We start from the raw sequence: 57,671 nt of genomic DNA on the forward strand, positions 1-57,671 counted from the left end.
AACCTGCCCACCCTCGCCGACAAGGCCTACCACACCGCCGGCATCGGCATCCGCACCCCCATCAAGAAACCCCAAGGCACCACCCACGAACTACACCACGACAACCGCACCTACAACACCCTGCACACCCGCCTACGCTGCCTCGGCGAACGCGCAGCAGCCACCCTCAAAACCCGCTGGAAAACCCTCCACCACATCACCCTCTGCCCCCAACGCATCGGCCACATCACCCAAGCAGCCCTCGTCCTCACCCAATTCGAACACCAAGACCGCTACTGAGAAAACCTCATTGGGGCGCTCGTCCGCCGGGCAGCACGGCCGGGTCGTCCGCGGCATATTGGGACGACGCGTTCGTCACGCACGGCTATCCTTGGTCCAAGTATGTCCACACCATCCCCTCTCGAAGCGCAGCGTGCGCGGCTGCCCGAGCTGATGCTGCGTGACGAGCACCGGCTCCGGCGGCGGCTCGACGGTGCCCGTCGTGCCCGCGACAAGCAGGACGCCCTGGCGAAGATCGTCGCCGACATCGACGCCGCCGAGCTGCGCGTGCAGGCTCGGCGCGAGCACGTCCCGAAGATCGAGTACCCGGCCGAGCTGCCCGTCAGCAGGCTGAAGGACGAGATCGCGGCCGCGATCCGCGAGCACCAGGTGGTGATCGTCGCGGGGGAGACGGGGTCGGGCAAGACCACGCAGCTGCCCAAGATCTGCCTCGAACTCGGGCGGGGCGTCCGGGGCCAGATCGGGCACACGCAGCCGCGGCGGCTGGCCGCGCGCACGGTCGCGGACCGGATCGCGAGCGAGCTGAAGACCGAGCTCGGCGAGGCCGTTGGCTACAAGGTCCGGTTCACCGACCACTCCGGACAGGACACGCTCGTCAAGCTGATGACCGACGGCATCCTGCTGGCGGAGATCCAGACCGACCCGATGCTGCGCCAGTACGACACGCTGATCATCGACGAGGCCCACGAGCGCAGCCTCAACATCGACTTCCTCCTCGGCTACCTCAAGCGGTTGCTGCCGCGCCGCCCGGACCTCAAGGTGATCATCACCTCGGCGACGATCGACCCGGAGCGGTTCTCGAAGCACTTCGACGACGGCCCGATCGTCGAGGTCTCCGGACGCACCTATCCGGTCGAGGTCCGGTACCGCCCGATCATCGACCCGGACGATCCCACCGCCGATCCGGACCGGGACCAGACACAGGCGATCTGCGACGCCGTCGACGAGCTGGTCGCCGAGGGGCCCGGCGACATCCTCGTGTTCCTCTCCGGCGAGCGCGAGATCCGGGACACCGCGGACGCACTGAACAAGCAGGATCTCCGCAACACCGAGGTCCTTCCGCTCTACGCGCGACTGTCCGCTTCGGACCAGCACCGGGTCTTCCAGCGGCACACCGGCCGCCGGGTCGTGCTCGCCACCAACGTCGCCGAGACGTCGCTGACGGTGCCGGGCATCAAGTACGTCGTCGACCCCGGTACCGCGCGGATTTCGCGCTACAGCCACCGCACCAAGGTCCAGCGGTTGCCGATCGAGCCGGTGTCGCAGGCGTCGGCGAACCAGCGCAAGGGCCGCTGCGGCCGTACCTCGGACGGGATCTGCATCCGGCTGTACTCCGAGGACGATTTCGACGCGCGGCCGGAGTTCACCGACCCGGAGATCCTGCGCACCAACCTCGCGTCGGTCATTCTGCAGATGACGTCGCTGGGGCTCGGCGACATCGCGGCGTTCCCGTTCGTGGAACCGCCGGACCGCCGTCAGGTCGCCGACGGTGTCCAGCTGCTCCAGGAGCTCGGTGCGTTCGACGGTGAGGCGAAGGACGAGGACAGGCGGCTCACCGAGGTCGGGCGCAAGCTCGCGCAGCTGCCGGTCGACCCGCGCATGGCGCGGATGGTGCTGGAGGCCGCCCGCAACGGCTGCGTGCGCGAGGTGATGGTCATCGCCGCCGCACTGTCCATTCAGGACCCACGGGAGCGGCCGGCGGAGAAACAACAGGCCGCCGACGCCCAGCACGCGCGGTTCGCGGATCCGACCTCGGACTTCCTGGCCTACCTGAAGCTCTGGGAATATGTCACCGAGCAGCAGAAAGCCTTGTCCAGCAACCAGTTCCGCAAACTGTGCCGCAACGAGTACCTGAACTACCTTCGGGTGCGGGAATGGCAGGACATCTTCAGCCAGCTGCGTCAGCTCGCGAAGCCGCTCGGTATCACGCTGAACACCGAGCCCGCGGATCCGCAGCGCGTGCACACCTCGCTGATCGCGGGCCTGCTCTCGCACATCGGGCTCAAGGACCCGGCGAAGGGTGACTACCTCGGCGCGCGGGGCGCGCGGTTCGCGGTGTTCCCCGGTTCGGCGCTGTTCAAGAAGCAGCCGCGCTGGGTGATGTCGGCGGAGCTGGTGGAGACCTCCCGGCTGTGGGGCCGGGTCAACGGCCGGATCGAGCCGGAATGGGTCGAGCCGCTGGCCGGGCACGTGGTGAAGCGGAACTACTCCGAGCCGCACTGGGAGCGCAGGCAGGGCGCGGTCATGGCGGTGGAGAAGGTGACGCTGTACGGCGTCCCGCTGGTGACCGACCGCCGTGTCAACTACGGCAGGATCGATCCGGAGCTGTGCCGCGAGCTGTTCATCCGGCACGCGCTGGTCGAGGGCGACTGGCAGACCAACCACAGGTTCTTCGCCGAGAACCGGGCGCTGCTGGACGAGGTCGAGGATCTGGAGAACCGCGCGCGGCGCCGGGACATCCTCGTCGACGACGAGACGTTGTTCGAGTTCTACGACGAGCGGCTGCCCGCGGACATCGTCTCGGTGCGGCATTTCGACAGCTGGTGGAAGAAGGCGCGCCGCGAGCAGCCGGATCTGCTGAGCTTCGAAAAGGCGATGCTGATCAACGAGTCCGCGGGCGGGGTGCGGGAGGCCGACTACCCCGATTCGTGGACACAGGGCACGCACGCGTTCGCGCTGACCTACCAGTTCGAGCCGGGCGCGGACGCCGACGGCGTCACCGTGCACGTTCCGCTCGCGGTGCTGAACCAGGTCACCGGGGACGGGTTCGACTGGCAGGTGCCGGGCCTGCGCGAGGAGCTGGTCACCCAGCTGATCAAGGCGCTGCCCAAGCAGCTGCGGCGCAATTTCGTACCCGCGCCGGATCACGCGAAGCTGGTGTTGTCGAGTGTCGGCCCCGCCGACGGGCCGCTGCTCGACGTCGTGTCCGAGGAGCTGGAGCGGCTACGCGGGGTTGCCGTGCGGCCCGGCGACTTCCAGCTCGACGCGGTGCCGGATCACCTGCGGATGACCTTCCGGGTGCTGGACGACCGGCGCCGGAAGGTGGCCGAGGGCAAGGACGTCGAGGAGCTGAAGCGACGGCTGTCGGGCAAGGTGCGGGCGACGATCTCGAAGGCCGCCCCCAGCATCGAGCGTTCGGGCCTGACCTCGCCCGCGTTCGGGGAACTGCCGAAGGTGTTCGCGAGCAAGCAGCGTGGCCACGACGTGCGGGCCTATCCGGCGCTGGTGGACGAGGGCTCTTCGGTCGCGGTGCGGCTGCTCGACACGCCGGGCCAGCAGGAGCACGCGATGTGGGCGGGCACGCGGCGGATGCTGCGGCTGAGCCTGAACTCGCCGATGAAGTTCATCACCCGGAACCTGGGCAACTCCGCGAAGCTCGTGCTCAACCGGAACCCGCACGGCAGCGTCGCCGGGCTGCTGGAGGACTGCGTCGACTGCGCGGTGGACCGGCTGATGGCCGAGAACGGCGGCCCGGTGTGGGACGAGGCCGGGTTCGCGACGCTGCTGGAGAAGGTCCGTGCCGGGCTGAATCCGGGCGTACTGGCCGTGCTCACCGAGGTCGAACGCATCCTGCGCGCGGCGAACGACGTCGAGACGGTGCTCGCCGACGCGCGCGGCCCGGCGGAGTCGCTGGCCGACATCCGGGCGCAGCTGGCCGGGCTGGTGTACCGCGGTTTCGTGACGGCCACCGGGCAGGACCGGCTGCCTCATCTGGTGCGTTATCTGCGGGGAATCGAGCGGCGGCTGGACAAGCTGGCGGTCGATCCGACGCGCGATCTGCAGCGCACCGCCGACGTCGCGTGGATCACGCGCGAGTACGAGGACGCGCTGGCGACGCTGCCACCCGGTGAGTCGTCCCCGGCGCTGCGCGAGGTGCGCTGGATGATCGAGGAACTCCGCGTGAGCTTTTTCGCCCAGACCCTCGGCACCGCGCACCCGGTCTCGCTGAAACGCATCACCCGAGCCATCGACGACGCCCTGGCCTGATCACGCGAGATCTCCGCCTAATCACGCGAGTTCCGCGCCTGATCACGCGAGTGCCGCGCTGAGTCACGCGAGAACTCCGTCTGCGCACGCGAGCCGTCCGCGGAGCCGTTCGTGATCGAGCGGCGATCTCGCGTGATCGAGCGGCGATCTCGTGTGATTGGAGGCGGAACTCGCGTGATCGGGGACGTCACTTGGCGTCGGCGTAGGTGTCGACGGGGGCGATGTGCATCGGGAAGCGGACCGGGCAGGCGGGGCCGAAGAGCATCCTCGCCGCCTCGGTGACGCTGTCCACAATGGACGTGGAGACCTCGTCGGCGAGGTCGGCGGGGGTGTGCACGATGACCTCGTCGTGCTGGAAGAAGACGAGGTGTGCCGGGGCGGGGAGGCGCCGGCGGAGGGTGGCCAGCATGATGGCGGTCATGTCGGCGGCGCTGGCCTGCACGACGAAGTTGCGGGTGAAGCGGCCCCAGCCGCGCGAGGCCCGGCGGGCCTTCGTCTCCGCCGCCTCGTCCTCCGCGAGCCCGCCGGTCAGCTGCCGCCACGCGGCCGACGGCGCCGGGGACGTGCGGCCCAGCCGGGAGCGGACGCGTTCGCCGCGTTCGCCCGCCTGCGCCGCGTGCTCCACATAGGACACCGCGGCCGGGAAACGCTGGCGCAGCAGGCCGAGCAGCGGGCCCGCCTCGCCGGAGGTGCCGCCGTACATCGCGGAGAGCATCGCGATCTTCGCCCGGTCACGGTCGCTTCGCTCGTCGTTCGCGGGCGCGACGTACCGGGCGCCGGAGAACAGTGCCTCGCCCAGCCGCGCGTACAGATCCGTCGCCGCCGAGACCTCGGCGAGCCGCCGGTCGCCGGAAAGCGCTGTCAGTACCCGGGGTTCGAGCTGGGCGGCGTCGGCCACCACGAGCTTCCAGCCCGGGTCCGCGCGGACGCAGGTACGCAGGATCTTCGGGATCTGCAACGCCCCGCCGCCGCGGCTGGCCCAGCGCCCGGACACGACCCCGCCCACGACGTAGTGCGGCCGGAACCGGCCGTCGGTGACCCATTCGTCGAGCCAGGCCCAGCCGTTGGCCGTGTGCAGCCGGGACAGCTCCTTGTATTCGAGCAGCGGCGCGACGGCGGGGTGGTCGATCCCGCGCAGCAGGTACTTCCGCGCCGACGGAATCTCGATCCCGGCCCTGGCCAGCGCGCGGACGACGGTGGCAGGCGAGTCCGGGTTGACCGGGCGCCCATCGAAGGCCGCGCTGATCATCGCCGCGAGCTCGACCAGCCGCTTCGGCCGCTGCCCCGCCGGGACGCGCGGGCCCAGCCGCTCGGCGAGCAGTTCCCGGTGCAGGTCCGCGCGCCAGGGCAGCCCGTCCGCCGCCATCTCGACGGCCGCCAGCGCGCTGGCCGACTCCGCGGCGAGCAGCAGCCGCATCCGGTCCGGATGCCCGGTGGCGGCGATCCGGCGCTCCTGCTCGGCGAGTACCCGCCGGGCCGCCTCGGCCACCGTGACCCCGGCGGGCAGCCCCGGCCCGCGTGTCTCGAACAGCGTCGGCTGCGCCAGCTCGGCGAACGCCGGATCGTCCTGGCCCGCGGGCAGCTCCTCACCGTTCGCCCTGGCCAGCGCCGCGCGCAGGCCGCGTGACTCGCCCTCCCTGCCCTCATGGGCCAGCAGCAGGCCCTCGGCCAGTGCCAGATCGTGGCAGCGCCGGACCCGCAGCCCGCCCCGGACCAGCACCGGGTAGAACTGCTCGGCCGAGGTGAACACCCACCGCGGCTCGTGCCCGGCCTCCAGCTGCCCGGCGTGCGCGACCAGCGCCGCGTCGTCGAGCCCTGTCCTGCTCCACGACGGCGCCTCCGGGACGGTGACCGTATGGCTCCCGTCCTCCTCCTGACCTGCGAACACCAGCACGGCTCCCATTGTGCGGGCGACCACCGACATTTCCGGCCGCGGCCGTCGTCCGGCGCCGCTCTGGTGCCGCGCGCGCCGTTGGTTTACTGTCGAGTAGCTCCCATACCGCCGGTACGGTCCCGCCGGTGTGGGTCCTCGACGCGGCAACGAAGCAGCAACGGAGGTACCCGGATGAAGTACCCGGCCAACGTCGCCGAGTTCGCCACCGCGGTGACGGGCAAGGTCGCCGAGACGGTGCGCAGCGTGGACGTGATGCGCCGCGCGGGCCTGGTCCCCTTCCCCCGGCTCGACGAGGGCCTGCGGTCGCTCATCGCGATCGGCAGGTACGGCCCGTTCGCCGGTGCCAACCACATCGCCGCGCGGCGGAACCCGGCCGCGGTCGGCATCGTCGACGAACTCGGGCCGCTCACCTACAAGCAGCTCGACGACCGGTCCAACGCGCTGACCAGGGCGTGGACGCAGCGCGGCCTCGGCCCCGGCTCGGTGATCGCCGCGCTGTGCCGTGACCACCGCGGCCTGGTCGTCACGATGGCCGCCGTCGGCAAGCTCGGCGGGAAGCTGCTGCTGATGAACACCGGGTTCGCCAAGCCGCAGCTGACCGACGTCGCCGCGCGCGAGGGGGTCACGGCGCTGGTCTACGACCACGAGTTCACCGGGCTGCTCGACGCGATCCCGGACTCGGTGGACCGCTATCTCGCGTGGGTCGACCCCGGTCAGGAGCTCGCCGACCGGTCCGTCCCGGTGTTGGACGAGCTGATCGCCAGCACCGACGACCGTCCGGTGCCCACACCCGCCAGGCCCGGCGGTTTCGTGCTGCTGACCAGCGGGACCACCGGGACGCCGAAGGGCGCGCCCCGGCCGCACACCTCGGCGCTGGCCTCGGCGCAGTTCCTCGACCGGATTCCGTTGCGCACCAACGAAGCCACCTACATGGGGGCGCCGCTGTTCCACGGTACCGGGCTCTCCCAGTTCATCCTGTCTCTGGCGCTGGGCTCGAAGGTGGTGATGCGCCGGAAGTTCGATCCCGAGGAAGCGCTTCGCGGTGTCGCCAAGCATCGGTGTACCGCGCTGGTGCTGGTGCCGACCATGCTGCAGCGCATCGTGGACCTGCCGGCCGAGGTGCTCGAGCGGTACGACACCTCGTCGCTGCGCATCATCTTCGTCGCCGGTTCGGCGTTGTCGCCGGATCTCGGGAACCGGGCGAACGCGGCGTTCGGCCCGGTCGTGCACAATCTCTACGGCTCGACCGAGGTCGCGGTCGCCACGGTCGCCACGCCGGAGGACTGGCGGCGGGCGCCGGGCACCGTCGGCAAGCCGCCGGTGGGCTGCAAGGTCGCGCTGTACGACGAAAAGGGCGTCAAGATCACCGCGCCGAACGTGACCGGCCGGGTGTTCGTCGGGAGTGGACTGAGCTTCGGCGGGTACACCGACGGGCGGCACAAGGAGATCATCGACGGCCTGCTTTCCAGCGGCGACGTCGGGCATTTCGACGAGGACGGGTTGCTGTTCATCGACGGCCGCGACGACGAGATGATCGTTTCGGGCGGCGAAAACGTGTACCCGATCGAGGTGGAGAACCTGCTCGTCGAGCGCCCGGACGTGCTGGAGGCCGCGGTGATCGGCGTCGAGGACGCCGAGTTCGGGCAGCGGCTCAAGGCGTTCGTGGTGCGGGCCGAGGGCGCCGAACTCGACGTCGACGGCGTCCGGGAGTACGTGCGGGCGAATCTGGCGCGGTACAAGGTCCCGCGCGAGGTCGAGTTCCTGGACGAACTGCCGCGCAACGCGACCGGCAAGGTGCTCCGCACCAAACTCCGCTGACACCGGCGCTACCCGAGATCTCGACCGCGTACGTCCTTTGTGGACTTCGAGACGTGCGGGGCGTGCAGGGCGGGAGAAAGCGTTCAGTCCCAGTCGATGCCGAAGATGCCGGGCCCGAAGTCGAGGGCGACGGCGTGCACCCCGTCGCCGCCGTCGAGCTTGAGCCTGCGCCGCGCGATCGTGCCCGCCTCGCCGGTGCGCGAGTACTGCCAGCACTGCTCGGGCCCGGTGCCGGGCGCGAACCGCACTTCGAGGAGATACTCCCGCACCGAGCGGCGGAACTCGCGGTAGTAGGTGTTCTGGCATTCCGGGTACGGGGGCCCGGCGTTGGTCAGCGAATACTCGATGAGGTGGGTTTCGCCGCGGTCGATGGGCCGGTCGAAGATCAGCTCGGCGACGGTCAGGCCGTGGGTCTCGTCGGCTTCGGCGCGGCCCACCCGGCAGTTGCGGACCGCGTGCAGTTCGGGCAGCCCGGCGGCGGGGTCGCCCTGCGCCTGGACGAGCAGCCACCGGTCCTGGCCGTCGGCGCCGGCCTGGAACACCGCGCGGGCGGTGACGGCGCGCTGCCCGCCGTCCTCGGCGATCTCGCACAGGTCGTGCAGGCCGACGAGCTTCAGCTGGTGCTGGCTGTCCAGCGCGTGGGGCGCGCCGACGCGGTCGAGCAGCGGCTGAAGCGTTTCCCGGGGAAACGTGAGCGGCTCGGCGCCGCTCGACCGGCGCTTGGCCGCGCCGCCGCGCGGGCGTGGTGGCGGCAGCAGGCCGAGCAGCGAGCCCGCCGGTACGCCGAGGATGTCCTCCAGCACCCGCACGGCGGAGAGTGAGCTCTGTCGCTCGGGCTGGCGCTTGCCGGACTGCCAGTAGCTCAGTGCCGTGACGCTGACGGAGGCGCCGCGGGCGCGCAGCCGGGCCTGGATCCGATCGAGACTGAGCCCGCTCGCGGCGATCGCCCCGCGCAGTGCGATCGCGAACGCGGTCCGCTCGCCTTCGTGGTCACCCTGGCCCGCCGTGCTTCCCGCCATTGTCGTGACCCGCCCCATGCCTGCCGTCCCCAAGTACTACGACTGCGTGCACGTTAGCAGTACGCGGCGGGGTGGCCACACCTCGTGAGCAGCCCACATCCCGTGGTGGGCGATCGGCGTTGGGACGAATGGACTAGTACTGGCAACTGGGAATCGTTGCCCCGGTGTCGGTGCGCGCGTTTGTATGGCTCAGCGGCCCGGTGCCCGCGCGCCTTCCCAGGTTACCGGGTCGTACAGGCCAGGACCGTGCGAACGGATCCGGCTCCGGCCGCCGACGCGCCCGATCACCGGATGCGGCAGGCCGTTCGAGGACCGGTGGCCCGGCGACGCCCCCAGCGCCGGGCCACCGGTCACTCCTTTTGGTCCGGTGCGAGGGGAAGACGCGGTTGTTACCAACCGGTAGGCTCCCGGCATGCGGAAGAACATCCTGATCACCGGCGCCAGCTCGGGGCTCGGCGAGGGCATGGCCCGCCAGTTCGCGGCGCGGGGACGCAGTCTCGCGCTGTGCGCGCGGCGCACCGACCGCCTCGAGGCGCTGGCCGAAGAGCTCAAGGGCGCCTACCCCGGCATCTCCGTCGTCACCCGCGCGCTGGACGTCAACGACCACGACCGGGTGTTCCGCGTGTTCGGCGAGTTTCGCGAGGAACTGGGTTCCCTGGACCGGGTGATCGTCAACGCGGGCATCGGGAAGGGGCAGCCGGTCGGCAAGGGCCGGTTCGACGCCAACCGCACCACGTTGCAGACGAACCTCGTCGCGGCGGCGGCGCAGGTCGAGGCCGCGGTGGAGATCTTCCGCGAGCAGCGGGCCGGGCACCTCGCGGTGATCTCCTCCTTCGCCGCGATCCGCGGGTTCCCTGGCACCATGACGGCGTACGCGGCGTCGAAGGCGGGCATCGCCACCTTCGTCGCGGGGACCCGGATCGAGCTGCGCCGGACGCCGATCAAGGTGACCGACATCCAGCCCGGCTTCATCGAGTCGGAGATGACCGAGCGCAACGCGGGCGTCCCGCTGGTGACCCGCGCGGAACCCGGCGTGCGGGCGCTGGTGAAGGCGATCGAGGCGGAGCCCGCGAAGGCGTACGTCCCCGGCTGGCCGTGGACACCGCTCAGCCTGGTGGTGCGGCTGGCCCCGGACGCGCTGCTGAAGAAGTTCCTGTGAGCACGCCGGGGAACGCGGCGGTCGACGTCCGCGCGGAGGACGCCTTCGACGCCGCCGCGCTGCACACGTGGCTGGCCGGGCGCGTCCCCGGGCTCGGCGGGGAACCGCCCCGTGTGCGGCAGTTTCCCGGCGGGGCCTCGAACCTGACGTACCTGCTGAGCTACCCGGACCGCGAGCTGATCCTGCGCCGCCCGCCCGCCGGGCACAAGGCCGCGTCCGCACACGACATGCGCCGTGAGTACCGCGTGCAGCGCGCGCTCAAACCGGTGTTCGGCCACGTGCCCGGGATGCTGGCCTTCGGGGACGATCCGGCCGTGCTCGGCGGCGATTTCTACGTGATGGAGAAGCTCGACGGGCTGATCCTGCGCGGCGACCTCCCGGACGGGCTCGACCTGGGCCCGGCGCGGGCGCGGGACCTGTCCGGCCGGGTGGTGGACCGGCTCGTCGAACTGCACGCGGTCGACGTCGGCGCGGCGGGGCTGGCCGATCTCGGCAAGGGCGCCGGGTACGTCGAGCGGCAGATCCGCGGCTGGTCGGCGCGGTTCGCCGCCGCGCGCACGGACAACGTCCCCGACTTCGCCGAGGTGATGTCCTGGTTGGACCGGAACCGGCCAGGCGAGGTGAAGATCTGCCTGATCCACAACGACTATCGCCTCGACAACCTGGTGCTCGACGGTCCGGACACACTGGACATCGTCGGCGTGCTCGACTGGGAGATGGCCACGCTCGGCGATCCGCTGATGGAGCTGGGCAGCACGCTCGCGTACTGGGTGCAGGCCGATGACGACGACACGATGAAGCTCAGCCGCCGCCAGCCGACGCACCTGCCCGGGATGTACACGCGCGAGGAGTTCGTGGCGCACTACGCGGACCGTACCGGGCTGGAGATCGGCGACTGGCGCTTCTACGAGGTGTACGGCCTGTTCCGGCTCGCCGTGGTGTTGCAGCAGATCTACCGCCGCTACCACGACGGCGAGACGAACAACCCGGCGTTCAAGGACTTCTGGCGGTTCTCGGGCTACCTGGAGCGGCGCTGCCGGGAGATCATCGGGAAGGGGACGGTCTAGGTGGGCGCGATCTACCTCGTCCGGCACGGGCAGGCGTCCTTCGGCGCCGAGGACTACGACCGGTTGTCCCCGCTCGGGTTCGAACAGTCCACTGTGGCCGGTGCGGAACTGGTGCGGCGCGGCGTGGAGTTCACCCTGGCGCGCTCGGGAACGCTTGCCCGGCAACGGGACACCGCGGCCACCGCGCTCAAGGTGCTCGGCCCTGGCGTCGCGGTGACCGAGGACGCGCGCTGGAACGAGTACGACCACGTCGACATCGCCCGGCACCACGCGGGCGGCGCCCCGCAGGAGGACTCGCGGGCCTACCAGGCGACGCTGGACGCCGCGCTCACCGCGTGGATCGGCGCGGGCGCGGCCGGGCCGTGCGCGGAGACCTGGCCGGCGTTTCTGGACCGCTGCCGGGGCGCGCTCGCCGATCTCGTGGCCGCGCTGGGCAAGGGGGAACACGCGGTGGTGTTCACCTCCGGCGGGGTGATCGCGACGCTGTGCGGGGCGCTGATGGGCACCCCGGAGGCCGGGCTGCTCAGGCTCAACCGGGTCACGGTGAACGCCGGGATCACCAAGCTGGTGTCCGGGCGTGGCGGGGTGACCCTGTTGTCGTTCAACGAACATCCGCACTTCGAGGCGGACGCGGCGGCGCTGCTGACCTACCGCTAGGGGGCGGAGCCGCTTGCGGCGGGCCAGTCCCAGCCGGTGATCGTGGCGCGCATCAGCCGCGCCGCGCCGGACAGGTGGTTTTCGGCGCCCCAGTACAGGGTGACCGTGCGGTGGCAGGCGGGATCGTCGACGGCGACCCAGGCGACGGTGTCCCTGGTCGCGGTGGTGCGGGCGAGGGCGGGGACGAGACCGACGCCCAGTCCCGCGCTGATCAGTTCGGCGATGGCGCTGTGTTCGTCGCCCTCGCAGACGATCTTCGGGGTGAGGCCCTCTCCGGCGAGGAGCCGATCGAGCAGCCCGCGTACCCAGTGGCCCTCGCGGGAGGTGACGAACGGCAGGCCCGCCAGTTCCCCGACGCCGACGGACGCGCGGTCCGCCAGCGGGTGACCGAGCGGCACGGCCAGCCACACCGCCTCGTCGAACAGGGTGACCGAGTCCAGTCCCTCGGCGTGGATCGGCTGGGAGGCGACACAGAGGTCGACGTCCTGGGCACGCAGGTGCCGGGCCATGTCCCCGGCGGGTGTCCAGCGGAGTTCGACCTCGATCGCGGGATGGGCCCGTTTGTACGCCGCGAGCGGGCCGGTGAGGGTGAGGAAGGTTTCCGACGCGAGCCGCACGCTGCCGAAACCCTCGCTGGTGGCTTCGGCGACCGCCCGGCGCCCGGCGTCGAGTTCGCCGAGTGCGCGTTCGACGTGGCCGAGGAAGAGTTTTCCGGTGTCGTTGAGCCGGAGCCGGCCCGCCCGGTCGAACAGCGGGGTGCCGAGTTCGGCCTCCAGCCGGGCGATGGTGCGGCTCAGCGACGGTTGCGCGACGCGGAGTTCGTCGGCCGCGCGGCTGAGGTGTTCGAGCCTGGCGACGACGCGGAACTGCTTGAGCGTGTTCAGGTCCACGGGCCCATACCTCCGGTGTCATAACGGCATAGCGATATTGATCTTAGACAGGATGCTTGAGGAGTCATAGCTTCGGGAGGTGAACCGAGCACGGAAAAGGGGAGCGGCCCCGATGGTCAGCGGCTGGATACTGCGGGCGGTCGTCAGCGCGCACCTGGTGGCGATCGCCGGACAGCCGGTGTTCGCCGGGGTGTACCTGAGCGGTGACTACGACGGCCTCGGCTGGCACGCGGCAGGCGCGAACGTCGTCACCTCGATCGGATACCTGCAGGTGATCGCGGCGGTCGTGGTGTGGGTGCGGCTGCGCCGGGCCTGGCCCTTCGCCGCCACGGTGGCGCTCGTGGCGGCCGAGACGGTGCAGTACTTCGCTGGGCTCGACGGCGCGTTGTGGCTGCACCTCCCGCTGGGCGTGCTGACCATCGCCGCGCTCGTCGTGGTGTTCCTCGGCGTGTGGCTCCAGCCGCTTCGGCCGTCTTCGCGAGAGCGGGTGCGGGCCGATGCGTGACCGCCGGATGAGCAGGCGCCGGGTGTTGGAGATCGGCGGGGCGCTCGGGCTGGTGGCGGCCGCCGGGCTCTCGGGCGCGGCCGCGTTGTCCCGCCGCCCACCGGTCACCGGTGACGAACTGCGCAGCGCCGTGCCGCTGCCGCCCGCGTTCACCGTGCCGCTGCCGGTTCCCGCCGTGCTGAAGCCGGTCGGCACCTCGGGCGGCGTCGACCGGTACGAGATCACGCAGCGCGCGGTGACCGCGGAGGTCCTGCCGGGCGTCCGGACTCCACTGTGGACATACGGGGGTACCTTCCCCGGCCCGACCATCGAGGCGCGCCGGGGCAGGCCGGTCACCGTGGAGCATCGCAACGAGCTGCCCGTGCCGACCGTCGTGCACCTGCACGGCGGCCGGACCCCGGCGGAGTCGGACGGGTACCCGACCGACCTCGTCCTGCCCGTGGGCTGGCGGGACGTCCCCGCGGGCCACGGCGGGCACGGTATGCCGGGCATGGGCGGGATGCGGGATCCACGGGCGAGGACGACGAACCTGACGCGGGAGTACACCTTCCCGAACGATCAGCGCCCGGCGCTGCTGTGGTACCACGATCACCGGATGGACTTCACCGCCCCGGCGATCTGGCGGGGACTGGCCGGGCTGCACATCGTGCGCGACGACGCCGAGGACGCGCTGGGCCTGCCTTCGGGGCCACGCGAACTGCCGATCGTGATCGCGGACCGGGCGTTCGACGAAGACGGCGCCCTCGCCTATCCCGCGCTCGATCCGGACCTGCGGGAGCGGCCGGGGGTGGAAGAGCCCTACCTCGCGGGCGTCCTCGGGGACGTGATCCTGGTCAACGGCGCCCCGTGGCCCGTGCACGAGGTCGACGCGGCGCGCTACCGGCTGCGCGTGCTGAACGCCTCGAACGCCCGGCACTACGACCTCGAAGTGGTCCTCGACGACGGGCGACGGCTCGACCTCGTCCAGATCGGCGCGGACCAGGGCCTGCTCGCGGCGCCGGTCACCCACGCGTCCCTGCCGATCGCGCCCGCCGAACGCTACGACCTCGTCGTCGACTTCGCGGACGTCCCGGTCGGTTCCCTCGTGCGGGTGATCAACCGGCTCGGCGCCGGGCGCACCCGCGACGTGCTGGCCTTCCGGGTCGCGCGCAAGGCGCCCGACGGCAGCCGCGTCCCGGAGGTCCTCTCGGCCGACCTTCCGTCCTGGGACCGGGCGGACGCGGTGCGGGTGCGCGAGTTCTCCTTCCGCGCCGGGCAGGTGAACGGCGGGCACGGCTGGCTGATCGGCGGGCTGCCGTTCGACCCGGCCCGTACCGACGTCACCGTCGGGCTCGGCGACGTCGAGGTGTGGCGGCTGGTCGCCGACGTGCACCATCCCGTCCACCTGCACCTGGTCGGTTTCCGGGTGCTTTCGCGCAGCGGCAGGCCGCCGCTGCCGCACGACGCGGGCCTCAAGGACACCGTTTCCCTGCGGCCCGGCGAAGCGGCGGAGATCATCACCCGCTTCGACGGCTATCGCGGCCGCTACCTGTTCCACTGCCACAACGCCGAACACGAGGACATGGGGATGATGGCGAATCTCGAAGTCGTGTGACACCGTTCGGTGCGGTGTGCCGTGGCGGCGGTGCGGGCCCGGTTCCGGTCGGTGGGAGGTACGGATGCGATTCGGTGAGGTCACGCTGATCCCGGTCGACGGGTTCGGTACCGAGGACGTGGTGGTCGACGCGGAGGGCCGGATCTACACCGGTGTGGCCGACGGCCGGATCCTGCGGGTCACGCCGGACGGCGGACGCGTCGACGTGCTCGCCGACACCGGCGGGCGGCCGCTCGGGATCGAGTTCTTCGGCGAGGACGAGCTGCTGGTCTGCGACGCGCACGCGGGCCTGCTGACGGTGCCGCTCGGCGGCGGGAAGGTCACCACGCTGGCGACGTCCGCGCTGGGGCTGGACTTCGTGTTCTGCAACAACGCCGCCGTCGCCGCCGACGGCACGGTGTACTTCACCGACTCCTCGCGCCGCTTCGGCATCGAACGCTGGCGGGACGACCTCGTCGAACAGACCGGTGGCGGGCGGCTGCTGCGGCGCGCCCCGGACGGGACGATCGACCAGCTCGCCGACGGCCTCCAGTTCGCGAACGGGGTCGCGCTCGCGCCGGACGAGTCGTTCGTCGCGGTCGCCGAGACCGGCGCGTTCCGGGTCGAGCGGGTGTGGCTGCGCGGCGCCCGCGCGGGCGAGACCGACACGCTGGTCGGTGACCTCCCCGGGTTCCCGGACAACATCTCCACCGGCAGTGACGGGCTGATCTGGGTGACCCAGGCCAGCCCCCGCGTCGCGGCACTCGACCTCGTCCGCCGGCTGCCCGCCCCGCTGCGCGCGCTCGCCCGCGCCCTGCCGGATTCGCTTCAGCCGCAACCGAAACGCACGGTCGGGGTGCTCGGCGTCGCCGTGGACGGGCAGGTGGAGCGCGAGTTCCGCGGCGAGATCCCGGGCTTCCACCTGCTCACCGGGGTGCGGGAGCGCGACGGGAAGCTGTACTTCGGCAGCCTGGCCGATCCGGCGATCGCGGTCACCGACCGCTGAGCCCCGATATCGTGGGGCACATGGAGATCTCCGAACAGCTCTTCGTCCCGGTCGATCCGGCGCGGACCTGGCGGCTTGTCACCGAGCCGGGGTCCTTCCGGCGGTGGTACGCCTTCGGTGGCGCCGAAATCGACCTGGTGCCCGGTGGCGAAATGCGCCTGCGGTGGGACGAGCACGGCGAGTTCCCGGCGCGGGTGGAGGTCGTCGAGCCCGGCCGCCGCTTCGGGTTCCGCTGGCTGCCGGAACCCGGTGCCCTTGTCGAGATCACTCTCTCCGCGCAGGAGGACGGCACGCTGGTGCGGGTCACCGAGAGCGGCGCGCTGGAGGACGCCGCCACCAGCGCCATGGCCTGGCGGAACTCGCTTTCTCTGCTCGCGGACCTCGCCGGGGAGACCCGGCCGGGCTGAGCGCACCGGATGGCGGAAGGGCTTACGCCACCTCGCCCGCCCGGCGTCGGCAACGGGGTGACGGTGGTTGCCCGGCGGTGACGCGGACCGGTAGCCATGAAAGCCATGGCCGATCCTTTCTCCGCGGTGCTGGGACGACGGGGGTTGTTCGGCGCGGCGGCCGCGGCCGCGACGGCGCTGGCCGCCCCGGGCGCCGCGCGTGCCACGTCGCCCTCGATCACCGACGCCAGCCGCGACCTGGCCAGAAAACTGTTGCTGGTCGGGGAAAAGGACGAGGATCTCAAGCTCGCGTACCTGCGGATCCTGATCGACGAGGGACTGCCGAGGACCACCACGCCGAAGCGTGTCCTCGTGGTCGGTGCCGGGATCGCCGGTCTCGCCGCGGCGAAGCTGCTGCGCGACGCCGGGCACACCGTGACGGTCCTGGAAGCGAACGCGAACCGGACCGGCGGCCGGATCAAGACCTTCCGCGGCGTGTTCTCCGACCCTCGGCTGCACGCCGAGGCGGGCGCGATGCGGCTGCCCGACTTCCACCCGCTCGCGCTCGCGCTGGCCGACCGGCTGGGCCTGCGCCGCCGGTTGTTCTACATCGCCGACGTGGCGCCGGGCGCGGAGCCGTCCGGGCCGGTGCCGCCGGTGGTGTACCGCGCGTTCACCGGGGAGGTCTGGACCAATGGGAAACCCGGTGAGTTCACCGCGCCGCCCTACACCGGGCGGTCCCCGATACTGGCCAACGGGATCCGGCGGACGCACGCGCGGTACGCGGCGGCGCCGGCGGAGCTGAACCGGACGTTCGGCTCGACGCTGACCACGACGACGAGCGCGGCGGTGAGCAAGGCGTTCGCCCGGCTCGCCGGGGACCCCCGCGCCCCGATCGGGGACCAGATCGAGGGCTGGGCCAAGCTCATCCGCACCTTCGACGACTACTCGACCTACCGGTACCTGGTCGAAACCGAGGGCTGGCGGCTCGCCGACCTCGAGGCGGCGGAGACGCTCGACTGCGTGAACTGGTGGCTGCACCACTCCGTGTTCCCGACCGCGATGGACCAGGGGATCATCAACGCCGGTTCGCGGTACTGGGAACTCGAAGACGGCACCGCCGCGCTCACCGACGCGCTGACCACCACCCTCGGCGGCGCCGTCCGGCGGGACCGGCGGATGACCGCGCTGCGCCAGACCGCGCACGGGGTTCGGATCGAGACGGCGGCGGAGACCGGGGGCGAGGACGACGGGCGCGGCGGCCGGCCGGTCCCGGTCGAGACCTTCGAGGGCGACTACGCCCTCGTGACGATTCCCCTGACCGCGCAACGGTTCTGCGAGTTCACCCCGGCGCTGTCGTACGCGAAGCGCCGGGCGATCGCCACCGTGCACTACGACCCCGCGACGAAGGTGCTGCTGGAGTTCGGGACACGGTTCTGGGAACACGGCCCGGACGGGTTCACCGGCGGCGGCAGCGTCTCCGACGGCCCGTCCCGCCTCACCTACTTCCCTTCCCACGTCCCGGATTCACCCGGCGGCGTGGTGCTCGCCTCCTACACCTGGTCCGACGACGCCCTGCGCTGGGACGCGCTGAGCGAACCGGAACGGTACGCCTTCGCCCTCGACGATCTGGCCCGGCTGTTCGGCCCCGTGGCCAGGCGGGAGTTCACCGGGGTCGGCGTTACGCAGTCGTGGGCGCGCAACCGTTACGCGCTCGGCGGCGCCGCCATCCTCACGCCCGGCCAGCTGCACGAGTACCACGCGGCGACCAGGACCGCCGAGGGACGCGTCCACTTCGCCGGGGAGCACACGAGCCTCAAGTCGGCGTGGATCGAGGGATCGCTGGAGAGCGCGGTACGGGCGGCGCTGGAACTGCACGCGCGCTAGCACGGGTCCCCTGCGCCCCAATGTGGCGTTCGGTGCTCCGCCCTTGCCCCCGCCGCCACCCTCAACGGAGACGCTGCGCGTCCAGCCTGGATTCCACGCACCGAACGCCACATTCGCTGCGTCCAACGCACCGAATGTGGCATTGGGGCGCTTCGGGCGGGAGGGGGCGCTAGCGGCCGGTCCACTGTGGACTGCGTCCGGCGGACCACGCGGCGTAGAACTCGTGGTGGTCCTTGCTGGTCATCAGCAGCGCCTGGGTGATCGCCTCCAGCTCGATGGAAGCGCCGAGATCCATGTCCAGCTCCCTGGTCAGCAGCACCTTGGTGGTGGCATACGCCAGCGCGGGACCGTCGGCCAGCCGCCGTGCCAGCGCCGTGGCCGCGGCGGGCAGCTCGTCGTCGTCCACGACGGACGAGGCGAGGCCGATCGCCTCGGCGCGGGCGGCCTCGACCTTGTCGCCGAGCATCAGCAGTTCGGTGGCCCGGCCGAGACCGACCAGCCGCGGCAGCAGGTACGCCGAGCCCATGTCCGCCCCGGCGAGGCCGACCTTCGTGAACAGGAACGCGAACTTCGCCGACCGCGCCAGCAGCCGGAAGTCGCTCGCGAGCGCCAGCACCGAACCGGCGCCGGCCGCGACACCGTTGACCGCGGCGATGATCGGCACCGGGCACTCCCGCATCGCCTTCACCACCGCGCCGGTCATCCTGGTGAACTCCAGCAGTTCGGCGGTCTCCATCTTCTGGAGTTCGCCGATGATCTCCTCGACGTCGCCGCCGGAACAGAACCCCCGCCCCCGGCCGGTGAGCACGAGCACCTTCACGTCGCCGCGGTGCGGCAGCTCGGCGAGCAGGTCCCGCAGATCGGCGTAGCTCTCGAAGGTCAGCGCGTTGAGCTTGTCCGGGCGGTCCAGGGTGACCGTGGCGACACCGTCGTCCACGGTGAACTCGAAGTGCCCCCACTCCGTGGTGATCGGGGGAGTGGCGCGGAAGGGGCTCATGTCTGGATTCCTCCACCGTCGAGTACGAGTGTCTGGCCGTTGATCGCGGCGGCCTCGGGCGCCGCGAGAAAGGTCACCGCGAAGGCGACCTCGCCGGGTTCGAGCAGCCTGCCGAGCGGGGACGCGGCGGCGAGGGCCGCTTCGGCGGCGGCCTCGTCCCGCCCGGTCCGTTCCCGGATCCTGGCCACCGACTCCGCGGTCATTTCGGTCCGCACGAACGCGGGGCACACCGCGTTGGCGGTGACCCCGGTGCCCGCCAGCTCGGCGGCGACCGCGCGCATCAGGCCGACCGCCGCGTGTTTCGACGCCGTGTACCCGGCCGTGTAGCGGTAGCCGACGTGCCCGGCGGTCGAGGCGACGGTGACGATCCGGCCGCGGTCGCGTTCGCGCATGCCGGGCAGCACGGCGCGGGTGCACAGGAACGCGCCGGTCGCGTTGACCTCGAACTGCGCCCGCCAGTCCTCGGCCGTCGTGGCGTGCGCGGGCGCGCTCGCCGCCACCCCGGCGTTGTTGACCAGCACGTCGACCGGGCCCGCCGCGGCGAAGAACGCCTCGACCGCCGCCTCGTCGGTGACGTCGCAGCCGTCGCGTCCCGGCGCGAGGACGGTGTCGCCCCCGGCGCGGAACCGCTCGGCGATCGCCGCGCCGATGCCCCTGGTCCCGCCGGTGACCACGACGAGCCTGTTCATGCGATCGCCTCGCTTCGCGAGACTGTGTTGAATCCCTTTCGGCGCATGATATCCATGGTTCGCTCGCAAGCTTCGCTCACGAAGCCGCCGTACGCAGTGCTCGCCGGTCGAGCTTTCCGTTGGCGGTACGGGGAAGTTCGGTCACGAACACGACCTCTCGTGGATACTTGTGCCTGGCCAGCCGCGCGCGGGCGAAGTCCTGGATCTCCCGCTCCGTCACCCGCGCGCCCGGCCGCGCGACGACGCAGGCGCGCGAGACGACGAGCCCGTCCACCGGGCGCCCGAACACCGCGCAGTCGACGACGTCCGGATGCCCGAGCAGGCAGTCCTCGATCTCGCCGGGGGCGACGAAGACCCCGCCGACCTTGAGCAGGTCGTCCGCGCGGCCGTGGTGGTGGTAGAAACCGCTGGCGTCGCGGCTGAACAGATCGCCGGAGGTCAGTGTGTCGCCGTCGAAGGTCCGCGCGGACTTCTCCGCGTCGCCGTGGTACTCCAGCGCGATCGTCGGCCCGGTGATCCGCAGCGGCCCGATTTCCCCGTCCGGCAACGGTTTCCCGCTCTCGTCGACGACCTGCGCGGTGTAGCCGGGCACCTCCCTGCCCAGGCTGCCGTGCCGGGCCTCGCCCGGCCGGTTGGACAGGTAGATGTGATACGCCTCCGAGGAGCCGATGCCGTCCACCACCGGGACGCCGAAGGTCGCGTCCCATCTGCGGTGCAGCTCCGGGGGCAGCGCCTCGCCCGCCGAGGTGGTCAGGCGCAGGCAGCTCAGGTCCTGCCGCGCCGCCGCCGGGTGCGCGATCATCGCGCTCATCATCGTCGGCACGTTGACCAGCACGCTCGGCCGGTGCCGCGCGATCAGCTCGAAGATCAGGTCCGCCGTGGTGCGCTCGGGAAAGGCGATCCCCGCGGCGCCGACGCCGAACGGGAACAACGCGACGAGATCACGCGCGTAGCCGAAGAAAAGCTTGGGGACGGCGAGAATCCGGTCGTCCGCGCGCAGGCCGAGCACGCCGAGCGCGTAGCGTTCGAAGCTCTCCATGGGACTGCGCAGCGGGTGCACGCAGGCCTTGGGGGAACCGGTGCTGCCGGTGGTGAACTTCCAGATCCCGATGTCGTCCCTGGTGGTCGGCGCGGCGTCGAGCTCGTCGGGCGCCTCGGCCGCGAGTGTCCGCAGTGGACGTTCGCCCGGCCGCAGTTCGTCCGCCGGGACATCGGTGACCAGCAGGTTCCGCGCTCCCGCCGCGCGCAGCGCGGGCAGGGTGACCGCGTCCGCGAGCACCGCCACCGCCTCGGTGTAGCCCAGGTAGTAGGCGTAGTCCTTGGGCTGCAGGAACGGGTAGACCTCCGCGGTCACCGCGCCGATCTTCTGCGCGGCGTACCAGCTCGCGACGAACTCCTCGCCGTCGCCGAGCGCGAGCAGCACCCGCTGTCCACTTCGGACTCCGGCGTCGCGCAGGACGTGACCGACGCGGTTGGTCAGCTTCGCCAGTTCGGCGTAGCTGATCGCCCGTTCCCCGGTGTACAGCGCCGTTCGCGCCCCGCGTCCTTCGGCGACGTGGCGGTCGAGGAAGTACGTCGCGAGATTGACCGGCTCACTCATCGAACCCCCAGCTCCCGGATCGCTTCCACGAGCATGTCCGTCAGTACGCCGAAGGTGGCTTCGCCCTCCTCGGCGGTCGCTTCGGCCGGTGCGCCGCAGTACGCCTCGGACATGCCCAGCTGCCGGAAGTCCGTGTCGGGCGCGGCCGCCGCCAGCGTCACGGGCACGTGCGGCAGCGTCCGCATCACCGGCGTGTCGACGAGTTCGGGCCGGTCGGCCAGCACCAGCGAGGTCTCGTAGCGTCCGGCGTGGCATTCGCCGCCGCGGAACTCGTCGGTGAGCCGCTGGGCGTGGCGGCGGCGCACCAGGTCGAGATGCGCGACCCGCCCGCCGAGCCCGGTGTTCAGTGTTTCGACCGCGCGGCGCAGTGTCGTCAGGTGCGCGGGCTCGAAGTGGTTGTTCACCAGCAGGATCCGGGGCAGGCCCTGGCCGATCAGCGCCGTCCCGACGTCGACGAGCAGCGCGTGCAGCGTCTCCTCGCCGATGTGGAGGCCACCGGCGAACCCGGCGGCGAACCGGGTCACGCCATAGGGCAGCGCCGGGAGGATCAACACGCGTACCTCGGGATCGTCGGCGAGCCGCGCGGCCGCGCGGACACACATTCCGCGCGAGATCAGTGGATCCGTGCCCAGCGGCGCGTGCGGGCCGTGCGGCTCGATCGCGCCGAGGGGGAGTAGCAGCACCGGCGTGCGCGCGCCGGGCGGTGGCGTGGCCAGCTCGGCCACCTGGCGGGACGTGAGATCCGCGAAGAACGTCACGAGAATCAACCTACACCGCAGCGCCCTGAGGTGTATAGAGTTGCGGTCGTGGTCGCCGAGGGATTCGAGCCCAGCCCCCAGGAGCTGGTCATCACGCTGCTGGGCAGCTACGCGCACCCGCGCGAGACCCGGCGGATCTGGTCCGGCGGGCTCGTCGCGCTGCTGGCCGAGCTGGGGTTCTCCGACGGCGCGGCCCGGATCGCGCTGGCCAGGCTCGCACGCCGTGACCTGCTCGCGCGGCACCGCGAGGGACGGCACGTCCACTACTCGCTGACCGCCCGCACCGTCGCGCTGCTGGCCGACGGTGACCGGCGGATCTTCTCCCTCGGCCGCCGCGAACGCCCGGCCGGGACCTGGACGGTGCTGTGGCAGAACATCCCGGAGAACCGGCGGCCCGCCAGGGAGCGGCTGGTCCGGCGGCTGCGGTTCCTCGGCTTCGGTCCCTACACCGACGGCACCTGGATCGCCCCGCACGACCGCGAGGCCGAGGTGCTCGCGCTGCTCGCGGAACTCGACGTCACCGAGCACGCCGGGCTCTTCCTCGGGCGGCCGTCGGCGGGGCTGGACGTCCGCCGTTTCGCCGGGCGGGCCTGGGATCTCGACGAGCTGTCGGCGCGCTACGACACCTTCGTCGAGGAGTACGGCGGGTACGCGCCCGGGGAGCTGGGCGATCCCGAGGCCTTCGAGGTGCGGACCCGGCTGGTGCACACCTTCCGCGCGTTCCCCGCGCTCGACCCGGAACTGCCCGCGGACCTGGTGCCCGCGCCGCGGTGCCGGGCGGCCGCGGTCGAGTTGTTCCACGATCTGTACACGACGCTGGCCCCGGCGGCCCAGCGCCACTTCGACAAGGCGGTTGACCCGTGAGCAAAACCGACCCGACAGGCACCCGGCAGGCACTGAGCTACGCCTCCTACCTGGCGCTGGACGAACTCCTGGACGCGCAGCGGCCCCGTTCGGACGAACACGACGAGCTGCTGTTCATCGTGATCCACCAAGTCTACGAGCTGTGGTTCAAGCAGCTGCTGCACGAGACGCGTTACCTCCAGGAAAACCTCGAAGCGGGCCGGACGGCGCACGCGACCCGCACGCTGCGGCGCATCCTCACCGTGCTCAAGGTGGTCGTCGAGCAGATCGACGTGCTGGAGACGATGACGCCGAGCCAGTTCAGCAGCTTCCGCGCCCGGCTCGACGCGTCCAGCGGCTTCCAGTCGGCCCAGTTCCGCGAGCTGGAAGCCGTTCTCGGCCGGCGGGACGAACGTGTCCTAACGCACTATCCGGAGGATTCCGCACAGCGGAAACGCATCGTCGACGCCATGAGCAGGCCCTCCCTGTTCGACTCCTTCCTCACCTATCTGGCGGAAAGCGGTTACTCGTTGCCGCGCCGCGCGGACGTCACTCGACCGGTGGAGCCCTCGCCCGACCTGCAGGCGGTACTGCTGAAGGTGTACCGCGACGACGGCGGTCAATCAGTGGTCGCCGAGCACATGGTCGACCTGGACGAAGGGATGCAGGAGTGGCGGTACCGGCACGTGAAGATGGTCGAACGCACCATCGGAGACAAGACCGGGACTGGTGGGTCCTCTGGCGCGACCTACCTGCGGAGTACCTTGTTCCGTCCGATGTTCCCGGATCTCTGGGCAGTCCGGAGCCAACTGTGAACACCATCGACGACATCCGCACCAGTCCCAACGCGCTTTCCGGGCACTACAGCCGTTTCGCGGTGTCCGATCGGCTTCTGCTGACGGGACATTCGCACCAGGCGTGGCCGGACGTGGCCGAGGAGGGGCTGCTCGAAGCCTTCACCGACGCGGCCCGCGACGTCGACGCCAAATGGGACCGGGCGTTCGCGAAGGCCGACGAACTGCGCGCGGGATTCCGGGTACTGCTCGGCGACCGGCACGGCGAGTTCGCGCTCGGGGCCAGCACGCACGACCTCGTGCTCCGCTTCCTGTCCGCGGTGGACCTGCCCCGGCGGCCCCGGCTGGTGACCACCGACGGCGAGTTCCACACCCTGCGCCGTCAGCTCGCCCGGCTGGCGGAGGAGGGCGTCGAGGTGGTCCGCGTCCCGGTCGAGCCGGTCACCACGCTCGCCGAGCGCCTCGCGGACCGGGTCGACGGCGGGACCGCCGCGGTGCTGGTCTCGGCCGTGCTGTTCGAGACCTCGCGGCTCGTGCCCGGTCTCGCCCACCTCGCCGACGTGTGCCGCGGCCGCTCGGTCGAACTCGTCGTCGACGCCTACCACGCGCTCGGCGTCGTCCCGTTCTCGCTGCACGACCTCGGGCTGACCAACGCCTGGGTGCTCGGCGGCGGCTACAAGTACCTCCAGCTCGGCGAGGGCAACTGTTTCCTGCGGTTGCCCGCGCACGCGCAGGAACTGCGGCCGGTGATCACCGGCTGGTACGCCGAGTTCGGCGCGCTCGCCGACGAGCGCCGGCCGGGCGAGGTCGCCTACGCGCCGGGCAGTGACCGCTTCGCCGGCTCCACCTACGACCCGACCAGCCACTACCGGGGCGCGCGGGTGCAGCGGTTCTTCACCGAACAGGGCCTGACCCCGCGGTTCCTTCGCGAGGTGTCACAGCACCAGGTGGGGGTGCTCGCGAGCCGTTTCGACGAGCTGAACCTGGCCGAGGACGTCGTCACCCGCGACCGCGAGACCCCGCTGGACATGATCGGCGGCTTCCTGTCCCTGCGCTGCCGCGACGCCGCGGGGCTCCAGGTCGCGCTCGCCGAACGCGGGGTGCGCACCGACGCGCGCGGCCCCCACCTCCGCTTCGGCCCCGCGCCGTACCTGTCGGACCTGCAGCTCGAAACGGCGATGGCGACGCTGGGCGAGGTCGTCCGCGGCCGGTGACCGTGTGGTCTTCCCGACCTCGTCGCGCCCACAACCCGGGACCAGCCTTGGCCGAGGATCGAGCCGGGCTCTAGGTTGACGGTGAGGCACCGGCCGAGGGGCGATCCCCATCGGCCGGTGCCTCGGATCACCGTACGAGCGCGCACGAGCCACCCGCCGTGCGCGGGCTGACAAGGGAGTCACCACCGTGACCGAAGGAGTGTTCGGCCGGAACACCGGCCATGAACAAGTCGTGTTCTGCCACGACCAGGCCAGCGGCCTGAAGGCCATCATCGGCATCTACTCGACCGCGCTGGGCCCCGCGCTCGGCGGCACCCGCTTCTATCCCTACGCGTCGGAGGACGCCGCGCTCGCGGACGTCCTCGCGCTGTCGAAGGGGATGGCCTACAAGAACGCGCTGGCCGGGCTCGACCTCGGCGGCGGGAAGGCCGTGATCATCGGCGACCCCGCGACGCTGAAGTCGGAGGCACTTCTGCGGGCCTTCGGGCGGTTCGTGCAGTCGCTCGGCGGCCGCTACATCACCGCCTGCGACGTCGGCACCTACGTGCAGGACATGGACGTCGTGGCCCGCGAGTCGCGGTTCGTCACCGGCCGGTCCCCGGAGGACGGCGGCGCGGGCGACTCGTCCGTGCTCACCGCTTTCGGGGTGTACCAGGGCATGCGTGCCTCCGCCGAGCAGGTCTGGGGCGTGCCGGAGCTGACCGGGCGCCGCGTCGGCGTCGCGGGTGTCGGCAAGGTGGGGCACATCCTCGTCGGGCACCTGGTCGAGGCCGGCGCGCACGTGGTGGTCTCCGACGTGTCCGCCGCTGCGCTGGACCGGGTGCGTGCCGCGTACCCCGGCGTCGAGGTCGTGTCCGATGTGGACACCCTGCTCCGGTCCGAACTGGACGTCTTCGCGCCGTGCGCGCTGGGCGGGGTGCTGAACGACGAGACCGTCGCCGTGCTGCGGGCGCGGATCGTGTGCGGCGCGGCGAACAACCAGCTCGCGCACCCCGGGGTGGACAAGCTGCTCGACGACCGCGGCATCCTGTTCGCGCCGGACTACCTCGTCAACGCCGGCGGGGTGATCCAGGTCGACGACGAGCGGCACGGGTTCGACTTCGCGCGGGCCAAGCGCAAGACGACGGCGATCTTCGACACCACGAAGGCCGTGTACGCGCTCGCGAAGTCCGAAGGCGTGCCGCCGGCCACGGCGGCGGACCGGCTGGCCGAACGGCGCATGGCCGACGTCGGCCGCCTGCGCGGAATCCTGCTCTGACAAGAAAAGGCTGGGTTGGCCACGGCCAACCCAGCCTTTCCGCGCGACCAAGGCCCGAGGTGACCACGGCTGACCCGGCCACAAGGTCGACAAGTGCGCGTAGCGCGCGAGGAGACTTTATGGTCGAGCGCGGGCCGCCAGGCCCGCGCTCGATGAACAAGTCAGCCGCTCTTGCGGCGGAACTGGCGCTTGTTCGCCGCCGGGCCGTGCGCGTGCTGGTTCTTCGGGCCGCCGTTCTCGTGGGACGCTCCCGACCGCGCGTGGGCCTGCTTGCGCTCCAGTGCCTCGCGGAACCTGCGTTTGACGTCGTCCTCCTCGCCGCTCTGCTGCGACGGTTCCGGTTCAGCCATGCTTACCTCCGAGGTTACGACGTGTGACAGTCCCCAGCCTGTCAGGTACGCACCGCGTTGGCGAGCCGATTTCGCCGGGCGTCAGGAGGATCACCGGTCCGGCGCCGCGGTCCGGACCGGGCCGCCGAACCGGATCCGGTCGCGGGCCAGCGGACGGCCGCACTGCTCGCACAGCAGCGTCGGCAGCAGCCGGTTCCCGCATTCGCTGTGGTACAGCGTGAGGTCCGCGTCCTGGCCGGGGTGCTCGAAGCCGCGCGCCCACTCCACGATGAACGCCAGCGCGGGGAAGAACGCGAGCCCCTTCGAGGTGAGCCGGTAGGCGCGCGCGTCGGCGCGGGTCGCGGCCGTCTCGGTGCGCAGCACGCCGACCTCGACCAGCCTGCTGAGCCGGGCCGACAGCACACTCGGGCCGATGCCGAGCTCGCGTTCGAACTCCGAGAAGTGCCGGGCGCCGAGCATCGCGGCGGAGACCAGCCCGGTGGACCACCGGTCCCCGAGCAGTTCCATGCTGTCCGGGAAGAACATCACCGGGTCGTGCGCGACCGGCTCGGCGTCCTTGCGGCGGAAGCGTTTCGACGGCGTCGCCGCGCTCACGCGAGCGGTGGTGAGCCGCTTCGCGGTGGTGTCGCGCGCGTCGACCCGGCGGCCGCAGGCGCCGCAGCCCAGCGGCGCCGACGTGGTCAGGCCGCAGTCGAGGTGGATCAGCGTGGGCAGGTTCTCGCGGCGGCCCGGGATCCATTCGCGTTCCCACGCCCAGATCGAGATGGCCAGCGACCAGAGGTCGAGGCCGCGTTCGGACAGCCGGTACTCGTGCCGGGTCCGGTTGGTGTCGCGGTACGGGGTGCGGAGCAGGACCCCGTTCTCCACCAGCGCGCGCAGCCGCCCGGACAGCGCGGTCGGGGAGATGCCCAGGCGCAGCCGGAGCTGCTCGTACCGCCGGAAGCGCAGGAAGACGCCCTGCAGGATGAGCAGTGTCCACTGGTCGCCGAGCAGTTCGAGTGCTCGGCGGACCGACTCTCCTGCCGGTCGGACACGGTGTGCGGTCGCTTCGGTCACCTGGACCCCTCTTTCCGTCGTGGCCCCAGCTTAGCTGACTACACCCAAAGAAGCCTATTGACAGCTGGGTACACAAATCATAGTCTCGTCCCCGTCAGCCCGCACCGCAGGGGGAGAGCCCGATGGTCAGCACTTCCGCACAGTCGTCGACAGTGGCCAGGACGGCGCCGGACGCTCAGCGAGCCGAACAGTCCATTCCGTGTCCGCATGGAGTCGAAGCACTGGGTGAGGCCCAGGTCGCCAAGGTCGGCAGGGCGCCTCGCCGGGTCGCAGCCTGGCGTGCCCACGCGCCGGCCACGGGGCGGCGGTGGAGAGCGGCTCGCTACCAGAACGGTAGCCAGGTTTGGATCCTGGGCTTGGCGCCCGCAGGCCTCGCGTCCGCGGAGCGCACGCCCGGGGTTCCCCGGTAAGACCCCTTTCCCGACCGCGCATCCGGCAGGACCGGGAGTCGGACAGGAAAGGCCGGCGGAGACCGGAGCAAAGCATGGAAGGGCACACGTCGCCCTGTGGCGTGTGGGGGCCGTGCTGTGCTCTCCGCCGGAAACCCCGCCGCACCGATCGCCACGCGATTCGGTGCGGCGGGCCCGGCGCGAACCGGTGTTCCCGCTCGTCAGAGGGGTACGGACGGGAATACCGGTCAGCGCCGTGGTGTCGGTGGCCGGGTTCGTTCTCGCGTGGGGGGAGAGCGAGCCCGGCTACCGGCACAGGCCGGGGATCGTGGACGGTTGGGGAGTAGTCGATGGTTTCTTGTCTGTAGCCAGTGGTCGGCCTGGCTGCACGATGTCCGTGGTGTGGTGGCTACTTTCCGTAGTTGACGCTCCGGCTATGAGCGCCCCTCGGAGGGTCGCGGTCAGTGCGCCGGATTGCCGGGCAGTACCGGCGTGCCCGCGGCGGACCGGGTCCGCGGTTCCGGACTCGGGCGGGGAGCGGGGACGTCGGCGGCGAGAAGGTGTGTCCGGGCGGTGCGCACCGCCCGGACGAGGAAGCCGCCGAGAAGACCCGCCCCCAGCGCGGCGCCGAGAACCAGCGCGGCGCGGCCGGCGGTGGCGTCGAACACGAGCTGCCCGGCGCGTCCGAGGACGAACCCGGAATACACGGCCCAGGCGATCGACGCGGTCCTCGCGGCGGCGGTGACCGAGGTGGCGGCGGCGACCACGAGGATCACCGGGACGAGCGCGGCCAGCGCGTAGCCGGGACGCGCCGTCGCGCCGGCGAGTTCGGCGGCGAGCACGGCGACCACCGAAGCCACACAGCCGAGCGGGAAGCCGAAACCGCCGGGAAGCCACCTTTCGCGCGTGGTTGCCCTGTTCCTCATCCGCCCAGTGCAGTGCACCGGGGGCCGGCCGGGGAGACCCGCTGCCGGGATCCGTACGGACCCGTCCGGCATCTTGACGGTTCCTTGACCTGCGGCGACGGACCTTCGGGAACGCGGGGAGGGTCAGCCGTCCGCGCGGGCGGCCGTCCGTACGACGACGTCGGCGATTTCGGGCCACAGGCCCCGCGGCAGGTCGTGCCCCATTCCGGGCAGGACCACGAGTTCGGCGTCCGGGACCGCGTCGGCGGTCGCCTTGCCGCCGCTCACGTCGATCAGCGGGTCGGCGTCGCCGTGGATGACCGCGAACGGTAGCCGGACCTCGCGCAGCCGCTCCGTGCGGTCGCCGGAGGCGAGCATCGCCGCGGTCTGCCGCAGCGTGCCCTCGGGATGCACCGCGCGGTCGTACTGCGCCGCCGCCTTCGCCCGCAGGTACTCCTCCGTCGCCGGATAGCCGGGCGAGCCGAGGGCACGGAACGCGGCGGCCCCCTCCTCGATCGCCTGCGCACGCGTCGTGGCGGGCGGGCGCGTCAGCACGGCCAGCGCGGCGGGCTCGGCCCGGCCGACCGCGGGGTCGCCGGTCGTGGACATGATCGAGGTGACGCTCAGCAGCCGGTCCGGGTGGTCGATCGCGAGCTGCTGCACGATCATCCCGCCCATCGACGCGCCCACCACGTGGGCCTTCGCGAAGCCGAGCGCGTCGAAGAGGCCGACGGCGTCGGCGGCCATGTCCGAAAGCAGGTAGGGCACGGTCGCGAGGTTCCCCGACAGCAGCGCGGCGAGATCGGGGGCGGGAAGATGGTCGAGGTAGGTGGACAACCCGATGTCGCGGTTGTCGAACCGCACCACGTGGAATCGCCGCGCGGCCAGCTGCTCGCACAGCCCGGTGTCCCAGGTGATCAGCTGGGCGCCGAGCCCCATGACGAGGACCAGCGGTGGATCCCCGGGATCCCCGAAGGTCTCGTATTCCAGTTCGAGTTCGTTGGCCTGTGCGCGTGGCATGCCACGATCCTGCCCGAATTCCCCGCGCCGGCACCACCGGGACGAAGGGCCGATAACGTACTCCCCATGTCATCGTCCCCGGGAACGGGCAACCGGCCGCGGTCGAGGGCCGCCGCGGGGCTGCCGGCGGTCACTGCGGAGCGGATCGTCGACGCCGCGCTGAGACTGACGGCGGAACGGGGACTCGACAGCTGGACCCTGCGCCAGCTCGCGGGCGAGGTCGACGCCTACCCCGCGGTCGTCTATCACCATGTGGGGGACCGCGACGCCGTCGTCGACGCGGTGATCGACCGGGTCGTCGGGGAGCTGACGCTGCCCTCGGACACGCTGCCCTGGCGGGCGTGGTTCGCCGCGCTGCTCACCGAGCTGCGCGCGGTGCTGCGGCGCTACCCGGGTTCGGCGCGGCGGCTCGCGCTGTACGGGCCGTCGGTGAGCGCCGCGACCCGTACGATCGACGCGGGCATCCGGGTCCTGCTGGCGGCCGGGTTCCGCGGGGAAAGCCCGCTCGCCTACAACCTGTTGCTCACCAACGCCTGTCAGTTCGTGGCGATGGAGGACGAACGGGACGGTGACGCCGAAGCGGGGGCGAGCCTGACCGTGGAGTACGCCGCCTACCGCGATCGTGCCGACCTGCCGGGCATGGCCGCGCACGGCCGCGCGATGCACGAACTGGTTTCGGATCCCGCCAAGGCCGCCGGGTACTTCGCCCGGCTCTACGACTACGCCGTCGAACGATGCCTCGACGGACTGGCCTACCGGCTCACCCAGCTGGAATCCGGGGCACGGAACTGACGCCGGTTCCGTTCAGCCGGTCCTCGGGTGACCGGCCGGGTGCCCCTGGATCACCGGGAAGACCTCGCCGACCAGGGTGACCAGCGACTTGCTGAGCAGCGTGTGGACCTGTGGCCGGTCGAGGGAGCCGCGGACCAGCCATTCCCGGCCGGCGGCCTTGACCATGCCGCCGAACGCGCGGACCAGCGCGTTCAGTTCGGGCCCGTGCGCGCTTTCGCGGGACAGTCCGACGGCCTCCAGCACCCGGTCGGCGGACTCCTGGTCGGCCTCCTCCAGGATCCGCTCGACCTCCAGGTCCCGGCCGATGCCCTCGGGCGCGATCGCGGCCAGCCACATCCGCTCCTGGCTGGTGACCATGTCGAGGAACCAGTCGATCGCCACGTCGGCACGCAGTTCCAGCGGCCCGTCCGGCAGGATCTCCACCGCCAGCCTCGGCACGGTGAGCGCCCTCCTGATGATTTCCAGGTACAGCTCGCGTTTCGTGCCGAAGTAGTGGTTGATCAGTCCCCGCGCCACCCCGGCCGCCGCCGCGATGTCCGAAGTGGACACCGCGGAGTAGGGACGTTCACCGAACAGCCGCGCCGCGCAGGTGTAGATCTGTTCCTTCCGCGCGTCCGGTTCCAGTCTGCGCCATCGCGGGGCCGGGTCGGTGGTCATGCTCCCCATCGTCGCATGATCGGTTCAGTTGTGACGGCCGAAAGGCCCGATGTCGCCGAAGTCGTCACCCGGAACGCCGCCGTCGTCCGCCGGTTCAGTCCGGCAGCGTGATCGGGGCGAGGTCGTCGAACACGTCGCCGGGACCGGGGTTGGCCGGGTCGCTCGTGCCGCCGAAGTGCCGCTGCACGCCCCACACCGCGTTCAGCGCGGTCTGGACGGCGCCCTCGGCCCAGCCCGCGGTCCACGAGACGTCGTCACCGGCGAGGAAGATCCCGCGATACCGCGGTTCGAGCCGCGATTGCGCGAAATGGGTGAAAAGGCGTTCCTGATAGCGGTAGTGGCCGGGGAGATTGGCCTTGAACGCGCCCATGAAATGGGGTTCGGCCTCCCAGGACACCGTCACCGGGTCGCCGATGACGTGCCGCCGCACGTCCACGCCGGGGTAGATCTCCCGCAGCGACTGCAACATCACCTCGACGCGCTCGGTGACCGAAAGCGGCAGCCATTTCAGCGAATCGTCGGCCCAGGTGTAGGAAAGGCAGATCACCGCCGGCGAGTCCGGGTCGGTGCCGAGCAGGTACGTCCCACGCGGCATCCGGTCGGTGAGCGTCATGCTCATGGTGTCGCGCCCGGTCACCGGGTCGGGGTCGAGCCAGAACGGGCGGTCGACCGGGACGAAGACCTTCGAGGACTCCATGTAGTGGGTGCGTTCGATCGCCGTCCAGTGGTCGATCGGGAACAGCGCCTCGTCACACGCGATCTTCGACAGCAGCAGCCAGCTCTGCGCGGTGAACACCGCGGCGGGGAAGGTGCGGATGTGCCCGCTCTCGTCGGTCACGGTGACGTTGCCCGGCGCCGTGCGATGCAGCCGGACGACCCCGGGCCGTGGCTCGCCGTTCTCGTGCAACGAACGGAGACTGGTGCCCTCGGGCCAGTGCGCGAGGCGTTCTGGCGCGTGCTCCCACAGCCGGAGCGGGAGCTGCCTGCTGCCCCCGACGATGCTGCGGTGCTCGTCGTCGGCGCCGGTGTAGACCACGCGCAGGATTTCCAGGATCGAGTTCGGGAAGTCGGTGTCCCAGCCGCCGGTGCCGAACCCGACCTGGCCGAAGACCTCGCGGTCGCGGAAGGAGGAAAACGCGGGGGAATCGCAGAGGAACCCGTAGAAGGTCTGGTTGTCCAGCCGCGGCACAAGCTCGTTCCACAGTTTCTTGATCGTCTTCGCGTCCCGGTCGCGGATCGCGGTCTGCATGGCGGAGAAACCCGCCTGCTCTTCGAGCGTGCGGTCCCAGGCCGCGGCGACCGCGCCGAACATCTCGGGAAGGTCCTCGGCGGTGCGGGCGTAATGGCTGCGGCCCTTGAGATCGACGACGGTGCTCGGGGTGGCCGGGGCCAGCGGGTTCGGGAACGGCACGGTCTCCAGCCCGACCTTGTCGATGTAGTGGAACAGCGTGGTCGAGGCCGGCGGGAAACGCATCGCGCCCATTTCCGCGACGACGTCGTCGGGGCAGCCGCGGAACCGGACCGTCCGCAGCCTGCCACCGATCTCGGCGATCTCGTACACCACCGGGCGCAGGCCGAGCTTCATCAGCTCGTAGGCGGTCACGATGCCCGACAGCCCGCCTCCGATCACGGCGACCTCGGCGCCGTGCCGGTCCGCCGGGATCGAGCCGAGCCCGGCCGGATGGGCGAGGTAGTCGTCGTAGGCGAACGGGAAGTCCGGGCCGAACATGGTGATCGGGCGGCCCGCCGGTTCGTCGTGGTGGATCGCGGTCGGGACGGCGGAGGTCATGCGCGGGGTCCTTCGGGGTCTTCCGGTGCCTTCGGGAGCCGGTCTTCCGTGAGCTGGTCTTTCGGGAGCAGGGAGCGGTAGAGCTCGGGCCTGCGGTCGGCGAGGTGGGTGTTCTCCGCGCGGGACGCGGCCAGCAGCGCGCGGTCGATCGGCGCGCTGATCAGCGTCGGCCGCGTGCCCGCCCGCGCGAGCACCTCGCCGGTCGGGGCGACGATCGCGGACCGGCCGCAGTAGGACAGCTCCTGCTCGGTGTCACAGCGGTTGGCGTAGACGAGGTAGAGCTGGCTTTCGTAGGCCCGCGTGGGCACCAGGGTGTCGGCGACGAGTTCGTACGGGCTCATCAGCGCGGTCGGCACGACCAGCAGATCCGTGCCCGCGAGCGCGTGCGCGCGGACCTGCTCCGGGAACTCGACGTCGTAGCAGATCAGCAGGCCCACGCGCAGGCCGCCGAGGTCCGCCTGCACCACCGCCGACGAGCCCGGCGTGAACCACGCGCGGTCGAGGTCGCCGAACAGGTGTGCCTTGCGGTAGTTCGCGAGCCGCTCCCCGGTCGCGCCGATCAGCTGGACGCTGTTGTAGACGTGCTCGCCGTCGCGTTCGGGATAGCCGTAGACCAGCGCGATCCCGGCGTCGGCGGCCAGCTCGCCCAGCCGGGCGGCGGTCGGACCGTCCGCGGGCTCGGCGAGTTCGTGCGACTCGGCGCCGATGTGATAGCCGGTGGTGATCATTTCGGCCGCGACGAGCAGCCGGACCCCGGACCCGGCCGCGGCCATGGCGGCGGCCGGGAGCGCGTCGAACGGGCCCTGGTGGACGGTGACGATCATCGGGGCCCCGCCAGCCGCGAACGGCGCATGCTGTAGGCGAAGTAGATCACGAGGCCGAGCAGCATCCAGCCGCCGAACACGATCCAGGTCGCCGTGTCGAGGCTGAACATCAGCAGCGCGCAGCAGCCGACGCCGATGACCGGGGTGACCGGCGCGAACGGGACCCGGAACGTGCGGGGCTGTTCCGGCCTGCGCCTGCGCAGCACCAGCACCGCGATGTTGACCAGCGCGAACGCGAACAGGGTGCCGATGCTGGTCGCGTCGGCCAGCTTGCCGAGCGGGACGAAGGCGGCGAGCACGGCGACGAAACCGGACACCACCAGGGTGTTCGTCCTCGGCGTCCCGGTTCTGGCGTCCACCGTGGACAGCGCGGCGGGCACCAGCCCGTCCCTGGACATCGCGAACAGGATCCTGGTCTGTCCATAGAGGACTGTCAGGACGACGCTGGAGATCGCCACGATCGCGCCGACGGCGAGGAGCGCGACCCAGAACTGGTTGTCCAGGATCGTGGTCAGCACGTGGGAGAGCGCGGCCTGCTGGTCGCCGAACCGCTGCCACGGCAACGCGCCGATCGCGGCCACCGCGACGAGGCAGTACAGCACCGTGACGATGGCGAGGGAGAGCAGGATCGCCCTCGGCAGGTCCCGCTGCGGGTTCTTCGCCTCCTCGCCCGCGGTCGACGCGGCGTCGAACCCGATGTAGGAGAAGAACAGTTTCGCCCCGCCCGCGCTCAGCCCGGCCAGGCCCAGCGGCAGGAACGGGGTGAAGTTCTTCGCCTGCACGGCGGTGAACGCGATCGCGCAGAACAGCACCAGCGTGCCGATCTTGACGACCACCATGATCGCGTTGGCCCTGGCGCTTTCCTTGGCGCCGGACAGCAACAGCACCATCGCGAGCAGCACCACGGCGATGGCGGGGACGTTCACGATCCCGCCGCTGCCGGGCGGCTGGCTCAGCGCGTCCGGGATGGTGAAGCCGAAGGCCGCCCGCAGGAGTTCGTTGAGGTACTGCCCCCAGCCGACGGCGACCGACGCCACCGAGACGCCGTATTCGAGGACGAGGCACCAGCCGCACACCCACGCGACGAGCTCGCCGAGGGTGGCGTAGGCGTAGGAGTAGGAGGAGCCGGAGAGCGGGATCATCCCGGCGAGTTCGGCGTAGGACAGCGCCGAGAACAACGCGGTGATCCCGGCGAGGACGAACGAGAGGATCACCGCGGGCCCGGCGACCGGGACCGCCTCGCCGAGGACCACGAAGATCCCGCTGCCCAGCGTCGCGCCGATGCTGAGCATGGTCAGCTGGCCGAGCCCGAGCGACCTTTTCAGCTGTCCGTGGTCGCCGTCGGCGATCAGGTCCCCGACGGGCTTGCGCCGCAGCATCGCGGCACGCAGGCCCGCGCGCGGTGGTGTGCTGGTCGCCGGTTTCACCTGGCTCCTCCTCGCTGAGGTCCGTGCTGAGGTCGCGGTAGATCGCGAGCCACGGTATCGGCCGCGTTGCGACCGAAGAACGGCGAATCATTGTGAACTTGCGTGGATGTGCGGTACTTCATTGCGCCTTCGGGCCTAGTCGTGAGGATCCGTTCCGGTGGCCGCGGGCAGCAGCAGGGTGAACGTCGACGGATCCGGCCTGCTCAGCCGCAACCGGCCGTCCTCGGCCTCGGCAAGGCTACGGGCCAGCCGCAGGCCGATCCCGTGCCCGGTGGCCTGGGTGTGATCCAGCGTGAACGGATCGGTCTCGCCGAGGTACTCGCCCTCGTCGGCGACGTCGATGGCGAGGGTGTCCCCGGCGTCGCGTGTCGTCACGGTCACCGTGCCGCGGCCGTGCGTGACGGCGTTGTCCACCAGCACGCTCAGCACCTGGCGGATGGCCGCGGCCGCCGCTCGTGCGGGCGGGGTGTCCTCGGCGCCGATGACCAGTTCGCGGCCCTGCCCGGCGAGCACAGGACGCCAGGTCTGGCGAAGCTCCTCGAGCAGTGTGTCCAGGTCGAGGACCGCGCGGGGCGCGCGCCGCTGCCGCGCCAGCGCGAGCAGGTCCTCGATGGTGCGTTCGAGCCGGTCCACCGAGCCGAGCCCCGCTTCGATCGCGCTGCGGGGATCCTGGCCGGGGGTCTCCAGCGCCGCCTCCAGCTGCAGGCGGAGCCCGGTCAGCGGGGTGCGGAGCTGGTGGGAGGCGTCGGCGGAGAACGCCCGCTCCCGCTCCAGCGTTTCCCCGATCCGCTCGGCGGTGGTGTCGAGCGCCGCGCCGACCTTGTCGATCTCGGGGATACCGGGGCGGGGCGACCGGACGGTGAAGTCGCCGTCGCCGAGCCGCCCGGCCGCCGCGGCCAGATCCTCCAGCGGCCGGGTCAGCCGCGCGGCGATCCACCGGGCCAGCAGCCAGCTGCCGGTCACCGCGAGCGCCGCGCAGCCGGCCATCGCCAGCCACGCCAGCACGATCCGGCGCTGCAACTCCGACCGGGGCAGTGCGGCGCGGATCACCCCGGTCAGCCGTTCCCCGCTCAGCACCGGCACCGCGAGGACCTCGTCGTCACCGATCGACCCGGTGACCATGTCCTTGGTGGTTCCCGCGACGCCGCGGGTGATCTCGTCGGCCAGCGACGGGCCGTGCCCGGCCAGCCGCCTGCCGTCCGGAGCGTAGATCCCGACCTGGATCCGGGTCTCGGCCTCGTCGTCGCCGGGAACGACCACCGGCGGCGGTACGGGCTGGCCGTTGGCGAGCGGCTTCGAAACGACCACGGCGGCGGCGTCGGCGGCCCGTTCCAGATCGGCGACGGTGTCGTCACCGAAGGTCTGCGCCGCGACGATGGCCAGCGGCAGGCCGAACAGCGTGGTCGCCAGCACCGCCGCGAGGACGGTGAGCGTCACGATCCTTCGGCGCACGCGTTATCCGTCCGCGGCGCCGGAGTCCGCCGGGTCCTCCAGCCGGTAGCCGTGCCCGCGCAGGGTGGCGATCCGGGGGATGAGGGTGGCCGGGACCCCGGTCGCGGTGAGTTTGCGGCGCAGCGCGGCGATGTGCACGTCGAGCGTCTTCGTCGAGCCGTACCAGTGCGCGTCCCAGACCTCGGCCATCAGGGTTTCCCTGCTGACCGCCACGCCCGGCTGACCGGCGAGCCTGGCGAGCAGGTCGAACTCCTTGGCGCGCAGCACGAGTTCCTGACCGGCGAGGCTGACCCGGCGGCTGGCGGTGTCCACGAGCAGCTCGCCGACGGCGATCGGCGTCTTCTGCTGGTGCACCGCCGCGGTGCCGCGGCGCAGATGCGCGCGCAGCCGCGCCAGCAGTTCGCCGAGCCGGATGGGTTTGGTGAGGTAGTCGTCCGCGCCGGCGTCCAGACCGACGACGACGTCCATCTCGTCCTGGCGCGCGGTGAGGATGACCAGTACCGCCGAAGGCAGGCTGGCGCGGAGCCTGCGACAGGTTTCGACGCCGTCGAGATCGGGGAGCCCGAGATCGAGCAGCACGAGGTCGATGTCACCGGCCTCGGCGACCTTGAGCGCGCCGCGGCCGTCCCGCCGCCAATGCACTTGGTAACCGTGTAGTCGCAGGGTTGATTCGAGCACGCTGCCGATGGCCGCGTCGTCTTCCACCACCAGCAGGTTCGGCATGTTCGGCACTGTAACCAACGAAAATTTCTCGCACTATGTGGGAATCGGCTCGGTGCGGGGTGGTTGCGAACAATGTCACACCGCTGATTGCGGATCCCCACCCAACCGGATCCGGCGCGGCCGGGCAAGCCTGCCGGATAGGCCTGTCAGGTGACGCGCTGCTCCGAAGGGGTGGTTCCGGTGCGCGGCGCTCAGGCGACGTGCTCGCGGTAGGCGGCGACCACGTCGGCGAGGACCTCGGAGCCCGGGCGTCGCCACAGTTCGGCGTTGAACACCTCGACCTCGATCGGACCGGTGTAGCCCGCCGCGTCCACGCAGGACCGCAACCGGCGGTGCGGGATCGGGCCGTCGCCGGGCAGCGCGCGGCCCAGCAGGGTGTCGGTCAACGGAACGAGCTGGTCGCACACGTGGAAACCGGCGATCCGGTCCGCCGCCGCGGCGATCGACTCCTCGATCCGCGGATCCCACCAGACGTGGAACTCGTCGACGATCACGCCCACCTGCTCGCGCGGATGCTCGCGCGCGATCAGCAGCGCCTGGTCCACTGTGGACAGCACGGACCGTTCCGCGCACTGCATCGGGTGCAGCGGTTCCAGGCCCAGCCGGACGCCGCGCTCGCCCGCGTAGGGAGCCAGCTCGCCGACCGCGTCGGCGACCCGCTGCCGGGACGCGGCGAGCCCGTCGGCGCCGACCCCGCCGACTACCAGCACGAGCACGTCCGCGCCGAGCAGCGCGGCTTCGTCGATCGCCTCACGGGTCCGCGCCAGCCCGTCCACCTCGGACCCGTCGGGTTCGATGCCGGTGAAAAACCCACCACGGCACAAGGAAGAAACCCGGACGTCGTACTCCCCGAGGAGCCGGGCCGCGCGGTCGGCGCCGACCTCCGCGACCTTGTCCCGCCACAGCCCGATCCACCCGACCCCGGCCCCGGCGCACCCGGCCACCGCCTCCGGCAGGGACCACGCCTTGGTGGTGATCTGGTTGAGGCTCAGCCGGTCCATCCGCGCTCCACCCTTTCGTGCGTTCTTCGGGGCCGGAGTCGTCACCACAGGCCCGCGGCGGCGAGCAACGGGCGCATCCTGGCCACCGCCAGCTCCGGGTCGGCGAGAACACCGGCGGTGTCGGCCAGCCGGAGCACCCTGGCCAGGTGGGTGATCGACCGTGCCGATTCGTGCCCGCCGACCATGCGGAAGTGCCGCTGGTGTCCGTTCAGGTAGGCGAGGAAGACGATGCCGGTCTTGTAGTGGCGGGTCGGGGCCCGGAAGATCTCGCGGGCGAGCGCGACGGTCGGGCCGAGGAGTTCGTGGTACGCCACGGTGTCCCCGGCGTCCAGCCGGGCGAGCGCGGCACCGGCGACCGGGGCGATCGGGTCGAAGACGCCGAGCAGCGCTTCGCTGTGCCCGGCGGCGTCACCGGCGATCAGGTCCGGATAGTGGAAATCGTCGCCGGTGTAGCAGGCGACACCGTCCGGGAGCGATCGCCGGAACCCGGTCTCGATCCCGGCGTCCAGTACCGAAACCTTGACCCCGGCGATCACGTCGCTGTGCTCGGCACACAGCGCGGCGAGCTCATCGGCGGCGTCCCGTACGTCGTCGTGGCCCCAGTAACCGGCCAGCGCGGGGTCGAACCGCTCGCCGAGCCAGTGCAGCAGTACCGGCCCGGGTACCGAGGAGAGCAGTTTGCCGTAGGCCGCCCGGTAGTCCCCGGGCCCGTTCGCCGCCGCGGCGAGCGCCCGGCTGGCCAGCACCACCGGGGTGGCGCCCTCGGCGCCGACCAGGTCGAGCTGCTCGCGCCAGGCGTCCACAATGGACGCCAGATCGGCGGGGCCCGGCGGGAGCTGGTCGGTGCCGACACCCGCCACCCAGGCCCGCCCGCCGGCGGCCGCCCCGGTCCGCCGCACGAGCTCCCGCGTCGTCGCCCAGTCCAGGCCCATCCCGCGCTGGGCGGTGTCCATCGCTTCGGCGACCCCGAGCCCGCACGACCAGAGATGCTCGCGGAAGGCGAGGGTGGCCTCCCAATCCAGCGCGGCTCCGGGTTTTTTGTCCGATTTCAGGGGATCGGCGACGACATGTGCGGCGGCGTACGCGATTCGCGCGGATGGCGGTGTTGAAGGCGGTTTCGGGGGAGTTCGCCCGGAAGGGGACCAGTTCGTCGTCCCGTCGTCGGCCGGGAGTACGAGAGCGGACATTCCGGTGGCCTCCATCGAAGTATGAGGGCTCAACAGTTCGGTGGGATGAGAGGATGATTGAAAGCGCTTTCTCAGTCACGGTAGGGCCGTTGCCGTCCAGCGGCAAGGCCCTCCCGCTCAGCGGCGCGGCCGCCCGGTGCTCTCGCGGAGCATGACCTGACCCGACATACGTACCACTCGGGGCCTACCGCCCGAAGAGCCCTTCAGTGCCAGATCCATCGCGCGTTCACCCAATTGCTCCAGAGGAAGCGCTACCGTGCTGAGCGTCGGCGTGAGGTCGCGGACCACCGGGATGTCGTTGAAACCGGCGATCGAAATGTCGTCCGGAGCCGCCAGGCCGGCTTCGCGCAGCGCGGCGAGCGCGCCCATCGCCATGATGTCGGTGACCGCGAACACGCATGTCGGCAGCTTCCGTTTCGACCGGGCCAGTACCGCGCGCATGGCTTCGTAACCGCCTTCCCTGGAGAACGCGCCTTCGACGACATCCTCCTCGCGCACCGTCACGCCGAGCTCGGCCAGCGCGGTGGAAAACCCGCTCAACCGGTCGATCACCGTGGTCAGCTGCCGCGGCCCGGCGAGCACCGCGAAACGCCGATGTCCCATGCCGAACAAGGATTTCGCGAGTTCGGCGGCGCCGCCCCGGTTGTCCGGTTGCACGGAGTCGATCTTGAGGCCGCGGTGTCTGCTGACCGCCGCGACCTGCCCGCCACCCCGGCGATAGGGCTCGAGTTCGGCTGCCATGGCACGTTCCCACGCGCGGTCCTCGAACGCCGAACCGATCAGCACGATCGCCGAGGCCCGCTGGGCCCGCAGCATCGACACGTAGGCAACCTCCCGATCCGGATCGCGGAACGTGCCGGCCAGCATGACCAGCAGTCCGTTGTCGGTGGCGACACGCATCACGCCGCCCGCGATGGCGGAGAAGTACGGATCGCTGACGTCGTGGCAAATCACGCCGACGGTGCGGTGGGAACCGCCCGCCAGCGCCTGTGCGTGAGCGTTGGGAGCGTATGCCAGCTCGGCCGCCGCCGAAACCACGCGATCGCGCAGGTCTGTGCGCACCGACGCGGTGCCGTTCAGAACCCGGGACGCGGTCGCGAGCGAAACATTCGCGCTGCGTGCCACGTCCTCGAGAGTGACGTGCGGCCGGGACCTCATGGGCTTCCTCCAAGGTTTTGGTTTCTCAGGCAGGGTTTCTCTGGCACGGTGACGCCGGTGATCAGCCGGTACCCGGAAATCGAACCCTGGCGATCACGGGACGCCGCCGGTTGGTGATGGCAACGCAATCTACTGGCTGCGGTACGGGACGCCGCAAGGGAAGCCGGTTGTGTTCCCGTACGGTGGGCCCGGCAGGGAGCGACGCCGCGCCACCAAACGGCTTTTCGGCCCCGCACGATATCGGATCGTGGTGTTTGATCGGCGTGGTTTCGGACGCGACGCTCCGTATTGTGGTGGTCCCGGCGCCGATCTCGCGGTAAACCTCGCGAGGGTGTCTGGTCGCCGATATCGAACGGTTGCGTGGAACACGGGGAATAGAACGGTGGCCGGGGTTCGGGGGTTCCTGGGGAAGCGTACTCGCTCTGACGTATGCCGAAACTTACCCCGAACGAGTGACGGAACTGGTGTGCACGGGCGTGAGGGCGTGCTTCGCGGAAGTCCAATGACTTTTCGGCCACGCCGGTTGTCTGTTTCCGGGGCGTGGGCCCGTTTCCCGGTACCGCCCCGTATTCGTGACCGGGCGGGAACGCGGCCGAGGCCGGTCGCGAACAACCGGGCCTGCCCGGACCTCCGGCCCGGCGTCCGGTGCTCCCCGCTGCGTTCCCGCGTGGCCGGTGGGAGGGTGGGGATCCGAAGATCACCCGACCCATGGCGGGAAGAGCACCGGGACCCCGGGCGTTCCGGTCGGGGAGGGGGTGCGAACGCCGGGCCGGTGGGGTCCGGAGCGATCGATGAACGCGGAAGGAACTGATTCATGCTTTTCGGTGACGAGCACGTACGCCGCTACGAGGAGACGAACGGCGAGGTCGGGCACGACTGGGAGAAGGGCGCGCCGATCCTGGTGCTGACCACCAAGGGCCGCAAGTCCGGCGAGGACCGCAAGTTCGCGCTGATCTACCAGGAGGTCGACGGTGACCACGTGATCGTGGCCTCGAAGGGCGGAGCGCCGAACCACCCGGGCTGGTACCTGAACCTGGTCGCGAACCCCGAGGTGAAGGTCCAGGTCAAGGCGGACCGCTTCACCGCGCGCGCCCGGACCGCCGAGGGTGAGGAACGGGCGAAGCTGTGGGAGCGGCTGGCCGCGGTGTGGCCGGACTACGACGAGTACCGGAAGAAGACCGACCGGGAGATCCCGGTGGTGGTGCTCGAACGCGTCTGATCCGGCGGCAGGCCCGGCGTGCCCGGCCCGTCGTGCCCGGGCCGGCGTGGCCGGTCACTGTGATCTCCGCCGCGATCTGCGCCCGGGCAAGGCACGGCGGGTGACCGTCGGCTACGAATGACGACCATGGCCCTGCCGCACCGGACACGCGATCGCTGGACCCCGCTGGACACCGGCGGTGTGCCGTTCACCCGGCGTCAGATGGTGGCCTTCGGCCGGCGCTTCGCCCGCGCCGACCGGGGGTTCTGGTACAGCCTCGCGATCGAGGTCGTCTGGCGGTTCCTCGTGCTGTCCAGCCGGTTCCGGGTGCGCGGCGCCGGGCACATCCCCGCCTCCGGCGGGGTCCTGGTGGCGTCCAACCATCTGTCGTTCGCCGATCCCACCACGGTGACCGCTTACTGCCTCGCGGCCGGACGGGTGCCGCGGTACCTCGCGAGGGCCGATTTGTGGAATGTCCCGGTGATCGGGTCGGTGATGCGGTCCGGGCGGCACATCCCGGTCTACCGTGGTGCCGCCACGGCGGTCGAGGCGTACCGGGACGCGGTGGCCGCGGTGCGCGCGGGCGAGTGCGTGGTCATCTTCCCCGAGGCGACGTTCTCCGCCAATCCGGACGGGTGGCCGATGAAGGGCAAGACCGGTATCGCCCGGATCGCGCTGGAGACCGGCGTACCGGTGGTCCCGCTGGCCAACTGGGGCACCCACCACCTGCTGCCCGCCACGGCGCGAGTGCCACGCGCCATCCCGCGCAAGACGATCGATCTCCTCGCCGGCCCGCCGGTCGATCTGTCCGATCTCGCCGGGCGGCCGATCACCCGGGAGATTCTCGACGAGGCGACCTCGCGGATCATGACCGCCGTCACCGCGCTACTCGGTGGCCTCCGCGGTGAGACCCCGCCGCCGGGCGTGGTGGGCGGCTGAGGCGCCCGCCTGGGCACCGCGGTGTCGGCCAGAGCTCTTGCTCCCGTCCCGTGCGGAGCGTCACCTGCCGGGTAACCCGGATGGGGGTAGGTTTCGGCTCATGAGTGCACATTTTGATGTCGTGGTGCTGGGCGCCGGCGTCGGGGGCTACGTGGCGGCGATCCGCGCCTCGCAGCTCGGGCTGAGCGCCGCGGTGGTGGAGGAGAAGTACTGGGGCGGGGTCTGCCTGAACGTCGGATGCATTCCGTCGAAGGCGCTGCTGCGCAACGCCGAGCTGGCGCACATCTTCACGCAGGAAGCCAAGTCGTACGGCATCCAGGCCGAGGGGCCGGTCCGGTTCGACTACGCCGCCGCCTACGAGCGGAGCCGGAAGGTCGCCGACGGCCGGGTCAAGGGCGTGCACTTCCTGATGAAGAAGAACAAGATCACCGAGTACGACGGGCACGGTACCTTCGTCGACGCGAACACCATCGAGGTCAACGGTGAGCGGATCACCTTCGGCCACTGTGTGATCGCGACCGGTGCGACCGCGCGGCTGCTGCCCGGGACCTCGCGCAGCGAACGCGTCGTCACCTACGAACAGCAGATCATGGAGAACGAGCTGCCGGACAGCATCGTGATCGCCGGTGCCGGCGCGATCGGTGTCGAGTTCGCCTATGTCCTGCACAACTACGGCGTCGACGTGACCATTGTGGAGTTCCTGGACCGCATGGTGCCGCTCGAGGACGCGGAGGTGTCGGCCGAACTCGCCCGACGCTATCGCAAGCTCGGGATCAAGGTGCTGACCTCGACCAAGGTGGAGTCCATCGACGACTCCGCCGCCAAGGTGCGGGTGACGGTGTCGCAGAACGGTCAGCAGCAGGTGCTCGAAGCGGACAAGGTGCTGCAGGCGATCGGGTTCCAGCCGCGCGTCGAGGGTTACGGCCTGGAGAACACCGGTGTCGCGCTGACCGAACGTGGCGCGATCGCGGTGGACGCCCGTGGCCGCACGAACGTGCCGCACATCTTCGCGATCGGTGACGTGACGGCGAAGCTCATGCTCGCTCACGCGTCCGAGTCGATGGGCGTGGTCGCGGCCGAGACCATCGCCGGCGCGGAGACCATGGAACTCGACTTCGTGATGATCCCGCGCGCCACCTACTGCCAGCCGCAGATCGCGAGTTTCGGCTACACCGAAGCACAGGCGCGCGACCTCGGCTACGACGTCCAGGTGGCGAAATTCCCGTTCAGCGCCAACGGAAAGGCGCACGGCCTCGGCGACGCGGTCGGGTTCGTGAAGGTGCTCAGCGACGCCAAGCACGGTGAGCTGCTCGGTGCGCACCTGATCGGCCCGGAGGTCACCGAACTGCTGCCCGAGCTGACGCTGGCGCAGCAGTGGGACCTGACGGTGCACGAGGTCGCCCGCAATGTGCACGCGCACCCGACGCTGGGCGAAGCGGTCAAGGAAGCGATTCACGGACTCGCTGGGCACATGATCAACATGTGAACCTGGCTCGGGTGGCTTCAGGCCCGTCCTGGACCGGGGTGGACTCCCGGCCGGGGCGGGCTTTCGTCTGTTGTGGACAGCCGATGACGGTCAGCAGATGGCGGGGACGGTGCCGGTATGTCGACGGATCCCGTCCTGATGATCACCGGGGTTCGGCAGGGCGGGTTTCGCCGAGTTCGAAGACGAGTTCGGGGCGCTCCCAGGTGATCTTCGGCGGTACCGGCGGGCGGGTTCCGACACGACGGGCTCCCATGCGTTCGTAGAAGGCCAGGGCGGGTGGATGGGAGACGACACGGACACGGGTGATGCCGAGGCCACTGGCGTGGCCGAGCAGGTGCGTCACCAGACGCGCGCCCACGCCGAGGCTCTGCGTGTCGTCGGCTACGAACAACAGGTCGAGTTCGGGTTCGTCGACGAGCAGGGCGGCGAATCCGATGACGCGATCCGTCTTGGTGGCGACGAAGACCGGATGCGCGCGGACGTAGTCCGCCGTGACCGCGTAGCCGTCGAGTATCGAGGCGTATTCGCCGCGATACGCCGAGGAAGCGTGCATGAGCGTGGTCAATACCGCGGCCTGCTCGGGTGCGGCCCTGTCGATCCTGATCGTCTCCACAGGCGCGACGTTATCGGTACGGACCGACAATTTCGCTCGTGACGGCCTCGGTCGCGGGCGCTTCGGCCGACGTCCCCAGTGGAGCCACTTCGCGGGCGGAAGGCCCGGAGCCGCTTCAGGTTTCCTGGTCGGGTGGCGCCTCCTCGCGGGGTTCGTGCAGGGACGGCGGGGGACTGCAGTGGAGGTGGCCAGCCGGGGTCCTGATGGTCAGGATTCCGTTCTCGTCGAGTTCGTAGTCCCAGCCGGGTTCGTCCTTGAGGTGGTGGTGATTGCCGCAGTAGGCGGCCAGTGACCCACTGCTCGTGGGGCCGCCGTGCTGCCAGGCCACCGCGTGGTCGAGCTCGCAGGCCTGTGCCGGTCGGCCGCAGCCCGGATGCCGGCACTCCCGGTCGCGTACCCGGACGAACTCGTCCAGCGCCGCGGTCGGGCGGTAGCGGGTGCGGCCGAGATCGAGGACCTGGCCGCTGGCCGGATCGGTGAGAATCCGCCGGAGTACCGTGTCCGGGCCCTCGACGATGCGCCGGGCCAGCTCGGCGGGAATGGCCCCGTGCCCGGCGAGTTCGGCCGGATTGTCGTTCAACCGCAGGAAAGTCGCCATGTCGAGGTAGAGGAACACCTCGGCGCGCGGAGGACCGCTGCGGTGCCCGCCGAGCAGGAGGTCGACCGCGACGTCGGTGCGGAGCTGATCGAGAGTCCGGGGATCGTCCCGGGTTTTCAGCGCTCTCGCTGCGCGGTCGATCCGGGCATACGCCGCCGCGGCCTTCTCCGCGGGCGCCTTTTCCAGGACCAGGTTCGCGGTGCCCGCTTCACGATGACGCAGCACCAGCCGACGTTCCGAGCGGCGTTGCTCGGCGTGCCGGGCACCGCCCTCGGGGTCGGCCTTCAGTGCCGCGTAGTAGGCCGCCCTGCGGACTTGTGTCGCGTGCTTTCCCGGCAGCCGTGGGGCGAGTACTTCGTCGACTTCCCGCGCCTTTTCGTCGGAAAGCCACGTTGTGGCTTCGACGACTTTCATCGCCCGGTACAGGTCGAGCTGTCCTCGTTCCATGAGTTCCAGGGTGCGCGGCAGCCGGGTGGTGAGTGCCTGCGCGGCCGCCGTGACCTTGCCCGCGTGTTTTTCCGTGTGGCACAAGGCCAACGCCACCTCGGCGTGGGTACTTCGCGGATTTCTTCTTCGCCGTTCGATCGTGGCGACGCAGCGGACCTGCATCGCCTGCAGCCGCGCGATTTCACTTTCGGCGCCGCGCAGGACACGGACGACCGCGTGCTCGGGCATCCGCTCGATCTGTTCCGTCGACACGCGAAGCGCGCGTCCTGTTCCCAATATCCCGTGGATCACCTCCTGGGTGTCGTGGTCGATCAGTTCGCTGAGCAGCTGGGTCGGGTTCATGGCGCGGACGGTACGGAGTGGCACCGACAAAAAACTGCCGTGACGGAGCCGGAGGGGTCGAATCTCGAGGTCGACGCGGAAATATTCGGGGTGCGGAATCAACCGCTCGCGTTTCGTGACGGAGCAGAGGCTCTCTCGACGATGCGGAGGGCAGTCGGCAATGGACGGTCTGCGGGGGCGGCTCTCGGGGTATGGCCCGGGTCACCGTGTCCACACCCTTGACCTCAAGTTAACTGGAGATACCACGCTGGTTCCCGAAGATCGAGGAAACCGGGACAACACCGGAATCGACCTGAGAGCAGCTGGAGGAAAGCATGAGAGCGGCAGCGTTCACGGAGATCGGGGGTCCGGAGGTGATCCGTCCGATGGATCTGGACGAACCCCACGCCGGACCCGGTCAGGTCCGGGTCCGGGTCAGAGCAGCCGGGGTCCAGCCCTACGACGCGGCGGTGCGTGCGGGGTGGGAGCCCGCTGGGGCCGAGCTGCGCTGGCCACGCGTGGTCGGCAACGAGTTCGCCGGCGTCGTCGACGAGGTGGGTGCCGAGGTAGGCGAGGAGATCGGCGACGGCGTGGTCAGGATCGAGCCGGGGACGGAGGTCCTCGGCTTCACGATGCTCGGCGCCTACGCCGAATACGTCGTGGTGCCCGTGGACAACGTCACGGTGAAACCCGCCGAAATGCCGTGGGAGGTCGCGGGCGGGTTCACCGCGGGCACCCAGACGGCCACCATCGCGCTCGACAACCTCGCGGTCGGCAAGGGGGACACCGTGCTCATCCACGCGGCGGCCGGATCGGTGGGCACGGCCGCGGTCCAGCTCGCCGTTTCACGCGGCGCCACCGTGCTCGGCACCGCGAGCACGGTCAACCAGGACTACGTCCGTTCGCTCGGCGCCACGCCGCTCGTCTACGGTGAGGGCCTGCTCGACCGGGTCCGCGCCGCGGCGCCCGGTGGGGTGGACGCGGTGCTCGACGGCGCGGGCGGTGAAGCACTGGACCTCTCGCTCGAACTCGTCGAAAACCGCGACCGCGTCCTGACACTCGTCGAGCACGGCAAGGCGGCCGAACTGGGCGTCCGGCTCACCACGGGAACCCGGTCCGCGACACGGCTGGCCGACCTCGCCGCGCGTTACGCCAAGGGCGAGCTGCGCTTCCACGTGCGCCGTACGTATCCGTACACCGAGGCGGCGCAGGCACACCGGGAGATCGAGACGGGGCACGGGCGGGGGAAGATCGTGCTCACGTTCCCTGTCTGAACCGGCCCTCTCTGAACCGGCCCTGTCTGAACCGGCCTCGCCTGGCCCGGCGGAGCAGGCCGCGCACCACCAGCGGTGCCACGATCGCGCCCAGGAGCACCAGCGCCGCCCAGCCACCGAATCCGCCGATCCCGCCGTGGTCGTACGCGGCGGGATCGGCCTCGCGCCAGTTCTTCGAACCACCGTTGGCGAGGTCGGTCTCCGGGGCCGCCGTCGCGGTGGCCGTTCCCGCGTTCAAGGGGCCAGACGCGGCGGTGGTGGGCCCCGAGGTCCTGGCGGTGCCCTTGGTCAGTTTGTCGACACCGCCGAGCTTTTCGAACGGGTCCGGCGGGCTCGCCGCCCCCGCGCCGAGGCCGCCGTGGAACGTCGGGTTCGCACAGTTGCCCGCGTTCAGCTGTTTCGCGGGCTGCCCGGTCAGCCGGGCGTTCGAGTTCATCATTTCCTGCGAAAGGTTCGGGGGCAGCGGTGAGTAGCCGATCCGGGCCATGTTGATCTGACCGTCGCAGGCGATGTGTTCCAGGAAGGCGGTGATGGTCGACGTCTTCCCGGGATCGTCGTAACCGCCGTGACAGGTGTCACGACCGCTGGTACACGGCATCATGACGTACGAGTACGCGGAGATGGGATACGTCTTGGGGTCCCGGTTCCCGTACACGCCGTCGAGTTTCTGGCTCAGGTCCGGCCGCAGTTCCGCCTTCGTCAGCGCCGCGGCGATGTTCTCCGCGTACGGTTTGGTGTACTGCCCGCTTTCGTTTTCGACCCACGCCGTCGGCGCGCCGTACCGCAGCGCGTACGCGAATTCGTCGTAGCCGATGGAGAACGGGACGTTGCCGGTCGCCACCGCCGTCGCGATCTGTTCCGAGTCGCCGAACAGCTTGTACCAGGCGGCGTCCGGGCCGGTGGCGGGCAGTTGGATCGGCCGCACCCCCGAGGGCAGCGCCCCCATCCCGTTCGCCGCGTTGCGGGACACGAAGGCCTGGTACGGGCCGGGTGCGGTCTGGGCGACGAAGTCGTAGAACAACGCTGTCGTCCCCGACTGCCCGGTGCGGCCCAGCAGGGTGATCGGCTGGTCCGGCAGAGCTTTTCCGCCGTTGGTGGCGGTGATCGCCGGATCGTTCCACCGGGTGATGTCGCGGCTGAAGATCCGGCCGATCGTCTGCCGGGTGAGGTGCAGGTAGTCCACCTTCTGCCCGCCCGCGTCGGTGACGTTGTACATCACCGCGACCGCGCCCGCGACGTCCGGGACGTACTGGTAGCCGCGTTGCTGCGCGGACTGCCCGCCCGCACCCGCCGCGACGAGCGAGGTGACCTCGGCTTCGGTCCCGGCGAAGTCGACCGTGCGGTCGCCGTACTGGTTGACGCCGCTGGGGGAGCTGAACGCGCTGTAGTTGACCTGGATCCCGCGGGAACCGGCGCCGTTCTGCCAGTCGTTCATCGCGGGCCCGACGTAGCTCGACCCGGAACCGGTGAGCGCGACGGCGGCCGACGCCCCGGGAGCGGCCGCGAGGTGCGCGCCGAGCAGCAGCGCGAGCACACCTCCCAGCGCGCCCAGCGTTCGCGCCGGAAAACTCGTTGACCTCATCCGAACCGTCCGTTGACGTAGTCGTGGGTCCGCTCGTCCTCGGGGGAACCGAAGATCCGCTCGGTCGGCCCGTGTTCGACAACCCGTCCCGGTTCGTTCTCCTCGGCGAGGAAGAACGCGCAGTGGTCCGAGACCCGCTGTGCCTGCTGCATGTTGTGCGTGACGATCACGACGGTCACCTCGTGCCCGATCTCGGCGATGGTCTGCTCGATCCGCCGGGTCGAGGTCGGGTCGAGCGCCGAGCAGGGCTCGTCCATCAGCAGTACGTTCGGCTGCACCGCGAGCGACCGGGCGATGCACAGCCGCTGCTGCTGGCCACCGGAGAGCGCGCCGCCGGGCGAGCCGAGCCGGTCGCGGACCTCGCGCCACAGCCCCGCCCGCTCGAGACTCTGCTCGACCAGCGCGTTCTTGTCGTCGCATCGCACCCCGGCCAGCTTCAGCCCGGCCAGCACGTTGTCGCGGATGGACATCGCGGGGAACGGGTTCGGCTTCTGGAACACCATCCCGATCCGCAGCCGCACCTGCTGGGCGCGGGTGCCTTCGGCGTAGATGTCCTGGCCGTCCAGGAGCACTTCGCCGGACAGGCTGGCCGAGGCCACCAGCTCGTGCATCCGGTTGAGAATGCGCAGGAACGTCGACTTGCCGCAGCCGGACGGCCCGATCAGCGCGGTCACCTCCCGCGCGGGCATGCGCAGTGAGACGCCTTCGAGCACGAGCCGGTCGCCGAACCAGGCACCGACCTCGCGGGCCTCCAGTTCCGCCGCGCCGGGCGGCGGCCCGCCGGTCAGTGTCACTTCCCGGGTACGTGGCAGCTCCACAGTGGACGTCTCGGTGGTGGGCGCCGCAGCAGGCGCTGTCGTGGACGTTTCGACGGTGTCGGTCACCGGTTCTCCTGTGCGGTTCGGTTCGGGGTGCGGCGCGCTCGCCGTTTCGACCGGTCGCGGCCGACCAGCCGGGCGAGGGCGAACAACGCGAAGATGAGCATGATCAGCACCAGCGCGCCGACGTAGCCGCGTTGCTGGACATTGCTCAGCGGCTGCTTGACGTAGTGGTAGACGAACAGCGGAATGCTTTCCTGCGGGCCGGAGAACGGGTTGGTGTTCATGCTGATCGACCCGAAGGAGGTGAACAGCAGCGGCGCGGTTTCCCCGGCGACCCGCGCGATGCCCAGGATCACCGCGGTGGTCACCCCGGTCCGCGCGGTGGGCAGGACCACCGACCACACCGTCCGCGCGCGGCTCGCGCCGAGCGCCAGCGACGCCTCGCGCAGACCGTCCGGTACGAGCCGGAGGACGACGTCGACGGTGCGGGTCACCGTCGGCAGCATGACCATGGTCAGTGCGAACGTCGCCATCAGCCCGTTGTAGCTGAACAGTCCCACCCCGGCCTGGATACCGGGGATGATGAGGGCCGCGTACACGAACAGACCGGCCACAATGGAGGGAAGCCCGCTCATCGCGTCCACCATGATCCGCACCGGGCGGCGGAAGCGGGACCGGGTCTCGTTGAGGAAGATCGCGGTGAGCAGCCCGAGCGGCACGACGAACACCAGCGTCAGCGCGGTCTGCTCCAGCGTCCCGACGATCGCGTGCAGGCCGCCGGTGGCCGAAACCGGGTCGGTCGGCCCGACCGCGGACATGTCGTGGGTGAAAAAGCCCCAGCCGAGGTGGGGCGCGCCCGCGACCACGATGTAGCCGAGCAGGAGCAGCAGCGGGATCAGCAGCCCCAGCGCACCGGTGACGACGATCGTCGAGACGATCCGGTCGGCCGCGGCGAGCCTGCCGAGCCGGTCCCGGGTGACCACGTACAGCATGCCGAGGTAAAGCGTGTACGCGACGAGCAGGTCGGCGAGCCAGCCGGGCGAGGTCAGCAGCAGGTGCATGACGAACCAGGTCAGCAGCGTCGCGGACACCGCGCAGCCGAGCGCGGCCAGCCGGTCGGCCGGGGTCGTCGAAGCGGGACGTCGTTTCGCGAGCGGGCGGCGGCGGGCCACGGCCTCGGCGCGCGGGAGCGTCGCCGTCACGCGTCGACCCCCGCCCCGGACCGGCTTCGCGAAATGATCACCGACGCGGTGAAGTTCGTCGCGAGCGTGAACACGAACAGCACCAGGCCCGCCGCCATCAGCCCGCTCAGCGCGAGTCCTGAGGCGCCGGAGTTGTTGGCGATGTAGCCGGAGATCGTCGACCCGCCGAACTGCAGGATGTGCGTGGTGATCTCCGGGACCTGCGGCAGCAGCAGGGAAACCGCGATGGTCTCGCCGAGCGCACGGCCCAGCCCGAGCATCGAGCCGCCGATGATCCCGCCGCGGCCGAAGGGCAGCATGACCGTCCGCACCATGCCCCACCGGGTACTGCCGAGGGCCAGCGCGGCCTCCTTCTCGCCGGGCGGGGTCTGCGCGAACACCTCGCGGATCACCGACGTGGTGATCGGCAGCACCATCAGCGAGACGATCAGCCCGGCGATGAACATCGAGTTGATGAACAGCGCGTTGTCCTTGTGCGCGAACAGCGGGAACCAGCCGAGGTTGTCGGTCAGCCACTGCGACACCGGCGCGATCTTCGGCCCGACGAAGCTGAATCCCCACAGGCCGTAGAGCAGGCTGGGGATCGCGGCGAGCAGGTCGACCAGCCCGGTGAGGAACCCGCGCAGCCGCCCACTGGAGTACTCGGTGATGTACAGCGCGGCGAGGATGCTCAGCGGCACCGCGATGCCGATCGCGATGAGCGCGACCACGACGGTCCCGTAGAGCAGGCCGAGTACACCGAGGACGCCGCTGGCCGCGTCGAACCGGATCGTGGTGAAGAAGCCGAACCCGCTCGTCCCGAACGCCGGTCCGGCGCGGTAGATCAGGAAGAACCCGATGACGGCGAGGATCGCCAGCATGGCGAGCCCGGCACCGGTGGTCACCCGGCGGAACGCGCGGTCGGCCCGGGAGAGGACTTCGGTCACGATCCGCCGCGGCGGAGACGGATCGGGCCGGGGGAGCGCGACGGTCACGAGCTGCCTTTCCCTAGTACTGGTGGGGATTGAGCACGGGCGGGGATTCGCCGGGCAGGGGGCAGCGCGACACGGCCGGTTCCCCTCGGCCCGGCCAGTATGTGCGGCCGCGCGGCGGTGAAGGTGTCCGTGCGGGAAACGCCCGACGGGGCGCCGGTGAATCACCGCCGCCCGCCCGCTCCCGGCCGTTGACCGGACCCGCCCGGCGGGGGGACGTTGGGGACCGGCACGTCCTGGCCGGGGCGTGTCCCTGTCCCGTGCTCTGGGGAGTTCTCGTGTTCTTCGCCCGTGCCAAACGGTTCGGCATCGTGGTCGCCTGTGGCGTCCTGGCGGTGCTGGGCGTGCTGTCCGTGCCTTCGGCGAGCGCGGCGGACCAGCCGCGCCCGCCGTACAAGCTCAAGACGGAACCCGCGTCACTGACCACGGTGCAGGATGGCGATCCGCTCAAGGTCACCTTGTCCGGTCTGCCCGTGGGGGCGAAGGCGAAGCTCTACTTGTGCCCGAAGGACCTGCCGGACAATCTGGTGAAGCTGACGGGCGTCGTCGACAAGAAGCCGCAATGGGGGCCCGATCACGATCTGCGATCGCGCGTACTCGCCTACTGCAGCGCGTCGTTCGGCGACGAGCTGACCGGCCGCCCGGCCGGCGTGCACCAGATGGAGCGGGCGCGGAGCGCGACGACGGGTGAGATCACGTTTGACACCGCGGTACCGCGTGGCCGGTCCACACCGGCCCCCGTGGGCTACGATCCCGACTACACCACGTCGGACAAGAGCGATTTCTTCCCCTGGGCGAACAACCCGGTCGTTTCGACCGGTCCGAAGGGCGAGAAGATCCGGCTGCGGCAGTTCTCGTACGCGTGCGACGAGAACCATCCCTGCACGCTCGAGGTGGAGATCGCCATCGGCGGCACCAAATGGATCGACGACTCACTGGCGTTCTCGCCCGCCGCGCCCGGGCTCAGTGTTCGGGGCTGTGGCGGTGTCGGGCCTGCCTCGCTCGTCGCGAGCATTCCGCAACGGTTCGGCCGAACCGGAGTCGCCTGGAACCAGGCGCTGTGCGCGCCGACGAGGAGCGACCAGCCGGCCAACCTCGTCAGCGAGACCGAGGACGTCGGCCTCAAATCGTTTGACACCGGGGATTCCGACGTCATGGTGACCGGATCCGGGGGCGCGCTGGCGACCCAGTCTGTTCGTGCCCGCGAATACGTCCCGGCCGGTTTGAACGCCGTGGTCCTCGCGGCAGTGGGGTGGGCACCGACCGACAAGACCGACGCCGGCGGCTCGCTCAAATCGAGGATCACCGACTCCCTGTCATTCACCTTCGGTGAACTGGCGAACATGCTGACCAAGGGCGGTGAACTGCCGGACACCACCGGCCGTGGCGGGATCTTCAGGGACGAGTCCCCGCTGGTAGCCAGAAATGCGACTCTGCGCACGATCACCGGCGAAACGGACAACCCCGTCCTCAATCCGGCCCCCAGAGCAGGAGCTGCCGACTCGAACAACGGCTTCTTCGGTCTCTCCGGCGAGGCGGGCAAGGGCACGGTGCCCTTCGCCCTCAGCACGCTGCTGGCGAAAGCCGCCCCGGATCAGTGGGTGTTCCTGGACAAGGGGCCCGAGTACTACGGTCCGCTCAGCGGAAAGTCCCCCGGCGTGATCAGCGAGCTCGGCGCGCTGGATCCCGGCAAGTACCAGTTGCACAACGTCGATGCCAAGGTGGGCCAGTTCGCGGTGCGGAAGGTGGTGGACAACGCCACGGTGGGTCGCGGGGGCGACTGCGTCAACGGCTGCTTGAACTGGGTGGTCACGGACCTGGCGACCGCGCGGGCCTACGGCTGGACGCCGGTGGCGCTACCGGACGGGAAGGGCGGTTTCGTCGCTCCCACGACGCAGAGTCTCCAGGCCGCCTCCGCGACGATGAAGCAGGGCGCGGACGGCACTCTGCAACCCGGGACGGTTTCCGGGGCCGGGGCTTACCCCTTGACCTTCGCCGAGTACCTCACCGTCCCGGTCAATCCACTGATCGATGCGAACTGCCGGCCGCTACCGGCGAAACAGCAGCAGCTCAAGACGTTCGTCCAGATGACGGTGAACGGCGGGCAGGGCGTGCTCGCGCCGGGGCTCGCGCCCTTGACCCCGGATCTGGCGGGAACGGCCGCGGACCGGGCGGCGAAGATCGGCGCCGGCACCGCCGCGGCGGCCTGTAAAGAAAAGGAAGAGGCGAAGAACCCGCCTCCACCGGGTGCCACCGCCTCCGGCTCCGGTACGCCCGCCACGGCCAACGCCGTCAACGCGTCGACATCGAGTGGGACGCCGATGGCGGCTCCCGAGAAGACGGCCGCGCCCACCCACGACAGCGTGCAGGCGGCGAAGAACCTGGCCGACTCGGTGCGGATACCCGCGTTCCTGGGCGCGGGCGTGCTCGCGGTGCTGATTCCCTTGCTGGCCTTGGTGATTCTCGCGGCGCTCCCGTCGGGGACCGCGTACGTGACGGCGGGACGGCCGATACCGCCCTGGCTCAGTAGGGCGGCCGCGGCGATCGTGGGCGCGTTCTCCGGTCTCCTCGCCCGGATCCGGGGGCAGCGCGGATGAGCGCCGATCTCGTGGGCAGGCATGCGGCTCCGGAAACGTCCGATCCTGAGACCACCCAGCTCGAAAACTCACCGCCCAAAAGCTCACCGCCCGAAAAACCACAGCCGGGAACCGCGCAGCCGCTCGCGGCCGAAGAACCGGGCGGTCAGTTCCTCCGGATCACGCCCGGCTGGCTCGTCGCGACGGTGTTCGCCTGGCTGGTCACCACGGTCGTGGCGTTGTCACTGGTCGTCTACGCGCTCGGGCCGATGCTGGAGGCGGGTGACCAGCGGGAGGCGCTGACGCGGATCCGTGCCGAGATGGACCGGGCGTACGGCGCCAGCCAGAGCCTGTTCGGCTCCCAGGCGCCGACCCGGCCAGTCGAGGTCGGCGCGCCGGTCGCGGTGCTGGAAATCCCGAAGTTGAAACTTCAGCAGGTCGTCCTGGAGGGCGTTTCCAGCGGCGAGACCGCGTCCGGCCCCGGGCACGTGCCGGGGACCTCGGGGCCGGGGCAGCCGGGGAACTCCGCGCTCGTGGGCCGGTATTCCGGGTACGGCGCGCCGTTCGGCTCGCTGTCCACGCTCGTGAACGGTGACGAGATCGTGGTCGCGACCACGCAGGGCCGGTCGGTCTACCGGATCACCGGAACCGCTTCCCGTCCACTCGACGAGTCGGCGGACTACGGCAAGACGGACAACGACCGGCTGACCCTGGTGACCTCCTCCTCGTGGTGGCCGCTGGCTTCGCAGCAGGCGACGGTGGTGACCGCGGTGCTGGAGGGAAAGCCGTTCCGGCCGACCCCGCAGAACGGTCGCGCCGACGCGCAGGACGGCCGTACCGGTGACACCGGCGCATGGGCGGGCCTGGCGCTGGCGTTCGGCGGGTTCGTGCTCGCCGCGGCGGGCGCGACCGTGCTCTATCGGCGCTGGCGTCCGGTGTCCACCTACGTCATCACCGGCCCGGTGTTGGTAACGCTGGCCGCGCTGGCCGCGCTCGCGTTGTGGCGGATGTTCCCGGCCTGGGCCTGAGGCGGATACCCGTTCGCACGAATCCCGTTCCACCAGCTGGACGCGTCGGCGTTCCCGACTTTGGTGGGTGGCACGGCGGCTGATCGCTCCTTAGATTTCTCTCCACTACACCCGTTCAGGGGTCATCCATTCGAGCTAGTCTCTTTAACGACCACTTCGGGTGTCACGTCATCATCAGCGTGCGTCGGGGCGCGCTACGACAGGGAGAAATCCATGGTGAGATTCAACCGGGTCGCCGCGTACTCGGTTCCTGCGACGGTCGGCGCGCTCCTGCTTTCGGGCGCCGCCGCGGTCGCGCAGCCCTCGCCCGCCGACACCGCCACCGCGCGGACCCAGGCCGGGATCAGCGCGCTGCAGAGCATCAAGAAGTCGCTCACGCCCGCCGAGGCCAAGCAGGCCAGCCAGCTTGTGGTCGAAAAGCGGCTGCGTGCCGACAAGGGCCTCGCCGCGAAGCTGCCCGACTACCGCTCCGGGGTCGCCGTGAGCGACAAGGGCGGCGTCGCGGTCGACATCTGGGGCAAGGACCAGAAGGTCGCCGACGCGGTCCGCGCCGCGGGTGGCACCGTGCGCTACGCCTCGGGTGGCGCGGTCCGCGCCGATCTGCCGCTGGCCGCGGTGGACGCGATCGCCGGTCGCGCGGACGTCAGCTCGGTCAAGCCCGCCGCACAGGCGATGACGTGGAAGGAAAACGCCGACGGCGGCGACTCGGCCGGTGCCGCCGCGCGCAGGCAGGTGGCCAAGAAGGCGATCGCCGCGACGCAGGTGTCCGAGGGCGACAAGGCGCACGGCGCGGACACCGCCCGCGCGAAGTACGGCGTCAACGGTTCCGGCGTCAAGGTGTGCGTGCTCTCCGACGGCGTCGACTCGCTGGCGAAGTCGCAGGGCGCGGGCGAACTGCCGGACGTCGACGTGCTGTCCGGTCAGAAGGGCAGCGGCGACGAGGGCACCGCGATGCTCGAAATCGTCCACGACCTCGCCCCGAACGCGACGCTCGGCTTCGCCACCGCGTTCACCAGCGAGCAGAGCTTCGCCGACAACATCCGCGCGCTGCGCACCACCGGCAAGTGCACCGTCATCGTCGACGACGTCTCCTACTTCGACGAGTCGCCGTTCCAGGACGGGCCGGTCGCGCAGGCGGTCAACGACGTGACCGCGGCGGGCGCGTTGTACTTCTCCTCGGCCGGGAACTCGGGCAACCTGACCGACGGTTCGAGCGGCTACTACGAGGGCGACTTCCGTGGCGCCTCGACCACCATCCCGGGCATCACCGGGACCCCGCACAACTTCGACCCGAACGGCACCCAGGTCTTCGACGCGCTCTCGGCGGGCTCGCTGGGCAGGCCGGTGACGTTGTTCTGGTCCGATCCGTGGGGCAAGGCGACCAGCGACTACGACCTGTTCATCCTGAACTCCGCCGGCAGCGTCGTCGCCTCCAGCGAAAACCAGCAGAACGGCACGCAGAACCCGTACGAGATCGCCTCGGTGCCGAGCAGCGGCTCCGGCTACAAGGTCGCCGTGGTCAAGTACTCGGGCGAGGACCGGTTCATCGCGCTCAACGTGATCCGTGGTCGTTTCGTGGCGACCGATTCGCTCAAGGCGTTCAGC

Annotated in this window: 50 protein-coding genes (1 of these 50 running past the window's edge); 24 read left to right on the forward strand and 26 right to left on the reverse strand. The window is 70.8% G+C overall.

Going from position 1 to position 57,671, the window contains the following annotated elements; genetic code table 11:
* On the forward strand, nt 1-279 hold a 279-nt coding region (locus tag ABD987_RS42410), incomplete at its 5' end, for a transposase family protein (RefSeq protein WP_345408281.1).
* Between the two features lie 102 nt (nt 280-381).
* Nucleotides 382-4,266 (forward strand): ATP-dependent RNA helicase HrpA, encoded by a 3,885-nt coding sequence (hrpA, locus tag ABD987_RS42415; RefSeq protein ID WP_345408283.1) that lies wholly within the window; start codon nt 382-384, stop codon nt 4,264-4,266.
* 187 nt (nt 4,267-4,453) lie between these two features.
* On the opposite strand, the gene ABD987_RS42420 is transcribed toward hrpA, so the two are convergent.
* Complete coding sequence (locus ABD987_RS42420) at nt 4,454-6,160, reverse strand: bifunctional 3'-5' exonuclease/DNA polymerase (protein WP_345408285.1); 1,707 nt, start codon at nt 6,158-6,160, stop codon at nt 4,454-4,456.
* A 171-nt stretch (nt 6,161-6,331) separates the two neighbouring features.
* Here ABD987_RS42420 and ABD987_RS42425 point away from each other — a divergent pair, with 171 nt between their 5' ends.
* Nucleotides 6,332-7,978 carry an acyl-CoA synthetase gene (locus tag ABD987_RS42425; RefSeq protein WP_345408287.1) on the forward strand — a complete coding sequence of 549 codons (1,647 nt, stop codon included), beginning with the start codon at nt 6,332-6,334 and terminating at the stop codon, nt 7,976-7,978.
* 83 nt (nt 7,979-8,061) lie between these two features.
* On the opposite strand, the gene ABD987_RS42430 is transcribed toward ABD987_RS42425, so the two are convergent.
* The gene (locus tag ABD987_RS42430) at nt 8,062-8,997 is read right to left on the reverse strand and encodes a hypothetical protein (protein WP_345408289.1); all 936 of its coding nucleotides are present in this window, start codon (nt 8,995-8,997) and stop codon (nt 8,062-8,064) included.
* Nucleotides 8,998-9,409: 412 nt separating this feature from the next.
* Between ABD987_RS42430 and ABD987_RS42435 the strand changes: the two genes are divergently transcribed.
* From ABD987_RS42435 to ABD987_RS42445, 3 genes are read left to right on the forward strand one after another with little or no spacing between them, the layout of a single operon-like run.
* Complete coding sequence (locus ABD987_RS42435; protein WP_345408291.1) at nt 9,410-10,156, forward strand: SDR family oxidoreductase; 747 nt, start codon at nt 9,410-9,412, stop codon at nt 10,154-10,156.
* Nucleotides 10,153-11,223: a phosphotransferase family protein gene (locus ABD987_RS42440; protein ID WP_345408293.1), complete on the forward strand. Its 1,071-nt coding sequence runs from the start codon at nt 10,153-10,155 to the stop codon at nt 11,221-11,223. Before ABD987_RS42435 ends, ABD987_RS42440 begins: the two co-directional genes overlap by 4 nt.
* Nucleotides 11,224-11,880 carry a histidine phosphatase family protein gene (locus tag ABD987_RS42445; protein WP_345408295.1) on the forward strand — a complete coding sequence of 219 codons (657 nt, stop codon included), beginning with the start codon at nt 11,224-11,226 and terminating at the stop codon, nt 11,878-11,880.
* On the opposite strand, the gene ABD987_RS42450 is transcribed toward ABD987_RS42445, so the two are convergent.
* On the reverse strand, nt 11,877-12,770 hold the full coding sequence (locus ABD987_RS42450; RefSeq protein WP_345408297.1) for a LysR family transcriptional regulator: 894 nt from the start codon (nt 12,768-12,770) through the stop codon (nt 11,877-11,879). The genes ABD987_RS42445 and ABD987_RS42450 overlap by 4 nt on opposite strands.
* Nucleotides 12,771-12,849: 79 nt before the next feature.
* Between ABD987_RS42450 and ABD987_RS42455 the strand changes: the two genes are divergently transcribed.
* The 5 genes from ABD987_RS42455 (at nt 12,850) to ABD987_RS42475 (ending at nt 18,127) form a co-directional block, all read left to right on the forward strand.
* The gene (locus ABD987_RS42455; RefSeq protein WP_345408299.1) at nt 12,850-13,275 is read left to right on the forward strand and encodes a hypothetical protein; all 426 of its coding nucleotides are present in this window, start codon (nt 12,850-12,852) and stop codon (nt 13,273-13,275) included.
* Complete coding sequence (locus ABD987_RS42460; protein ID WP_345408301.1) at nt 13,268-14,869, forward strand: multicopper oxidase family protein; 1,602 nt, start codon at nt 13,268-13,270, stop codon at nt 14,867-14,869. Before ABD987_RS42455 ends, ABD987_RS42460 begins: the two co-directional genes overlap by 8 nt.
* 64 nt (nt 14,870-14,933) lie before the next feature.
* Nucleotides 14,934-15,854, forward strand: coding sequence for an SMP-30/gluconolactonase/LRE family protein (locus ABD987_RS42465; protein WP_345408303.1), 921 nt, complete (start codon nt 14,934-14,936; stop codon nt 15,852-15,854).
* Nucleotides 15,855-15,874: 20 nt separating this feature from the next.
* The gene (locus ABD987_RS42470; protein WP_345408305.1) at nt 15,875-16,261 is read left to right on the forward strand and encodes an SRPBCC domain-containing protein; all 387 of its coding nucleotides are present in this window, start codon (nt 15,875-15,877) and stop codon (nt 16,259-16,261) included.
* A 105-nt stretch (nt 16,262-16,366) separates the two neighbouring features.
* On the forward strand, nt 16,367-18,127 hold the full coding sequence (locus ABD987_RS42475; RefSeq protein WP_345408307.1) for a flavin monoamine oxidase family protein: 1,761 nt from the start codon (nt 16,367-16,369) through the stop codon (nt 18,125-18,127).
* A 169-nt stretch (nt 18,128-18,296) separates the two neighbouring features.
* On the opposite strand, the gene ABD987_RS42480 is transcribed toward ABD987_RS42475, so the two are convergent.
* From ABD987_RS42480 to ABD987_RS42495, 4 genes are all read right to left on the reverse strand, one after another.
* Nucleotides 18,297-19,124 (reverse strand): enoyl-CoA hydratase family protein, encoded by an 828-nt coding sequence (locus ABD987_RS42480; protein WP_345408309.1) that lies wholly within the window; start codon nt 19,122-19,124, stop codon nt 18,297-18,299.
* Complete coding sequence (locus ABD987_RS42485; RefSeq protein ID WP_345408311.1) at nt 19,121-19,813, reverse strand: SDR family NAD(P)-dependent oxidoreductase; 693 nt, start codon at nt 19,811-19,813, stop codon at nt 19,121-19,123. Before ABD987_RS42485 ends, ABD987_RS42480 begins: the two co-directional genes overlap by 4 nt.
* A 76-nt stretch (nt 19,814-19,889) precedes the next feature.
* The gene (locus tag ABD987_RS42490; RefSeq protein WP_345408313.1) at nt 19,890-21,413 is read right to left on the reverse strand and encodes a benzoate-CoA ligase family protein; all 1,524 of its coding nucleotides are present in this window, start codon (nt 21,411-21,413) and stop codon (nt 19,890-19,892) included.
* Complete coding sequence (locus tag ABD987_RS42495) at nt 21,410-22,171, reverse strand: creatininase family protein (protein WP_345408315.1); 762 nt, start codon at nt 22,169-22,171, stop codon at nt 21,410-21,412. Before ABD987_RS42495 ends, ABD987_RS42490 begins: the two co-directional genes overlap by 4 nt.
* A 48-nt stretch (nt 22,172-22,219) precedes the next feature.
* Here ABD987_RS42495 and ABD987_RS42500 point away from each other — a divergent pair, with 48 nt between their 5' ends.
* The 4 genes from ABD987_RS42500 (at nt 22,220) to ABD987_RS42515 (ending at nt 26,280) form a co-directional block, all read left to right on the forward strand.
* A complete protein-coding gene (locus ABD987_RS42500) occupies nt 22,220-23,035 on the forward strand; it encodes a PaaX family transcriptional regulator (RefSeq protein ID WP_345408317.1) in 816 nt (271 codons plus the stop codon).
* Nucleotides 23,032-23,829 carry a tryptophan 2,3-dioxygenase gene (locus ABD987_RS42505; protein WP_345408319.1) on the forward strand — a complete coding sequence of 266 codons (798 nt, stop codon included), beginning with the start codon at nt 23,032-23,034 and terminating at the stop codon, nt 23,827-23,829. The genes ABD987_RS42500 and ABD987_RS42505 overlap by 4 nt, the downstream gene beginning before the upstream one ends.
* On the forward strand, nt 23,826-25,022 hold the full coding sequence (locus ABD987_RS42510; RefSeq protein ID WP_345408321.1) for a kynureninase: 1,197 nt from the start codon (nt 23,826-23,828) through the stop codon (nt 25,020-25,022). Before ABD987_RS42505 ends, ABD987_RS42510 begins: the two co-directional genes overlap by 4 nt.
* Nucleotides 25,023-25,209: 187 nt before the next feature.
* Nucleotides 25,210-26,280, forward strand: coding sequence for a Glu/Leu/Phe/Val dehydrogenase dimerization domain-containing protein (locus ABD987_RS42515; RefSeq protein ID WP_345408323.1), 1,071 nt, complete (start codon nt 25,210-25,212; stop codon nt 26,278-26,280).
* A gap of 161 nt (nt 26,281-26,441) precedes the next feature.
* Here the strand turns inward: ABD987_RS42515 and ABD987_RS42520 are convergent, their stop codons facing one another.
* The 4 genes from ABD987_RS42520 to ABD987_RS42535 all read right to left on the reverse strand — a co-directional run bounded on the left by ABD987_RS42520 (nt 26,442) and on the right by ABD987_RS42535 (nt 30,000).
* Nucleotides 26,442-26,630, reverse strand: a complete 189-nt coding sequence (locus ABD987_RS42520; RefSeq protein WP_345408325.1) for a DUF5302 domain-containing protein — start codon at nt 26,628-26,630, stop codon at nt 26,442-26,444.
* Between the two features lie 90 nt (nt 26,631-26,720).
* Nucleotides 26,721-27,686 (reverse strand): winged helix-turn-helix transcriptional regulator, encoded by a 966-nt coding sequence (locus ABD987_RS42525; RefSeq protein ID WP_345408327.1) that lies wholly within the window; start codon nt 27,684-27,686, stop codon nt 26,721-26,723.
* Nucleotides 27,687-28,536: 850 nt separating this feature from the next.
* Complete coding sequence (locus ABD987_RS42530; RefSeq protein WP_345408329.1) at nt 28,537-29,001, reverse strand: hypothetical protein; 465 nt, start codon at nt 28,999-29,001, stop codon at nt 28,537-28,539.
* A 123-nt stretch (nt 29,002-29,124) separates the two neighbouring features.
* A complete protein-coding gene (locus ABD987_RS42535) occupies nt 29,125-30,000 on the reverse strand; it encodes an alpha/beta fold hydrolase (RefSeq protein WP_345408331.1) in 876 nt (291 codons plus the stop codon).
* A 66-nt stretch (nt 30,001-30,066) separates the two neighbouring features.
* Between ABD987_RS42535 and ABD987_RS42540 the strand changes: the two genes are divergently transcribed.
* Nucleotides 30,067-30,792: a TetR/AcrR family transcriptional regulator gene (locus ABD987_RS42540; RefSeq protein ID WP_345408333.1), complete on the forward strand. Its 726-nt coding sequence runs from the start codon at nt 30,067-30,069 to the stop codon at nt 30,790-30,792.
* Nucleotides 30,793-30,804: 12 nt separating this feature from the next.
* Here ABD987_RS42540 and ABD987_RS42545 read toward each other — a convergent pair whose 3' ends face one another.
* The 9 genes from ABD987_RS42545 to ABD987_RS42585 form a co-directional block, all read right to left on the reverse strand.
* Nucleotides 30,805-31,449, reverse strand: coding sequence for a TetR/AcrR family transcriptional regulator (locus ABD987_RS42545; RefSeq protein WP_345408335.1), 645 nt, complete (start codon nt 31,447-31,449; stop codon nt 30,805-30,807).
* 94 nt (nt 31,450-31,543) lie between these two features.
* Complete coding sequence (locus ABD987_RS42550; protein ID WP_345408337.1) at nt 31,544-33,238, reverse strand: flavin monoamine oxidase family protein; 1,695 nt, start codon at nt 33,236-33,238, stop codon at nt 31,544-31,546.
* Nucleotides 33,235-34,062, reverse strand: a complete 828-nt coding sequence (locus ABD987_RS42555; RefSeq protein ID WP_345408339.1) for a carbon-nitrogen hydrolase family protein — start codon at nt 34,060-34,062, stop codon at nt 33,235-33,237. The genes ABD987_RS42550 and ABD987_RS42555 overlap by 4 nt, the downstream gene beginning before the upstream one ends.
* Entirely contained in the window at nt 34,059-35,441 is a 1,383-nt protein-coding gene (locus ABD987_RS42560; RefSeq protein ID WP_345408399.1) for an amino acid permease, read from the reverse strand. The genes ABD987_RS42555 and ABD987_RS42560 overlap by 4 nt, the downstream gene beginning before the upstream one ends.
* A gap of 183 nt (nt 35,442-35,624) precedes the next feature.
* Nucleotides 35,625-36,941 carry a sensor histidine kinase gene (locus ABD987_RS42565; RefSeq protein WP_345408341.1) on the reverse strand — a complete coding sequence of 439 codons (1,317 nt, stop codon included), beginning with the start codon at nt 36,939-36,941 and terminating at the stop codon, nt 35,625-35,627.
* Nucleotides 36,942-36,944: 3 nt separating this feature from the next.
* Nucleotides 36,945-37,664, reverse strand: coding sequence for a response regulator transcription factor (locus ABD987_RS42570; RefSeq protein ID WP_345408343.1), 720 nt, complete (start codon nt 37,662-37,664; stop codon nt 36,945-36,947).
* 191 nt (nt 37,665-37,855) lie between these two features.
* Nucleotides 37,856-38,665: a sugar phosphate isomerase/epimerase family protein gene (locus ABD987_RS42575; protein ID WP_345408345.1), complete on the reverse strand. Its 810-nt coding sequence runs from the start codon at nt 38,663-38,665 to the stop codon at nt 37,856-37,858.
* Between the two features lie 41 nt (nt 38,666-38,706).
* A complete protein-coding gene (locus ABD987_RS42580; protein ID WP_345408347.1) occupies nt 38,707-39,852 on the reverse strand; it encodes a dihydrodipicolinate synthase family protein in 1,146 nt (381 codons plus the stop codon).
* Between the two features lie 117 nt (nt 39,853-39,969).
* Nucleotides 39,970-41,010 carry a LacI family DNA-binding transcriptional regulator gene (locus ABD987_RS42585; RefSeq protein ID WP_345408349.1) on the reverse strand — a complete coding sequence of 347 codons (1,041 nt, stop codon included), beginning with the start codon at nt 41,008-41,010 and terminating at the stop codon, nt 39,970-39,972.
* A gap of 356 nt (nt 41,011-41,366) precedes the next feature.
* Between ABD987_RS42585 and ABD987_RS44695 the strand changes: the two genes are divergently transcribed.
* From ABD987_RS44695 to lpdA, 4 genes are all read left to right on the forward strand, one after another.
* The gene (locus tag ABD987_RS44695; RefSeq protein WP_378214376.1) at nt 41,367-41,516 is read left to right on the forward strand and encodes an alpha/beta fold hydrolase; all 150 of its coding nucleotides are present in this window, start codon (nt 41,367-41,369) and stop codon (nt 41,514-41,516) included.
* Between the two features lie 308 nt (nt 41,517-41,824).
* Nucleotides 41,825-42,229 carry a nitroreductase family deazaflavin-dependent oxidoreductase gene (locus ABD987_RS42590; RefSeq protein ID WP_345408351.1) on the forward strand — a complete coding sequence of 135 codons (405 nt, stop codon included), beginning with the start codon at nt 41,825-41,827 and terminating at the stop codon, nt 42,227-42,229.
* 117 nt (nt 42,230-42,346) lie between these two features.
* A complete protein-coding gene (locus ABD987_RS42595; RefSeq protein ID WP_345408353.1) occupies nt 42,347-43,147 on the forward strand; it encodes a lysophospholipid acyltransferase family protein in 801 nt (266 codons plus the stop codon).
* A gap of 100 nt (nt 43,148-43,247) precedes the next feature.
* Nucleotides 43,248-44,633, forward strand: coding sequence for a dihydrolipoyl dehydrogenase (lpdA, locus tag ABD987_RS42600; RefSeq protein ID WP_345408355.1), 1,386 nt, complete (start codon nt 43,248-43,250; stop codon nt 44,631-44,633).
* Nucleotides 44,634-44,775: 142 nt separating this feature from the next.
* Here lpdA and ABD987_RS42605 read toward each other — a convergent pair whose 3' ends face one another.
* On the reverse strand, nt 44,776-45,246 hold the full coding sequence (locus ABD987_RS42605) for a GNAT family N-acetyltransferase (protein ID WP_345408357.1): 471 nt from the start codon (nt 45,244-45,246) through the stop codon (nt 44,776-44,778).
* A 115-nt stretch (nt 45,247-45,361) separates the two neighbouring features.
* Nucleotides 45,362-46,633, reverse strand: coding sequence for an HNH endonuclease signature motif containing protein (locus ABD987_RS42610; protein ID WP_345408359.1), 1,272 nt, complete (start codon nt 46,631-46,633; stop codon nt 45,362-45,364).
* Nucleotides 46,634-46,947: 314 nt separating this feature from the next.
* On the opposite strand from ABD987_RS42610, the gene ABD987_RS42615 reads away from it, so the two are divergent.
* Complete coding sequence (locus tag ABD987_RS42615) at nt 46,948-47,886, forward strand: NADP-dependent oxidoreductase (RefSeq protein WP_345408361.1); 939 nt, start codon at nt 46,948-46,950, stop codon at nt 47,884-47,886.
* On the opposite strand, the gene ABD987_RS42620 is transcribed toward ABD987_RS42615, so the two are convergent.
* The 4 genes from ABD987_RS42620 to pstC all read right to left on the reverse strand — a co-directional run bounded on the left by ABD987_RS42620 (nt 47,870) and on the right by pstC (nt 52,465).
* Nucleotides 47,870-49,468, reverse strand: a complete 1,599-nt coding sequence (locus ABD987_RS42620; protein ID WP_345408363.1) for a substrate-binding domain-containing protein — start codon at nt 49,466-49,468, stop codon at nt 47,870-47,872. The two genes, ABD987_RS42615 and ABD987_RS42620, sit on opposite strands and share 17 nt — an antisense overlap.
* Entirely contained in the window at nt 49,465-50,256 is a 792-nt protein-coding gene (locus tag ABD987_RS42625; protein ID WP_378214378.1) for a phosphate ABC transporter ATP-binding protein, read from the reverse strand. Before ABD987_RS42625 ends, ABD987_RS42620 begins: the two co-directional genes overlap by 4 nt.
* A gap of 92 nt (nt 50,257-50,348) precedes the next feature.
* Nucleotides 50,349-51,491, reverse strand: coding sequence for a phosphate ABC transporter permease PstA (gene pstA, locus ABD987_RS42630; RefSeq protein WP_345408365.1), 1,143 nt, complete (start codon nt 51,489-51,491; stop codon nt 50,349-50,351).
* Nucleotides 51,488-52,465 carry a phosphate ABC transporter permease subunit PstC gene (pstC, locus tag ABD987_RS42635; protein WP_345408367.1) on the reverse strand — a complete coding sequence of 326 codons (978 nt, stop codon included), beginning with the start codon at nt 52,463-52,465 and terminating at the stop codon, nt 51,488-51,490. Before pstC ends, pstA begins: the two co-directional genes overlap by 4 nt.
* A 275-nt stretch (nt 52,466-52,740) precedes the next feature.
* Between pstC and ABD987_RS42640 the strand changes: the two genes are divergently transcribed.
* From ABD987_RS42640 to ABD987_RS42650, 3 genes are all read left to right on the forward strand, one after another.
* Complete coding sequence (locus tag ABD987_RS42640) at nt 52,741-55,059, forward strand: hypothetical protein (RefSeq protein WP_345408369.1); 2,319 nt, start codon at nt 52,741-52,743, stop codon at nt 55,057-55,059.
* Nucleotides 55,056-56,066, forward strand: coding sequence for a sortase (locus ABD987_RS42645; RefSeq protein ID WP_345408371.1), 1,011 nt, complete (start codon nt 55,056-55,058; stop codon nt 56,064-56,066). The genes ABD987_RS42640 and ABD987_RS42645 overlap by 4 nt, the downstream gene beginning before the upstream one ends.
* Before the next feature lie 213 nt (nt 56,067-56,279).
* On the forward strand, nt 56,280-57,671 hold the 5' portion of the coding sequence (locus ABD987_RS42650) for a S8 family peptidase (protein WP_345408373.1). Its footprint extends 528 nt past the window's final position; the window shows 1,392 of its 1,920 coding nt (coding positions 1-1,392); it begins with the start codon at nt 56,280-56,282; its stop codon lies off the right edge, out of view.

Source organism: Amycolatopsis samaneae (genome assembly GCF_039541975.1).
Taxonomy (GTDB): Bacteria; Actinomycetota; Actinomycetes; order Mycobacteriales; family Pseudonocardiaceae; genus Amycolatopsis; species Amycolatopsis samaneae.

Excerpts from the sequence above, each read along its gene's own strand:
- hrpA (WP_345408283.1), top strand. The coding sequence starts at position 382 with ATGTCCACACCATCCCCTCTCGAAGCGCAGCGTGCGCGGCTGCCCGAG.
- ABD987_RS42425 (WP_345408287.1), top strand. The coding sequence starts at position 6,332 with ATGAAGTACCCGGCCAACGTCGCCGAGTTCGCCACCGCGGTGACGGGC.
- ABD987_RS42430 (WP_345408289.1), bottom strand. The coding sequence starts at position 8,997 with ATGGCGGGAAGCACGGCGGGCCAGGGTGACCACGAAGGCGAGCGGACC.
- ABD987_RS42435 (WP_345408291.1), top strand. The coding sequence starts at position 9,410 with ATGCGGAAGAACATCCTGATCACCGGCGCCAGCTCGGGGCTCGGCGAG.
- ABD987_RS42460 (WP_345408301.1), top strand. The coding sequence starts at position 13,268 with ATGCGTGACCGCCGGATGAGCAGGCGCCGGGTGTTGGAGATCGGCGGG.
- ABD987_RS42465 (WP_345408303.1), top strand. The coding sequence starts at position 14,934 with ATGCGATTCGGTGAGGTCACGCTGATCCCGGTCGACGGGTTCGGTACC.
- ABD987_RS42470 (WP_345408305.1), top strand. The coding sequence starts at position 15,875 with ATGGAGATCTCCGAACAGCTCTTCGTCCCGGTCGATCCGGCGCGGACC.
- ABD987_RS42475 (WP_345408307.1), top strand. The coding sequence starts at position 16,367 with ATGGCCGATCCTTTCTCCGCGGTGCTGGGACGACGGGGGTTGTTCGGC.
- ABD987_RS42480 (WP_345408309.1), bottom strand. The coding sequence starts at position 19,124 with ATGAGCCCCTTCCGCGCCACTCCCCCGATCACCACGGAGTGGGGGCAC.
- ABD987_RS42485 (WP_345408311.1), bottom strand. The coding sequence starts at position 19,813 with ATGAACAGGCTCGTCGTGGTCACCGGCGGGACCAGGGGCATCGGCGCG.
- ABD987_RS42490 (WP_345408313.1), bottom strand. The coding sequence starts at position 21,413 with ATGAGTGAGCCGGTCAATCTCGCGACGTACTTCCTCGACCGCCACGTC.
- ABD987_RS42520 (WP_345408325.1), bottom strand. The coding sequence starts at position 26,630 with ATGGCTGAACCGGAACCGTCGCAGCAGAGCGGCGAGGAGGACGACGTC.
- ABD987_RS42530 (WP_345408329.1), bottom strand. The coding sequence starts at position 29,001 with ATGAGGAACAGGGCAACCACGCGCGAAAGGTGGCTTCCCGGCGGTTTC.
- ABD987_RS42535 (WP_345408331.1), bottom strand. The coding sequence starts at position 30,000 with ATGCCACGCGCACAGGCCAACGAACTCGAACTGGAATACGAGACCTTC.
- ABD987_RS42540 (WP_345408333.1), top strand. The coding sequence starts at position 30,067 with ATGTCATCGTCCCCGGGAACGGGCAACCGGCCGCGGTCGAGGGCCGCC.
- ABD987_RS42545 (WP_345408335.1), bottom strand. The coding sequence starts at position 31,449 with ATGACCACCGACCCGGCCCCGCGATGGCGCAGACTGGAACCGGACGCG.
- ABD987_RS42550 (WP_345408337.1), bottom strand. The coding sequence starts at position 33,238 with ATGACCTCCGCCGTCCCGACCGCGATCCACCACGACGAACCGGCGGGC.
- ABD987_RS42555 (WP_345408339.1), bottom strand. The coding sequence starts at position 34,062 with ATGATCGTCACCGTCCACCAGGGCCCGTTCGACGCGCTCCCGGCCGCC.
- ABD987_RS42560 (WP_345408399.1), bottom strand. The coding sequence starts at position 35,441 with ATGCTGCGGCGCAAGCCCGTCGGGGACCTGATCGCCGACGGCGACCAC.
- ABD987_RS42570 (WP_345408343.1), bottom strand. The coding sequence starts at position 37,664 with ATGCCGAACCTGCTGGTGGTGGAAGACGACGCGGCCATCGGCAGCGTG.
- ABD987_RS42575 (WP_345408345.1), bottom strand. The coding sequence starts at position 38,665 with ATGGACCGGCTGAGCCTCAACCAGATCACCACCAAGGCGTGGTCCCTG.
- ABD987_RS42580 (WP_345408347.1), bottom strand. The coding sequence starts at position 39,852 with ATGTCCGCTCTCGTACTCCCGGCCGACGACGGGACGACGAACTGGTCC.
- ABD987_RS42585 (WP_345408349.1), bottom strand. The coding sequence starts at position 41,010 with ATGAGGTCCCGGCCGCACGTCACTCTCGAGGACGTGGCACGCAGCGCG.
- ABD987_RS42590 (WP_345408351.1), top strand. The coding sequence starts at position 41,825 with ATGCTTTTCGGTGACGAGCACGTACGCCGCTACGAGGAGACGAACGGC.
- ABD987_RS42595 (WP_345408353.1), top strand. The coding sequence starts at position 42,347 with ATGACGACCATGGCCCTGCCGCACCGGACACGCGATCGCTGGACCCCG.
- lpdA (WP_345408355.1), top strand. The coding sequence starts at position 43,248 with ATGAGTGCACATTTTGATGTCGTGGTGCTGGGCGCCGGCGTCGGGGGC.
- ABD987_RS42610 (WP_345408359.1), bottom strand. The coding sequence starts at position 46,633 with ATGAACCCGACCCAGCTGCTCAGCGAACTGATCGACCACGACACCCAG.
- ABD987_RS42615 (WP_345408361.1), top strand. The coding sequence starts at position 46,948 with ATGAGAGCGGCAGCGTTCACGGAGATCGGGGGTCCGGAGGTGATCCGT.
- ABD987_RS42620 (WP_345408363.1), bottom strand. The coding sequence starts at position 49,468 with ATGAGGTCAACGAGTTTTCCGGCGCGAACGCTGGGCGCGCTGGGAGGT.
- ABD987_RS42645 (WP_345408371.1), top strand. The coding sequence starts at position 55,056 with ATGAGCGCCGATCTCGTGGGCAGGCATGCGGCTCCGGAAACGTCCGAT.